54 protein-coding genes and 1 pseudogene (1 of these 55 cut by a window edge) are annotated in these 54,619 nt (G+C 70.9%); 30 read left to right on the top strand and 25 right to left on the bottom strand.

Going from position 1 to position 54,619, the window contains the following annotated elements; translation table 11 throughout:
• The 4 genes in view from BLU84_RS20570 to BLU84_RS20555 are tightly spaced (at most 37 nt apart) and all read left to right on the top strand, a layout consistent with a single transcriptional unit that may run on beyond the window.
• Positions 1 to 337 carry the end of a pyridoxal-phosphate dependent enzyme gene (locus tag BLU84_RS20570; RefSeq protein WP_074871587.1) on the top strand. It extends 722 nt beyond the left edge of the window, so only the last 337 of its 1,059 coding nucleotides appear in the window; its start codon lies off the left edge, out of view; the stop codon is at positions 335 to 337.
• 25 nt (positions 338 to 362) lie between these two features.
• The gene (locus BLU84_RS20565; RefSeq protein WP_074871584.1) at positions 363 to 1,640 is read left to right on the top strand and encodes an ATP-grasp domain-containing protein; all 1,278 of its coding nucleotides are present in this window, start codon (positions 363 to 365) and stop codon (positions 1,638 to 1,640) included.
• Between the two features lie 37 nt (positions 1,641 to 1,677).
• Positions 1,678 to 2,517: a Rossmann-like domain-containing protein gene (locus BLU84_RS20560; RefSeq protein WP_074871581.1), complete on the top strand. Its 840-nt coding sequence runs from the start codon at positions 1,678 to 1,680 to the stop codon at positions 2,515 to 2,517.
• Positions 2,518 to 2,525: 8 nt separating this feature from the next.
• A complete protein-coding gene (locus tag BLU84_RS20555) occupies positions 2,526 to 3,746 on the top strand; it encodes an MFS transporter (RefSeq protein ID WP_074871579.1) in 1,221 nt (406 codons plus the stop codon).
• A gap of 90 nt (positions 3,747 to 3,836) precedes the next feature.
• On the opposite strand, the gene BLU84_RS20550 is transcribed toward BLU84_RS20555, so the two are convergent.
• On the bottom strand, positions 3,837 to 4,745 hold the full coding sequence (locus BLU84_RS20550; protein WP_074871575.1) for a LysR family transcriptional regulator: 909 nt from the start codon (positions 4,743 to 4,745) through the stop codon (positions 3,837 to 3,839).
• Between the two features lie 122 nt (positions 4,746 to 4,867).
• On the opposite strand from BLU84_RS20550, the gene BLU84_RS20545 reads away from it, so the two are divergent.
• The 3 genes from BLU84_RS20545 (at position 4,868) to BLU84_RS20535 (ending at position 7,624) form a co-directional block, all read left to right on the top strand.
• Positions 4,868 to 5,317 carry a VOC family protein gene (locus BLU84_RS20545; protein ID WP_074871569.1) on the top strand — a complete coding sequence of 150 codons (450 nt, stop codon included), beginning with the start codon at positions 4,868 to 4,870 and terminating at the stop codon, positions 5,315 to 5,317.
• A gap of 86 nt (positions 5,318 to 5,403) precedes the next feature.
• Positions 5,404 to 6,471, top strand: coding sequence for an L-dopachrome tautomerase-related protein (locus BLU84_RS20540; RefSeq protein WP_074871567.1), 1,068 nt, complete (start codon positions 5,404 to 5,406; stop codon positions 6,469 to 6,471).
• A gap of 61 nt (positions 6,472 to 6,532) precedes the next feature.
• Positions 6,533 to 7,624, top strand: coding sequence for an alkene reductase (locus BLU84_RS20535; RefSeq protein ID WP_074871563.1), 1,092 nt, complete (start codon positions 6,533 to 6,535; stop codon positions 7,622 to 7,624).
• Positions 7,625 to 7,640: 16 nt separating this feature from the next.
• Here the strand turns inward: BLU84_RS20535 and BLU84_RS20530 are convergent, their stop codons facing one another.
• The 3 genes from BLU84_RS20530 to aroE all read right to left on the bottom strand — a co-directional run bounded on the left by BLU84_RS20530 (position 7,641) and on the right by aroE (position 9,188).
• Complete coding sequence (locus BLU84_RS20530; RefSeq protein ID WP_034983904.1) at positions 7,641 to 7,895, bottom strand: YkgJ family cysteine cluster protein; 255 nt, start codon at positions 7,893 to 7,895, stop codon at positions 7,641 to 7,643.
• Positions 7,896 to 7,905: 10 nt separating this feature from the next.
• Complete coding sequence (locus BLU84_RS20525; protein WP_074871560.1) at positions 7,906 to 8,253, bottom strand: hypothetical protein; 348 nt, start codon at positions 8,251 to 8,253, stop codon at positions 7,906 to 7,908.
• A gap of 65 nt (positions 8,254 to 8,318) precedes the next feature.
• Entirely contained in the window at positions 8,319 to 9,188 is an 870-nt protein-coding gene (gene aroE / locus BLU84_RS20520) for a shikimate dehydrogenase (protein ID WP_074871557.1), read from the bottom strand.
• A gap of 49 nt (positions 9,189 to 9,237) precedes the next feature.
• Between aroE and BLU84_RS20515 the strand changes: the two genes are divergently transcribed.
• Both BLU84_RS20515 and BLU84_RS28835 read left to right on the top strand, forming a co-directional pair.
• Positions 9,238 to 10,152 (top strand): TolB-like translocation protein, encoded by a 915-nt coding sequence (locus BLU84_RS20515; RefSeq protein ID WP_074871554.1) that lies wholly within the window; start codon positions 9,238 to 9,240, stop codon positions 10,150 to 10,152.
• A pseudogene (locus BLU84_RS28835) lies at positions 10,124 to 10,225 on the top strand (DUF6053 domain-containing protein); the annotation flags it as partial. The gene BLU84_RS20515 and the pseudogene BLU84_RS28835, both read left to right, overlap by 29 nt.
• Positions 10,226 to 10,252: 27 nt before the next feature.
• On the opposite strand, the gene hemB reads toward BLU84_RS28835, so the two are convergent.
• The 8 genes from hemB to BLU84_RS20475 all read right to left on the bottom strand — a co-directional run bounded on the left by hemB (position 10,253) and on the right by BLU84_RS20475 (position 18,538).
• Positions 10,253 to 11,245, bottom strand: coding sequence for a porphobilinogen synthase (hemB, locus tag BLU84_RS20510; protein ID WP_074871550.1), 993 nt, complete (start codon positions 11,243 to 11,245; stop codon positions 10,253 to 10,255).
• 415 nt (positions 11,246 to 11,660) lie between these two features.
• Entirely contained in the window at positions 11,661 to 12,704 is a 1,044-nt protein-coding gene (locus tag BLU84_RS20505; protein ID WP_074871545.1) for a sulfate/molybdate ABC transporter ATP-binding protein, read from the bottom strand.
• 15 nt (positions 12,705 to 12,719) lie between these two features.
• Complete coding sequence (gene cysW, locus BLU84_RS20500) at positions 12,720 to 13,577, bottom strand: sulfate ABC transporter permease subunit CysW (protein WP_074871543.1); 858 nt, start codon at positions 13,575 to 13,577, stop codon at positions 12,720 to 12,722.
• Positions 13,570 to 14,433, bottom strand: a complete 864-nt coding sequence (gene cysT, locus BLU84_RS20495; RefSeq protein ID WP_074871541.1) for a sulfate ABC transporter permease subunit CysT — start codon at positions 14,431 to 14,433, stop codon at positions 13,570 to 13,572. Before cysT ends, cysW begins: the two co-directional genes overlap by 8 nt.
• 453 nt (positions 14,434 to 14,886) lie before the next feature.
• Positions 14,887 to 15,888, bottom strand: a complete 1,002-nt coding sequence (locus tag BLU84_RS20490) for a sulfate ABC transporter substrate-binding protein (RefSeq protein WP_074871539.1) — start codon at positions 15,886 to 15,888, stop codon at positions 14,887 to 14,889.
• A 59-nt stretch (positions 15,889 to 15,947) separates the two neighbouring features.
• Complete coding sequence (locus tag BLU84_RS20485; RefSeq protein WP_074871537.1) at positions 15,948 to 17,399, bottom strand: OprO/OprP family phosphate-selective porin; 1,452 nt, start codon at positions 17,397 to 17,399, stop codon at positions 15,948 to 15,950.
• Positions 17,400 to 17,762: 363 nt separating this feature from the next.
• Positions 17,763 to 18,026, bottom strand: coding sequence for a hypothetical protein (locus BLU84_RS20480; RefSeq protein ID WP_074871535.1), 264 nt, complete (start codon positions 18,024 to 18,026; stop codon positions 17,763 to 17,765).
• Positions 18,023 to 18,538: an RrF2 family transcriptional regulator gene (locus tag BLU84_RS20475; protein ID WP_074871532.1), complete on the bottom strand. Its 516-nt coding sequence runs from the start codon at positions 18,536 to 18,538 to the stop codon at positions 18,023 to 18,025. Before BLU84_RS20475 ends, BLU84_RS20480 begins: the two co-directional genes overlap by 4 nt.
• Positions 18,539 to 18,700: 162 nt before the next feature.
• On the opposite strand from BLU84_RS20475, the gene BLU84_RS20470 reads away from it, so the two are divergent.
• Both BLU84_RS20470 and BLU84_RS20465 read left to right on the top strand, forming a co-directional pair.
• Entirely contained in the window at positions 18,701 to 19,573 is an 873-nt protein-coding gene (locus tag BLU84_RS20470; protein ID WP_074871529.1) for an ABC transporter permease, read from the top strand.
• Positions 19,570 to 21,135, top strand: coding sequence for a dipeptide ABC transporter ATP-binding protein (locus BLU84_RS20465; RefSeq protein ID WP_074871526.1), 1,566 nt, complete (start codon positions 19,570 to 19,572; stop codon positions 21,133 to 21,135). The genes BLU84_RS20470 and BLU84_RS20465 overlap by 4 nt, the downstream gene beginning before the upstream one ends.
• Before the next feature lie 124 nt (positions 21,136 to 21,259).
• On the opposite strand, the gene BLU84_RS20460 is transcribed toward BLU84_RS20465, so the two are convergent.
• Complete coding sequence (locus tag BLU84_RS20460; protein ID WP_074871524.1) at positions 21,260 to 21,508, bottom strand: hypothetical protein; 249 nt, start codon at positions 21,506 to 21,508, stop codon at positions 21,260 to 21,262.
• A gap of 484 nt (positions 21,509 to 21,992) precedes the next feature.
• Here BLU84_RS20460 and BLU84_RS25850 point away from each other — a divergent pair, with 484 nt between their 5' ends.
• On the top strand, positions 21,993 to 23,489 hold the full coding sequence (locus BLU84_RS25850) for a YadA-like family protein (protein ID WP_083382951.1): 1,497 nt from the start codon (positions 21,993 to 21,995) through the stop codon (positions 23,487 to 23,489).
• Positions 23,490 to 23,609: 120 nt separating this feature from the next.
• Here the strand turns inward: BLU84_RS25850 and BLU84_RS20435 are convergent, their stop codons facing one another.
• Positions 23,610 to 24,626 (bottom strand): chorismate transformation FkbO/Hyg5 family protein, encoded by a 1,017-nt coding sequence (locus tag BLU84_RS20435; protein ID WP_074871521.1) that lies wholly within the window; start codon positions 24,624 to 24,626, stop codon positions 23,610 to 23,612.
• Positions 24,627 to 24,972: 346 nt separating this feature from the next.
• On the opposite strand from BLU84_RS20435, the gene BLU84_RS20430 reads away from it, so the two are divergent.
• The 9 genes from BLU84_RS20430 (at position 24,973) to BLU84_RS20390 (ending at position 32,379) form a co-directional block, all read left to right on the top strand.
• Positions 24,973 to 25,242 (top strand): phosphopantetheine-binding protein, encoded by a 270-nt coding sequence (locus BLU84_RS20430; protein ID WP_074871519.1) that lies wholly within the window; start codon positions 24,973 to 24,975, stop codon positions 25,240 to 25,242.
• Between the two features lie 58 nt (positions 25,243 to 25,300).
• Positions 25,301 to 26,011, top strand: a complete 711-nt coding sequence (locus tag BLU84_RS20425; protein ID WP_083382950.1) for a COG4648 family protein — start codon at positions 25,301 to 25,303, stop codon at positions 26,009 to 26,011.
• 179 nt (positions 26,012 to 26,190) lie between these two features.
• On the top strand, positions 26,191 to 26,532 hold the full coding sequence (locus BLU84_RS20420; protein WP_074871516.1) for a 3-hydroxyacyl-ACP dehydratase FabZ family protein: 342 nt from the start codon (positions 26,191 to 26,193) through the stop codon (positions 26,530 to 26,532).
• Positions 26,529 to 27,515 carry a lysophospholipid acyltransferase family protein gene (locus BLU84_RS20415; protein ID WP_074871514.1) on the top strand — a complete coding sequence of 329 codons (987 nt, stop codon included), beginning with the start codon at positions 26,529 to 26,531 and terminating at the stop codon, positions 27,513 to 27,515. The genes BLU84_RS20420 and BLU84_RS20415 overlap by 4 nt, the downstream gene beginning before the upstream one ends.
• Positions 27,427 to 28,155 (top strand): LolA-related protein, encoded by a 729-nt coding sequence (locus BLU84_RS20410; protein WP_233431192.1) that lies wholly within the window; start codon positions 27,427 to 27,429, stop codon positions 28,153 to 28,155. Before BLU84_RS20415 ends, BLU84_RS20410 begins: the two co-directional genes overlap by 89 nt.
• On the top strand, positions 28,155 to 30,506 hold the full coding sequence (locus BLU84_RS20405) for an MMPL family transporter (RefSeq protein ID WP_074871511.1): 2,352 nt from the start codon (positions 28,155 to 28,157) through the stop codon (positions 30,504 to 30,506). The genes BLU84_RS20410 and BLU84_RS20405 overlap by 1 nt, the downstream gene beginning before the upstream one ends.
• Positions 30,493 to 30,948 (top strand): hotdog family protein, encoded by a 456-nt coding sequence (locus BLU84_RS20400; protein ID WP_074872063.1) that lies wholly within the window; start codon positions 30,493 to 30,495, stop codon positions 30,946 to 30,948. The genes BLU84_RS20405 and BLU84_RS20400 overlap by 14 nt, the downstream gene beginning before the upstream one ends.
• Before the next feature lie 40 nt (positions 30,949 to 30,988).
• Positions 30,989 to 31,729: a 3-oxoacyl-ACP reductase FabG gene (gene fabG / locus BLU84_RS20395; protein ID WP_074871509.1), complete on the top strand. Its 741-nt coding sequence runs from the start codon at positions 30,989 to 30,991 to the stop codon at positions 31,727 to 31,729.
• Positions 31,730 to 31,887: 158 nt separating this feature from the next.
• Positions 31,888 to 32,379: a DUF4156 domain-containing protein gene (locus BLU84_RS20390; RefSeq protein ID WP_074871507.1), complete on the top strand. Its 492-nt coding sequence runs from the start codon at positions 31,888 to 31,890 to the stop codon at positions 32,377 to 32,379.
• Between the two features lie 127 nt (positions 32,380 to 32,506).
• Here BLU84_RS20390 and BLU84_RS20385 read toward each other — a convergent pair whose 3' ends face one another.
• The 3 genes from BLU84_RS20385 to BLU84_RS20375 are packed head-to-tail and all read right to left on the bottom strand — an operon-like array spanning position 32,507 to position 35,350.
• A complete protein-coding gene (locus BLU84_RS20385; RefSeq protein WP_074871506.1) occupies positions 32,507 to 33,352 on the bottom strand; it encodes a glycosyltransferase family 2 protein in 846 nt (281 codons plus the stop codon).
• Positions 33,345 to 34,154 carry a beta-ketoacyl synthase chain length factor gene (locus BLU84_RS20380; RefSeq protein ID WP_074871504.1) on the bottom strand — a complete coding sequence of 270 codons (810 nt, stop codon included), beginning with the start codon at positions 34,152 to 34,154 and terminating at the stop codon, positions 33,345 to 33,347. The genes BLU84_RS20385 and BLU84_RS20380 overlap by 8 nt, the downstream gene beginning before the upstream one ends.
• Complete coding sequence (locus BLU84_RS20375; protein WP_074871502.1) at positions 34,151 to 35,350, bottom strand: beta-ketoacyl-[acyl-carrier-protein] synthase family protein; 1,200 nt, start codon at positions 35,348 to 35,350, stop codon at positions 34,151 to 34,153. The genes BLU84_RS20380 and BLU84_RS20375 overlap by 4 nt, the downstream gene beginning before the upstream one ends.
• Before the next feature lie 457 nt (positions 35,351 to 35,807).
• Here BLU84_RS20375 and BLU84_RS20370 point away from each other — a divergent pair, with 457 nt between their 5' ends.
• Positions 35,808 to 36,491 (top strand): YdcF family protein, encoded by a 684-nt coding sequence (locus tag BLU84_RS20370; protein WP_074871500.1) that lies wholly within the window; start codon positions 35,808 to 35,810, stop codon positions 36,489 to 36,491.
• 184 nt (positions 36,492 to 36,675) lie between these two features.
• Here BLU84_RS20370 and BLU84_RS20365 read toward each other — a convergent pair whose 3' ends face one another.
• Together BLU84_RS20365 and BLU84_RS20360 are read right to left on the bottom strand one after the other, a co-directional pair.
• Positions 36,676 to 37,359: a helix-turn-helix domain-containing protein gene (locus tag BLU84_RS20365; RefSeq protein WP_083382946.1), complete on the bottom strand. Its 684-nt coding sequence runs from the start codon at positions 37,357 to 37,359 to the stop codon at positions 36,676 to 36,678.
• A gap of 626 nt (positions 37,360 to 37,985) precedes the next feature.
• Positions 37,986 to 38,564, bottom strand: coding sequence for a hypothetical protein (locus BLU84_RS20360; RefSeq protein ID WP_139175154.1), 579 nt, complete (start codon positions 38,562 to 38,564; stop codon positions 37,986 to 37,988).
• 16 nt (positions 38,565 to 38,580) lie between these two features.
• On the opposite strand from BLU84_RS20360, the gene BLU84_RS20355 reads away from it, so the two are divergent.
• Positions 38,581 to 40,938, top strand: a complete 2,358-nt coding sequence (locus BLU84_RS20355) for a serine hydrolase domain-containing protein (RefSeq protein ID WP_083382944.1) — start codon at positions 38,581 to 38,583, stop codon at positions 40,936 to 40,938.
• A gap of 991 nt (positions 40,939 to 41,929) precedes the next feature.
• Here the strand turns inward: BLU84_RS20355 and BLU84_RS20350 are convergent.
• The 3 genes from BLU84_RS20350 to BLU84_RS20340 form a co-directional block, all read right to left on the bottom strand.
• Positions 41,930 to 42,877 (bottom strand): DegV family protein, encoded by a 948-nt coding sequence (locus BLU84_RS20350; protein ID WP_074871493.1) that lies wholly within the window; start codon positions 42,875 to 42,877, stop codon positions 41,930 to 41,932.
• Positions 42,878 to 42,984: 107 nt separating this feature from the next.
• Entirely contained in the window at positions 42,985 to 43,617 is a 633-nt protein-coding gene (locus BLU84_RS20345) for a 2-hydroxychromene-2-carboxylate isomerase (protein ID WP_074871491.1), read from the bottom strand.
• Positions 43,618 to 43,627: 10 nt separating this feature from the next.
• Positions 43,628 to 44,032 carry a DUF1761 domain-containing protein gene (locus tag BLU84_RS20340; protein WP_074871489.1) on the bottom strand — a complete coding sequence of 135 codons (405 nt, stop codon included), beginning with the start codon at positions 44,030 to 44,032 and terminating at the stop codon, positions 43,628 to 43,630.
• A 234-nt stretch (positions 44,033 to 44,266) separates the two neighbouring features.
• Here BLU84_RS20340 and BLU84_RS20335 point away from each other — a divergent pair, with 234 nt between their 5' ends.
• The gene (locus tag BLU84_RS20335; protein ID WP_083382940.1) at positions 44,267 to 44,677 is read left to right on the top strand and encodes a hypothetical protein; all 411 of its coding nucleotides are present in this window, start codon (positions 44,267 to 44,269) and stop codon (positions 44,675 to 44,677) included.
• A 112-nt stretch (positions 44,678 to 44,789) separates the two neighbouring features.
• On the opposite strand, the gene BLU84_RS20330 is transcribed toward BLU84_RS20335, so the two are convergent.
• Together BLU84_RS20330 and BLU84_RS20325 are read right to left on the bottom strand one after the other, a co-directional pair.
• Entirely contained in the window at positions 44,790 to 46,109 is a 1,320-nt protein-coding gene (locus tag BLU84_RS20330) for an amidohydrolase family protein (RefSeq protein WP_074871483.1), read from the bottom strand.
• A 269-nt stretch (positions 46,110 to 46,378) separates the two neighbouring features.
• Positions 46,379 to 47,830, bottom strand: a complete 1,452-nt coding sequence (locus BLU84_RS20325) for an amidohydrolase (protein WP_083382938.1) — start codon at positions 47,828 to 47,830, stop codon at positions 46,379 to 46,381.
• Between the two features lie 146 nt (positions 47,831 to 47,976).
• Here BLU84_RS20325 and BLU84_RS20320 point away from each other — a divergent pair, with 146 nt between their 5' ends.
• From BLU84_RS20320 to BLU84_RS20300, 5 genes are all read left to right on the top strand, one after another.
• Positions 47,977 to 48,753 (top strand): AMP nucleosidase, encoded by a 777-nt coding sequence (locus BLU84_RS20320; RefSeq protein WP_074871480.1) that lies wholly within the window; start codon positions 47,977 to 47,979, stop codon positions 48,751 to 48,753.
• A gap of 49 nt (positions 48,754 to 48,802) precedes the next feature.
• A complete protein-coding gene (locus BLU84_RS20315) occupies positions 48,803 to 49,693 on the top strand; it encodes a hypothetical protein (RefSeq protein WP_074871477.1) in 891 nt (296 codons plus the stop codon).
• Positions 49,690 to 50,742, top strand: coding sequence for a serine hydrolase domain-containing protein (locus BLU84_RS20310; protein WP_211664587.1), 1,053 nt, complete (start codon positions 49,690 to 49,692; stop codon positions 50,740 to 50,742). The genes BLU84_RS20315 and BLU84_RS20310 overlap by 4 nt, the downstream gene beginning before the upstream one ends.
• Positions 50,743 to 50,865: 123 nt before the next feature.
• Positions 50,866 to 51,429, top strand: coding sequence for a lysozyme inhibitor LprI family protein (locus BLU84_RS20305; protein ID WP_074871474.1), 564 nt, complete (start codon positions 50,866 to 50,868; stop codon positions 51,427 to 51,429).
• Positions 51,430 to 51,604: 175 nt separating this feature from the next.
• Complete coding sequence (locus BLU84_RS20300) at positions 51,605 to 52,162, top strand: DUF924 family protein (RefSeq protein ID WP_074871472.1); 558 nt, start codon at positions 51,605 to 51,607, stop codon at positions 52,160 to 52,162.
• Positions 52,163 to 52,372: 210 nt separating this feature from the next.
• Here the strand turns inward: BLU84_RS20300 and grxD are convergent, their stop codons facing one another.
• The gene (gene grxD, locus BLU84_RS20295) at positions 52,373 to 53,299 is read right to left on the bottom strand and encodes a Grx4 family monothiol glutaredoxin (protein ID WP_074871470.1); all 927 of its coding nucleotides are present in this window, start codon (positions 53,297 to 53,299) and stop codon (positions 52,373 to 52,375) included.
• A gap of 295 nt (positions 53,300 to 53,594) precedes the next feature.
• Here grxD and BLU84_RS20290 point away from each other — a divergent pair, with 295 nt between their 5' ends.
• On the top strand, positions 53,595 to 54,380 hold the full coding sequence (locus tag BLU84_RS20290; RefSeq protein WP_074871467.1) for a polysaccharide deacetylase family protein: 786 nt from the start codon (positions 53,595 to 53,597) through the stop codon (positions 54,378 to 54,380).
• The last annotated feature ends 239 nt before the right edge of the window (positions 54,381 to 54,619 follow it).

The following is a 54,619-nucleotide window of genomic DNA, read 5'->3' as shown; positions in this document are numbered from 1 at the left end:
TTACGGCCTGTCCGGCGCGGTGGCGCTGCTGCGCGAGCATGCGCTGTTCGCCGGCCTGTCCAGCGGCTGCTGCTATCTGGTCGCGCAGCGCGAAGCGCGGCTGCATCCCGAACGCAACGTGGTGTTCCTCGCCGCCGACACCGGCCACCGCTACGTCGACGGCGTGTTCGCGCGCTTCGACGAAGCGCTGGCGCTGGACGATCTACAACCGGCGCCGGTGGAGCGGCTGGACCAGTTGCGCCTGCCGTGGTCGGCGATGCGCTGGAACCGCGCCGCGTTCGAGCCGGCGCTTTCTCCCGTTTCCGCAGCCGCGGCGCAGCCCGCGGCCGCGCACTGAATCCCTTTCCACGGAGCTTCGCCCCATGGCGCATTTGTTGATGATCGAAAGCTGGGTCGGCGGCACCGGCCGGATTTTCCCGCCGGCGATCGCCCGGCTCGGCCACCGCTACACCTTCGTCACCCGCAACCGCGGCCACTACCAGGATCCGCGTTCGCGCGAGATCCATCCGGTGATCGAGCATGCCGAGAATGTGCTGAGCTTCGATACCAACGACGTGACCGCGCTGGTCGAGTTCCTGCGCGCCCAGCACGAGGTGCTGGAGTTCGACGGCGTGGTGACGATCTGCGACTACTACATCGGCACCGTGGCCGAAGTGGCGCAGGCGCTGAACCTGCCGCAAGCGTTCTCCGACAACGTAGTGATGGAGCGGCGCAAGGACTTGGTGCGCGAGGCGATCGAACGCGCGTTCCTGCCCAACCCGAAGTTCGCCGTGGCCGGCGAATGGGAGCAGGTGCGCGAGGAAGCGGCGCGCATCGGCTATCCGCTGGTGGTCAAGCCCACCGACCTGGCATCCAGCGCCTTCGTCAAGCTGGTGCGCGATGAAGCGCAGCTGCGCGAGTCCTTCGACGCGCTGGCCGCGTTCCCGCGCAACTTCCGCGAGCAGGCGCGGGTGCCGCTGCTGCTGCTGGAAGAGTTCATGGACGGCGAAGAGGTCAGCGTCGAGGCCTGCACTTACCGCGGCAGCACCACGGTGATCGGCATCACCGACAAGAGCCTCACCGGCTTTCCCTATTTCATCGAGGACGGCCACATGTTCCCGGCGCGGCTCGATCCGCAACTGGCGCAGCAGGTCGAAGCGCTGGTGCGCGGCGCGCTGGCCGCGGTCGGCCACGATCACGGGCTCAGCCATACCGAGGTCAAGCTGACTTCGAAGGGCCCGCGCATCGTCGAGATCAATCCGCGTCCCGGCGGCAACTACATCGCCGAGCTGATCCAGCGCGCCACCGGCATCGACCTGCTCGACGCGCAGATCGAACTGGCGCTGGGCCGCGAACCGGACCTGCAGCGCCGCGACACCGGCGTGGCCAGCGCGGCGATCAAATTCGTGGTGCCGGTGCGCGCCGGTCGCGCGCTCGCGCTCGACGGCGCCGATGCCCTCGACGCCGATCCGAACATCGCGCGCTGGAGTTTGGCCGCGGTGGCCGACACCGACGTGTCGGCGCCGATCGACAACGCCTGCTATCTCGGCCACGTGATCGCCACCGATGCGCACGGCCTGGACGCGCGCGCCCACGCCGAGCGCGCCGTGGCCGGGCTGCGCTTGCGTTACGCCGACGAAACCGTCGCTCCCGCCGCCTGATCGCGGCGTCCTTTTCCGCTTACTTCACGAGCCGCGCATGAATCCGCCCGTTCCCCATACCGTCGCCGACCTCACCGAAGCCGTCCTGCGCGGCGCCCATGGCCCCGATCCTGCGCAACTGCACGCGGTCGGCGCGTTCTGGGTCCGCCAGAGCACCCAGTTCCCGGGCACCGACACCAAGTACCGCAATTACTACTTGGTGCTGCGCGCTGAATCCGCGTTCGGCGGTTGCTGCCTGGAGCGCGACCAGCTCGAGTCGGCCATCGCCGAGGACTTGTCCGGCCGCAGCCTGGCCGAGCTGTTGCGCGACGAGCGCACGCCGGTGCGCGTGGCCGCGCTCGACGCCTACCTGGCCCTGGCCTATCCGCATCGGGAACAAGCGCAGGCGCAGACTCTGCTGCTGCCGCACGGCACGCCGCTGGAGCGGGCCAAGGCGCGCGACGCCGCCATCGCCGGCTTGCTCGACATTCGGCCGGGCATGCGCGTGGGCCTGATCGGCGTGGTCAATCCGCTGGTCGAAGCGATCCAGGCGCGCGGCGGCACCTGCCTGCCCTGCGATTTCAATCTGCGCCGCACCGCCGACGGCACCGAGGTCATCGCCGATATGGAAGTGGTGCTGGCGCAGGCCGACTTGGTCATCGCCACCGGCATGACCTTGAGCAACGGATCGTTCGACCGCATCGTCGAGGTCGCGCGCGAGCGCGGCATCGGCCTGGTGGTGTACGCGCAAACCGGCAGCGCGATCGTGCCGCGCTTCCTCGGCCACGGCGTCGCCGCGGTGTCGGCCGAACCGTTTCCGTTCTCGCAGTTCAGCGCCGATCCCACGCCGATCCATCTGTATCGGGCCGAACGCATCGGCGCGCGCGAGGCCGCCTGAGCCAGCGCATGAACGCCTCCGCCGCACCCGCCGCCGGATTGCCCGACCTCGACGAAGCCGCGCGCAAGCGCGCGCTCGCCGGGTTGCTGGTCTACACCTTCTTCATGGTGGCCGGCTTCGCCATGCTGATGCCGCTGGTGGCGGTGCATTACGTCGACAGCCTGGGCATGGCCGCCGCCGCGGTCGGTCTGGCGTTGGCGGTGCGGCAGTTGTTGCAGCAGGGTTTGGCCCTGCTCGGCGGCATGCTGTCCGACCGCTTCGGCGCGCGGCGCATGATCTGCCTGGGCGTGCTGCTGCGCGCGGCCGGTTTCGCCAGCCTCGCCTTCGCCGACGATCTGCCGCTGCTGCTGGCGGCGATGGCGCTGTCGGCGCTGGGCGGGGCGATGTTCGAAGCGCCGTATCAGGCCAGCATCGCCGCGCTCACCGACGCGCAGACCCGGCCGCGCTATTACGCGATCAGCAACTGGGTCAGCGGCGTGGCGACCACGCTCGGGCCGCTGCTCGGCGTGGCCCTGCTGCGTTTCGATTTCCGCGTCGTGTGCCTGGCCGCGGCGGCGTGCTTCGCGCTGAACTTCGTCATCGCGCTGAAGCTGCTGCCGACGTTCGAGATGCCGCCGCAACCGCCGCCGCTGCGCCACGGCCTGGGGCTGGTGCGGCGCAACCGCGACTTTCTGGCGCTGGTCGGCTGGCTGATGCTGTATTGGTTCCTGGCGGTGCAGATCAACATCAGCTTCCCGCTGCTGGCGCAGGCGCTGGCCGGCAGCGTCGACGGAGTCGGCGCGATGTTCGCGCTCAGCGCCGGCATCACCGTCGCGTTGCAGTACGGGCTGGTGCGCTGGCTTGATCGCTGGTTGAGCGCGGCGCAGTTGCTGGTGCTCGGCGTGACGCTGATGGCGCTGTCGACCGGCGCGATCGCCTGGGCCGCGACGTACCCGCAATTGCTCGCCTGCGTCGCCGGCTATGCGGTCGGCGCGGTGCTGACCCGTCCGACCCAGCAAACCCTGATCGCCGGGCTCGCCGACGCGCGCGCGCTCGGCACCTTCCTCGGCGTGAGCTCGCTGAGCCTCGCCGTCGGCGGCGGCCTGGGCAACATCGCCGGCGGTTGGCTGATGGACGCGGCCGCGTCCGGCGCGCGGCCGTGGCTGCCGTGGGCGACGTTCTGCGCGGTCGGGCTGCTCAGCGCGCTCGGCCTGCATCTCGCCCTGCGCCGGCAAGCGGCGCCCGCCTAGCGCACAGCTTTCCCTTCCCCGTCGCTTTAGTTGCCCTCTCCCGGACTCCGGCAAAGGAGAGGGCTTTTTTTCGTCCGTTGTTTCGCCGGATCACTCGGGCGGCGGCGCGATCGCTTCGAAACGCTCGCGCAGGAATTCGCGCAGCCGCTGCACCAGAGGGCTCAGCAGGCGCCGGTCGGGGCAGACCAGGTTCAGCGGCGCCGGTTCGCCGCGCCAGTCGCGACACAGCACACGCAACTGCCCGGCCAGCACTTCCTGCGACACGTCCAGCCACGACTTGAAGGCGATGCCGTGCCCGGCCAGCGCCCAGCGCTTGACCGCGTGGCCGTCGTCGCTGACCCGGTCGCCGCGCACGCGCAGGTCGCGCACGTCGTCGCCGCGGGTCAGCCGCCAGCGGTCTTGGGTTTCGCCGCGGATCAGCATGCGCAGGCAATTGCGTTCGGCCAGTTCCTGCGGATCGGCCGGTTCGCCGTGGCGGCGCAGATAATCCGGCGAGGCGCACAGCACGCGGCGGTTGTCGGCGCGCAGCGGCAGCGCGATCAGGCTCGAGTCCGGCGGCGGGCCGTAGCGCAGCGCCACGTCCACCGGCTGGCGGTAGACGTCGGCGAAGTGGTCGGACAGGTTGGCGCGCAGTTGCACTTGCGGATGCGCTGCGAGAAACCCGTCCAGCCACGGCAACACCAGGCTGCGGCCGAGATCGGACGGCATCGACAATTGCAGGCTGCCGCGCAGCACCGCCTGATCGCCGCGCAGCGCCTGCTCGCCCTCGTCGATGGCGCGCAGCGCTTCGCGCGCGTGCTGCAGGAAGCGTTCGCCCTCGGAAGTAAGCCGCAGGCTGCGAGTGGAGCGCACGAACAGCTGCGCGTGCAGTTCCGCCTCCAGCCGCTTGAGCGTGGCGCTGGCCGCGGCCGGGCTGATGTCGAGCGCGCGCGCCGCGGCCGACAGGCTGCCGGCGTCGGCGGCGCGCACGAACAGGACGAGATCGGCGAAGGCCTTCATGTTCGGCGCCCCAGGTTCGAAGGTCTATTTTCAAAGGTCTATTGAAACAGAACCGGCTTATGCCCGGTTTTCGCCGCGCCGGCAAGGCGTCAGCCTGATGCCGTCGCCCTTCGGAACCGGCCATGAGCGCCACCGACCTCACCTGTGCGCCGCATTGGCGCTTCGATCACCTCAATCTGCGCGGCCGCGCCGACGATGCCGCGCTGGCGCGCCTGTTCGGCGGCGTGATGGGGCTGCGTCCGGGCTATCGGCCGCCGTTTCCGTTTCCCGGGCAATGGCTGTATCGCGGCGATGAGGCCTGGTTGCATCTGGTGCAACCCTCGTCGTCGCAAGACTCGCAGCCGCGCCTGGGTCATATCGCCTTCCGCACCGATCAGCCCGCCGCGGCGCTGATCGAGCGCGTGCGCGCCGCCGGCCTCGCGCACGAGATCGCGGTGGTGCCCGAGCAGGGCGAGGTGCAGGTGTTCGTGCCGCTGCCGGGCGGGCTGGTGATCGAACTCGATGCGCCGGCCGATGCCGCCTATGCCGGCGACGGCGTTTACCGCAGCCGCCTGGCTCGCCGCGGCGCCTGATCCGCTTCGGCTTCATCCACTTCCTCGCCATCCACTTTCACGCGCGCCGCTACGACGGCGCCTTCTTCGAAAAAAGGACCATCCCGATGAAATCCCTGTCCCGCGCGCTGCTCGCCGCAGCCGTGTCGCTTTGCGTCGCCGGCACCGCCGCGCATGCCGCCGAGGCCCTGAAGCAAGACAAACGCCTGCAAGTGGTCGCCGTCTCCGACGTGCGTCCCGGCAACGTCGCCGTCGCGGCCGACGGCCGCGTGTTCGCGACCTTCCACCCGCTCGGCGATACCCGCCTGCAGCTGGCCGAAGCGGTGGACGGCAAGCTGCGGCCGTATCCGGACATGAGCGTGCAGAACGGCGGCGCTGCGGCGACGGATGCCACGCTCGACACGCCGTTGGGCATCAGCGTCGACCGCAAGGGCCGGCTGTGGGTGATCGACATGGGGCTCAAGCTCGGCAAGACCCGGTTGTGGTCGTTCGATCTCAAGACCAACAAACTCGCGCGCAAATACGAACTGCCGGCCGATATCGCGCCCAAGGGCAGCTTCGTCCAGGACTTCGCCATCGACGAGACGCACGGCTGGGCGTATCTGGCCGACATCGCCAACCCCGGCATCATCGCGCTGAATCTCGACAGCGGCGCCGCGCGCCGCTTCGGCGGCCACGCCGCGCTGCAGGCCGAAGACGTGGATATGAAGATCGACGGCCGGGTGGTGAACTTCGGCGGCAAGCCGGCGCGCGTGGGCATCAACCCGATCACCTTGTCGGCCGACCGCGAGACGCTGTACTTCGGCGCGATGAACGGCACCACCTGGTACCGCCTGCCGGCGCGGTTGCTGCGCGAAGGCGCCGACGATGCGGCCATCGCTGCGGCGATCGCGCCGGCCGGGCCGAAGCCGATCAGCGACGGCGTCGCCACCGGCGCCGATGGCACGCACTGGTTCACCGACCTGCAACGCCACGCCATCGTGCGCCTGGGCCGCGACGGCAAGCTGCGCGACGCGCTGCGCGATCCGCGCCTGCAATGGCCGGACAACCTCGCGCTCGGCGGCGACGGCTGGGTCTATATGTCGGTCAATCAGCTCGACCGCACCCCGGCCTTCACCGGCGGCGCCGACGGCGGCAAGCCGCCGTACTACCTCTACCGCTTCCGTGCGCGCTGAGCGCGCGCCGCCGCCGATCTTCCGATCGCTCCCGCATTCGATCTTCCGCTCGAGGAACGCCATGAGCCACGCCTTGTTCGAACCCATGCCGCTGGGCCCGCTGCGGCTGCCCAACCGCATGGTGATGTCGCCGATGACCCGCGCGCGCAGCGCCCAGCCCGGCAACGTGCCGACGGCGGCGATGGCGCGTTACTACGCCCAGCGCGCCGGTGCCGGCCTGATCGTCAGCGAGGCCACCCAGGTGTCGCCGCAAGGGCAGGGCTACAGCTTCACGCCCGGCATCCACAGCCCGGCGCAGATCGACGGTTGGCGGCAGGTCACCGACGCGGTGCACGCCGCGGGCGGCCGCATCTTTCTGCAGCTGTGGCATGTGGGCCGGATGTCGCATGCGAGCTTCCACGACGGCGAGCCGCCGGTGGCGCCTTCGGCGTTGTCGCCGGACGCGCAGGTGTGGATCGTGCGCGACGGCGTCGGCGCGATGGTCGATTGCCCGCTGCCGCGCGCGCTGCGGCGCGAGGAGATCGCAGGCGTCGTCGAGCAGTTCCGCCGCGGCGCCGCCAACGCCATCGCCGCCGGCTTCGACGGCGTCGAGATCCACGGCGCCAACGGCTATTTGATCGACCAGTTCCTGCGCACCACCTCGAACGTGCGCGAGGACGAGTACGGCGGCTCCATCGCCAACCGGGTGCGCTTTCTCGACGAGGTGACGCGCGCGGTCGCCGCCGAGGTCGGCGCGCAGCGCACCGGCATCCGTCTTGCGCCGTACATCACCGCGCGCAACATGAACTGCCCGCAGATCATTCCGGCGATCCTGGAAGCGGCGCGGCGCCTGCAGGCCATTGGCGTGGCTTATCTGCATCTGTCGGAAGCCGATTGGGACGATGCGCCGCACGTGCCCGATTCCTTCCGGCATGAGCTGCGCGCGATCTACTCCGGCGCGCTGATCGTCGCCGGCCGCTACGACCGCGAGCGCGGCGAGCGCATCCTGGGGCAAGGTTTGGCCGATCTGGTCGCGTTCGGGCGGCCGTTCATCGCCAATCCGGACCTGCCGCAGCGCTATGCGCACGATTGGCCGCTGGCGGCGTTCGACCCGGCGACCTTGTTCGGTGGCGACGAGCGCGGCTACACAACGTATCCGACCTACGCCGGATAACTGCGCAAGCGCGCGGCTACGGCGCGGTGGCGCGCTCCAGCGCCATCAGCGTCGCCAGTGCGTCTTCGCGCGAGTCGCCGCACATCTCGGCTTGCGGCTGCAGCGAGGCGCAAAAGCGCGGCCGCTCGGGTTTTCCGAACAAACGGCAGCGCAGTTCATCGTCGAGTTGCACGCAGGGAATGCCGGCCGGCTTGCCGTGCGGCATGCCGGGAATCGGCGAGGCGATCGAAGGGGCGATGCAGCAGGCGCCGCAGCGGTCGCGGCAGCGCATCGCCGTGCGCTCAGGCCTGCGGCGGCGCCGGCCGCTTGGCCAGCACGGCGGCGATCAGCAGGCCGGTGGCGGTCAGCGACAGCACGATGTGGACGCCGCCGATCACGGAATGGAACAGGCCAGCCGAACTGGCCGGCATGCCGGAAGCCAGGCTCTTGTACATCCAGGCTTGTCCCGCCAGCCCCAGCAGCATGCCGACGATCTCCAGGGAAAACGCGGCCACCGCATAGACCGCGCCGACGCCGATACGGCGCCTCCACGACAGGCACAGCACCAGGCCGATGGCGCAGGCGATCAGGTTCGGCGTCATCATCGCCGCTTGCGCGCCCAGTGCGGGCAGCCAGTCTTCGAACGTCATGCGCGGCTCCTTGCCGGTACGCGCGCGTCGGCGCGCGCGGGAAAATCGTCGGATGCGAGAGGACTTTAGTCCGCGGTCACCAGGGTGCCCGCGCCCTGACGCAGCAGGTCGTAGACCGGATCGGTGTCGGCGCGGCGGCGATGCCAGCGCTCGAAACTTTCCGCGGCCTGTTCGACCAGCATGCCCAGGCCGTCGTGGCGGTCGTGCGCGCCGGCGACCTTGGCCCAGGCCAGGAATGGGATCGCCGCTTCGCCGTAGCTCAAGTCCACCGCCGCGGTGCGCGGCGTGGCCAGGCTCATCGGCAGGCTCGGGAATTCGTGTTCGCGCGCGGCCGAGGTGGCGTTGACGATCAGATCGAAGTTGCCGAGGTTGCCGACATCGGCGAGATAACGCGGATGCACGCGGCCCGGCTGGCCGAGCGTGTCGGCCAGCGCGTCGGCGCGTTCGCCGGTGCGGTTGACGATGTACAGGTCGCCGATGCCGGCATCGAGCAGCGCCGGCGCCACGCCGCGCGCGGCGCCGCCGGCGCCGATCAGCAGGGTGCGGCGTTCGCGCAGGTCCAGGCCGTGGCGCTCGGTGAGGTCGCGGATCAGGCCGACGCCGTCGGTGTTGTCGCCTTCCCAGCCGGTCGCGCTGCGGATCAGGGTGTTGACCGCGCCGGCGCGGCGGGCGCGCTCGCTCAGATGGGTGCAGATGCTCGCCGCGCGGGTCTTCAGCGGCAGGGTGATGTTGGCGCCGAGGCCGCCCTCGGCAGCGAACTCGGCCAGGGCCACGTCGAAGCGCTCGGGCGCGGCGTCGATCGCCACGTATTCCAGCGAGATCCCGAACTGGCGCGCGAAGGCCGCGTGGATGCGCGGCGACAGCGAGTGCGCGACCGGATGGCCGAACACCGCATAGCGCAGGACCGGGCTGGACGAACTGGAATCGATCGACATGGGCGCGCCTCGTTAGACTGGTGACTCTTCCGATGGGAGCAAGACGCGCATGCGCCACGCCAGGGTCTGGTGGATTCCGAGTGTACTCCTCGTCTGCGCCGTAGCCAGCCCGCCCGCTGCGGCCCTGAACGAATACGGCATAGAAGGCATGGGCGTGGTCTCGACCGCGCACAGCGAAGTGCGCGCGAGCGTGAGTCCCGACGGACGGCGCATCGTCTGGGGCAGCGACCGTCCCGGCGGCGCGGGCGGGCGCGACCTGTGGCAAGCCACCTTGGTCGACGGCCGCTGGCAGAACCCCGAGCCGCTGGCGCTGAATACCGCCGCCACCGACTTCGATCCGCACTTCAGCGCCGACGGCCGCTGGCTGTTGTTCTTCTCCGACCGCCCCGGCGGCCAGGGCAAGGACGATCTGTACCGCGCCGCGGTGCGGCCCGACGGCAGCTTGGGCCCGGCCGAAAACCTCGGCCCCGGCGTCAACACCGCCGGCCGCGAATGGGCGCCGACGCTGAGCCGCGACGGCCGCCACCTGATGTTCGCCAGCGACGGCCGCGGCGGCGCCGGCGGCCAGGATTTATGGATCGCGCGCTGGGACGGCAAGGCCTTCGTCGACCCGCGCCCGGTCCCGGGCGTCAACACCGCCGCCGATGAATTCGACGCCGCCTGGCTCGGCGACGGCCGCGCGATCGTATTCACCCGCTCGCAGAGCGTGGACGGCGACAAACCGTTCCGCCTGTTCGTCGCGCAATGCGATGGCCAGCGCTATGGCGATGCGGTTGCGCTGAAGCTGTCGTTCAACACCGAAGAGAACTTCACCTTCGGGCCGACGCTGGACTGGAACAAGCCGACCGAGTTGCTGCTCAACGGCACCGCCAAGGCGCCGAAGGCGGGGCGGCAGGATATCTATCGGATGGCGGCGCCGGCGGCGACGGGCAAGGATGGGTGCGTGGGCGGCGCGGCGAAATGATGTGGGAGGGCCTTCAGGCCCGACGCTCTTCGTTCGGATCGCGGCGATCGGGAACAAGAGCGTCGGGCCTGAAGGCCCTCCCACACTTAAAGGGCGGGCTTCAGTTCGCCTCGCGCATCCACTGCGCCGCATCCAATGCGAAGTAGGTCAGCACTCCGTCGGCGCCGGCGCGCTTGATCGAGGTCAGCGACTCCAGCACGCAGCCGCGTTCGTCGAGCCAGCCGTTCTGGATTGCGGCGCGCAGCATCGCGTACTCGCCGCTGACTTGATACACGAACGTCGGCGCGCCGAATTCGTCCTTGGCCCGGCGCACGATGTCCAGGTACGGCAGGCCCGGCTTGATCATGATCATGTCGGCGCCTTCGTCGAGGTCGAGCGCGATCTCGCGCATCGCTTCGTCGCTGTTGGCCGGGTCCATCTGGTAGGTGTACTTGTTGCCCTTGCCCAGCGCGCCGGCCGAGCCCACCGCGTCGCGGAACGGGCCGTAGAAGCTGGAGGCGTACTTGGCGCTGTAGGCCAGGATTCGGGTGTGGATGTGGCCTTCGCTTTCCAGCTCGGCGCGGATCTGGCCGATGCGGCCGTCCATCATGTCGCTGGGCGCGACGACGTCGGCGCCGGCGGCGGCGTGCGACAGCGCCTGCTTGACCAGCGCTTCGACGGTCTCGTCGTTCATGACGTAGCCGCTGTCGTCGATCAGGCCGTCCTGGCCGTGGGTGGTGTACGGGTCGAGCGCGACATCGGTGATCACGCCCAGTTCGGGGAAGCGCTGCTTGAGCGCGCGCACTGCGCGTTGGCACAGGCCGTCGTCCTGCCATGCGGCTTCGGCGGTGAGCGACTTGGCCTCCGGCGCGGTGACCGGGAACAGCGCCAGCGCCGGCACGCGCAGCTCGCTGGCGCGCTCGGCCACGCGCAGCAGTTCGTCGATCGACAGGCGTTCGATGCCGGGCATCGAGCCGACCGGGGCGCGGCCGTCGAGTTCGTGGACGAAGACCGGGTAGATCAGGTCGTTCGCGGTGAGGACGGTCTCGCGCATCAGCCTGCGCGAGAACTCATCGCGGCGCATCCGCCGCGGGCGGGTGTAGGGGTAGCTCATGGCGGCATAGTCTACTCCCGCGCGCGGCGGGGGCCTGCGGCCGTGGGTCGCACAGGGATGGGGATGCAGCGTTCTGCCTCGGTCGGCAAGTTGGTGCGTCGGGCCCGGCGTGCTCCCTCTCCCGCTTGTGGGGTGAGGGGCTGCGCTTGCGAGCCACAGGCTCGCGCAGCACCGAACGCATGAACGCTCTGCGTTCGGGCCGGAATATGGGCCAGGGCGAGGGTGTCGAGGCGCGGCGGGCCCTCACCCCAACCCCTCTCCCGCAAGCGGGAGAGGGGCTTTGGCGCAGCGGGCAAAGTTCGCTGCATCGAGCTCGGATGCTCCCTCTCCCGCTTGCGGGAGAGGGCTGGGGTGAGGGTGTCGGAGTGCGGTGGGCCCTCACCTCAACCCCTCTTCTACAAGCGGGAGAGGGCCTTCAATCCGAATAGACGCGGTAACGCAGCGGACGCACATGGATCAGGCTGCCCGCGGCCGGCGTCACCGCGTCCGGGGTCGCCACCAGGTCCAGTTCCAGCGGCCGGGTCTGGCCTTCCACGTTCAATTCCAGGGTGATGCGCTCGGCCAGCCGGTGCGAGGAGATCACCCGCGCGGCCAGGCCTTCGCCGGCGCCGACCAGGGCCATGTCGTGCGGGCGCACGTACAGGCGCGCGCGGCTGCGGCTGTGCACGTCTACCGGCAAGCGCAGGCCGTGGCCGTCGATGGACAGCTCGCCGCCCTCGGTCTGGCCGTCGATGACGTTGGCGCGGCCGATGAAGTCGAACACATAGGCCGAGGCCGGCGCGCTGTAGATCTCGTCGGGCGTGCCGATCTGCTCGATCCGGCCGTCCTTGAGCACGACTACGCGGTCGGCCAGCTCCAGCGCTTCTTCCTGGTCGTGGGTGACGAACAAGGTGGTCTGCCCGGTCTGGTCGTGCAGGCGGCGCAGCCAGCGGCGCAGTTCGACGCGTACCTTGGCGTCGAGCGCGCCGAAGGGTTCGTCGAGCAGCAGCACGGTCGGGTCGATGGCCAGCGCGCGCGCCAAGGCCACGCGCTGTTTCTGCCCGCCGGACAATTGTTCGGGATAGCGCGCGCCCAGCTCGGGCAGCTGGATCAGGCCGAGCAGTTCCTGCACGCGTTTGGCGATCGTCGCCTTGTCGGGCCGCCGCGCGCGCGGCCGGCTGCGCAGGCCGAAGGCGATGTTCTCGGCCACGGTCATGTGCTTGAACAGCGCGTAGTGCTGGAACACGAAGCCGACGTTGCGCTCGCGCAGGCTCAGTCGGGTGGCGTCGTTCTGGCCGAACAGCAGCCGGCCCGAATCCGGCGGCAGCAGGCCGGCGATCACCCGCAACAAGGTGGTCTTGCCCGAGCCCGACGGGCCCAGCAGCGCGACCAGTTCGCCCGAGGCGACGTCCAGGTCGACCGCGTCGAGCGCGGCCACGTTCGCGTAACGCTTGGCGATGGCTTTGAGATGCAGGTCCATTGGGTATCCGTTCGATCAATGCCGCCGGTGCGATTGCGCCAGCGCATCGCCGTGCCGCGTTTCCAGCCACAGTTTCACCACCAAGGTCACCAGCGCCAGGCCCGCGAGCAGCGAGGCCGCCGCGAACGCCGCCGCGGCTTCGCCGCCGAGCTGCTTGTAGAGAACCTCCACGTGCAGCGACAGGGTGTTGGTGGCGCCCATCACGTTGCCCGAAACCACGGTCACCGCGCCGAACTCGCCCATCGCGCGCGCGCTGCACAACAGCACGCCGTACAGCAGGCCCCACTTGATGTTGGGCAGGGTCACCTTGAAGAACATGGTCCAGGCGTTGGCGCCGAGCGAGCGCGCGGCCAGCTCTTCGTCGCTGCCTTGCTGCTCCATCAGCGGGATCAGCTCGCGCACCACGAACGGGAAGGTCACGAACAAGGTCGCCAGCACGATGCCGGGCGTGGCGAACAGGATCTTGAGGTCGTGGGCGTTGAGGAAGTCGCGGAAGAAACCGTGGGTCGGGCTGAACAACAGCACCAGGCACAGGCCGGCGACCACCGGCGAAACCGCGAACGGCAGGTCGATCAACGACAGCAGCGTGCGCTTGCCGCGGAACTCGAAGCGGGTCAGCGCCCAGGCCGCGAACACGCCGCAGATGGCGTTGACCGGGACCACGATCGCCGCAGTCAGCAAGGTCAGCTTGAGCGCGTCGACCGTGTGTTCCTCGGCAACCGCGCCCCACCACACCTTCAGCCCGCTGCCGAACGCGGCGCCGAGCAGGGCGAACAGCGGCAGCACCACCACCAGCAGCATCACCGCCACGGCCAGGCCGATCAGCGTCCAGCGCACCCAGGCCGGTTCCTGCAAGTGGTCGCGCTCAGCCATCGCGGCGGTTCCCGTGGGCGAACAAGGTCGAGGCGGCGTTGATCGCCAGCAGGCAGGCGAACGACATCAGCAGCAGCAAGGTCGCCAGCACGATCGCGGCCGGCACGCCGCCGTCCTCTTCCAGGCGGATGGTGATCAGCATCGGCGCGATCTCGGTCTTCCACGGCAGGTTGCCGGAGATGAAGATCACCGAGCCGAATTCGCCCAGCGCGCGTGCGAACGCCAGCGAGAAGCCGGTCAGCAGCGCCGGCAGCAGTTCGGGCAGGATCACTCGGCGCAGCGTGGTCAGGCGCGAGGCGCCGAGCGAGATCGCGGCTTCTTCCTGTTCGCGGCCCAGCGCTTCGAGCACCGGTTGCACCGTGCGCACTGCGAACGGCAGGCCGACGAAGATCAGGGCGATGACGATGCCGGTGAAGTTGTTGACCAACTGGATGCCGAACGGCTTGACCAGTTGCCCGATCCAGCCGTTCTCATCGTAGATCGCCGCCAAGGTGATGCCGGCCACCGCGGTGGGCAGGGCGAAGGGCAGGTCGACCAGCGCGTCCATCAGGCGCCGGCCGGGGAAGCGGTAGCGCACCAATACCCAGGCGATCAGCGCGCCGAACAGCAGCGCGGCGATCGCGGCGATCAACGACGCGCCGAAGCTGACCTTGAGCGAGGCGATCACGCGCGAGTCGGAAATCGCGCGCGCCCAGCCGGCCCAGCCCAATCCGCCGGAACGCAGGATCAACGCCGCCAGCGGCAGCAGCACGATGAGGCCGAGCCAGGTCAGGCCGATGCCGAGGCCCAGCCCGAAACCGGGCAGGGGACGGCGCCAGCGACCGGAGGCCGGCAATGGGAGGGCTTGCTCGCTCATGTGGCGGTGGGCGGCAGAAGTTTTGAGGGACGCAGGGGTGCGACGCTATCGCGTTGGCTCGATCCGGTGGAAATGCGCGTTGGTTGTATCGAGGTGCGCGATGGCGATATGGGGTCTGAGTCGGCGATGGTCGGGAAGTTCCGTACGGTGAATGGGGTGGGGGTTCGGGGCGGGCAGCGGATGGCTGACTCGATTGCCGGATTGGCCAGGGCCTGAGCGCATCGCCCCCCTCACGCCGTCATTCCGGCGAAAGCCGGAACCCATTTTGCTGTTGTTCCTGCGGCCCGGGATCGAGGGTAGGGCAAAGTCAAAATGGGTTCCGGCTTTCGCCGGAATGACGGTGTGGGGGCTTCGTCGGAACGACGACGCAGCGCCGCCGCAACAACACACCGCGGTCGCGCCGGCTCTCGCACGCCGGCGCGGCCGCGGCCCGATGACGCTGCGGTTACGAACTTACTTGGGCTGATAGATCTTGTCGAAGAACCCGCCGTCGGAGAAATGCGCGGCCTGCGCCTTCTTCCAGCCGCCGAAGGCGCCGTCGATGGTCACCTGCTTGATCGCCGGGAACTTGGCCAGCTCCGCCGCCGGCACCTTGTCCGGCTCGGCCGGGCGGTAGCCGTGCTTGGCCGCCAGGCGCTGGCCTTCGGGGGTGTAGAGGAAACGCAGATAAGCCTCGGCCTGCTTGCGCGTGCCGTGCTTGTCGACGTTCTTGTCGACCCAGGCCACCGGCGGCTCGGCCTTGATGCTCAGGCTCGGCACCACCATCTCGAACTGGCCGCGGCTGTTGGACTGGTCGAGCGTCAGCAGCGCCTCGTTCTCCCACGCGATCAGCACGTCGCCGATCTTGCGGTCGACGAAGGTGGTGGTGGAGCCGCGCGCGCCGGTATCGAGCACGGGCACGTTCTTGAACAGCTGGGTCAGGTAGTCGGTGACTTTGTCGCCGTCGCGGAACTTGGTCGACGCCCAGGCCCAGGCCGCCAGATAGTTCCAGCGCGCGCCGCCGGAGGTCTTGGGATTGGGGGTGATCACGCCGACGCCGGGCTTGATCAGATCGTCCCAGTCCTTGATGCCCTTCGGGTTGCCCTTGCGCACCAGGAACACGATGGTCGAGGTATACGGCGAGCTCTGGTGCGGCAGGCGCTTCTGCCAATCGGCCGGCAATTGCTTGGCGTTGGCGACGGTGTCGATGTCGCCGGCGAGCGCCAGCGTCACCACGTCGGCCTCCAGCCCGTCGACCACGGCGCGCGCCTGCTTGCCCGAGCCGCCGTGCGAGGTGCGGATGTTGAGGGTCTCGCCGGTCTGCTGTTTCCACTGCGCGGCGAAGACCTGGTTGACCTCGGCGTAGAACTCGCGCGTGGGGTCGTAGGAGACGTTGAGCAGTTCGGCGTCCTTGGCCGCGGCGGTGCCGGCGGCGAGCGCGACGCTGAGCAGTACCCAGCGGAATGCGGTTTTCATCGGTCGATCCTCTGCGAGATGGGGTAAGTCCGGAACGTGTCGAATGGAAAGATTTCGGATCAGAACGCGAGCTGGGCGCGGGTGAAGAACGCCTTTTCGTCCTCGCGGTCGCGGCCGGCGGCGGCGCCGCCGTCGAATTGGGTTTGAGTGTAGTTGGCGACCAGTTTCAGATTGGAGGTGAGGTACCAGTTCAAGCCCAGCCCCCACGAGCGCGCGGCGGCGGCGACGGCGTTGGGATCGGCGAAGCGCGGGAACGCGGCGTCGTCGATCTCCAGGCGGCCGTAGCGCGCGACCAGTTCGAACGCGCCCCAGCCTGCACTACCCACGGTAAAAGGATGGTTAGGCCGGGACACGCCGCGGTAGCCGGCATCCTCGCCGGTGAGCACCAGGCCGGCGGTGAGCTGCCAGGCGCGGTGGTCGAGTTCCTCGCGCACCGCGCCCACCCGCACTTCCTGGCTGGAGCTGACGTATTCGCCGAGCAGGCCGAAGGCGTTGCGGTAGAAATACAACTGCGGCGACCAGCGCTTGGTCGCACCGTCGGCCAGCACGGTGCTGCGGTAGTTGAAGAACTGCGACTGTCCCGGCGTGCGGTAGCGCGGCAGGAAGTTGTTGCCGCTGCCGGCGCGGTCGCCGGCGCTGGCGCCCAGGCCGAAGCCCAACCCTTGCAGCGCGCCGCCGGCGTTCTTCCACGGCTCCAGGAAGATGCGTCCGGCGTATTCGAATTCGTTGTCCGGATTGGTGGTGGGGCTGTCGCGGCCGTCGACCGCGCCGTTGAACACGCCGACCGCGTAGCTCACGGTGGAGCCGGCGAACTCGCCCTGCAACTGCAGGCCCAGGTCGCGGTTGGGCGTGAGTTCGGAGGCCAGGCCCAGCTCGATCAAACCGGTGGAACCGCTCGACTGCAACCGTTCCAGTCCGACCGGGCTCTTGAACTTGCCGATGCGCAAGGTCGCGCGCGGATCGAACTTCAGATCGAGGTAGGCGTCGTTGATGGTGGCGGTGTCGCCGGCGAACTCCGGCATGATGCGGAAGCCGACCAGCGAGCCCCAGCTGCCTTCGATGCTCGGCTGGATCCGCCGCCACAGGAAGGTGTCGTTCTGCGGTACCTGCGAATCGCCGATGAAGAAACGGCCGTCGGCCTGCACCAGCGCCTTGAGCTTGACTTCGACATCGCCCGGCGGCGGCGACTTGATCGACAGGCCCTTGCTCGCGCTCAGCGCCACCACCGGCGTGCTGGCGGCCTTGGCCGCGCTTTCCTCGGCCTGCAGTTCCAGCTTGCGCTCGATGATGCGCAGGCGCTGGTCGAGATCGGCGAGGCCTTCGCCGCCCTCGCTGCCGGCGACGGCCGGCGCGGCGGCGCCCAGGCGTTGTTCGATCGCCTTGAGGCGTTGCGCCAGTTGCTCGATCGTGAGTTCGGCCGCATGCGCCGGCAAACCGGCGGCGCAGGCGAGCGCCGCCCACAGCGGCGCGGTGGTGAGGCGGACGAGCGGCCGGCGGACCCGGTTTGGCATGGTGCTGCTCCTTTCATCGAAAGACGGTGGAAGGGCCCGGGTGGCACGGACCACGGAACTGGCAGAAAAAACAACAAAGAAAAATCCCTTAGAAACCGCAGCCGCCCCAAGGCGTCCCAACGATTTCCCCAGCAACGACGTGCTTCGCGCACCCGCGAACCATCGAGCCGATAAACCCAACCCCCAACAAACCGCGGCAAGCGTCTAGACGACTGCCCCGACAGCGAAACCTCGGCGTCTGCGCGGCTTGTAAGTCAACCAAGCCCAGACATCGAACGCCTCACCCGCCGCAAACGCCCCGACGACAGCGCAAACACGAATCCCCGGCGCCCCCGCGCCGCACGCAAGCGTCATCGCGAAGCTTCATCCCCACGACTCCGCCGGCACCGTCACCTCGACCCGCTCGCTGCGGGTGATCTCGACGATGCGCGAGGCCTGCACGATCACCTCGATCCTTCCCGCGCCAAGCCCGCGCAGCGCGCGCAGCAGGGCGAACTCGCTGTCGCTGAGGTTGACGATGTTGATTTCCGGCTCCGGCGCGCGCTGCGCCGCGTAGCGCACGGTCGACACCTGGGCCGGCGCGGGTTTGCGCGCGGCGCCGGGCGCGGACTTGCGCGCGCGGCTCACCGCCGCTCTCCCAGTTCGGCCGAGAGGAAGGTTGCGTCCAGCAGCGCCGGGTCGATCGCCGCCGCGCCGAAGTCCGGCATCAGCGCCAGTTCGCGCAGGCTGCGCCGGTCGAGCACGTTGGACAGCGCGTCGCGCGCCTCGCGCATCAGCGAGCGCAGGCTGCAGGCGTCGGGATCGGCGCAGTCGGCGCAGGGCTGGTAGGCGCTGACGCTGGCGCAGCGCACCGGCGCCAGCGGGCCGTCGATGGCGCGGATCACGTCGCCGACCATGATCTGATCGGACGGGCGCGCCAGGGTGTGGCCGCCCTTCTGCCCGCGCCGGCTGTTGATGAAGCCGGCTTCGCGCAGGTCGACCAGGATCGATTCGAGGAATTTGCTCGGCGCGCCGCTGTGCTCGGCGATCGCCCGCGCCTGCAGGCGGCCGTGGCGCGGCGCCGGCGCGGTCCGCCCGCCCTCGGCGCGCGCCAGCGCGCACATCGCGCGCAGGGCGTACTTGGCCTTCATCGTCAGCATTTCCCAGTCACCATGTAGGAAATGTGGCGCGGCGGCCGGCGCAGGGGAAGAGGCATTGGCTTATCTGGGTATGCCGGTGCGGAATGTGTGCCGGCGGTCCGCCGTCGGGGCCGCGGCGGGCGCGGGAGTCGCAAAGCCGCGTGAGCCGGTAGGATGAGGCCGATGCGACTCGCCACTCCTCTGCCCCCGCTGGCCCGCACCTGCCTGACGGTGCTGGGCGTCCTGGCCGCCGTGTGCTGGCTGGCGCCGCTGCTGAGCCGGTTCGGGCCGGTCCTGCCCGACTGGGAGGCGCTGTCGGCCGCGCCGGGCACGGCCGGGCACTGGTTCGGCACCGACGCCATCGGCCGTGATGTGTTCGCCCGCACCCTGGCCGGCGGACGGCTGTCGCTGGGCATCGGCCTGCTCGCCAGCGTGGTCGCGCTGGTCATCGGGCTGGGCTACGGCGCGATCGCCGGACTCGCCGGCGGCTGGGTCGAACGCTGGATGCTGCGCGTGCTCGACGTGTTCTCGGCGCTGCCGTTCCTGCTGGTGGTGATCCTGCTGCTGACCTTGTTCGAACGCTCGCTGTGGCTGCTGCTGGCGGCGATCGGCGGCTATGTGTGGATCGACCTGGCCCGGGTCATGCGCGCGGAGGCCGCGCGCCTGCGCGAGGCGCCGTTCGTGCTGGCCGCGCAAGCCGCCGGCGCGAGCTTCGGCCAGCGCCTGCGCTGGCACGTGCTGCCGAACCTGCTGCCGCTGGCGCTGGTGTATCTCGGCCTGATTTTGCCGCAGGCGATTTTGGTCGAGAGTTTTCTCGGCTTCCTCGGCCTGTCGATCGACGAGCCGTCTTCGAGTTGGGGCGGGCTGCTCGCCGAAGGCGTGCAGGAACTCGACAGCGCGCCGTGGACCTTGTTGTTCCCGGCCGGCTTCCTGGTCGCGACCCTGGCCGCGTTCCAGTTCCTCGGCGACGGCCTGCGCGATTGGCTCGACGTGCGCGGCCAGGCCCAGGCGCGCGGCACCGAGCCTGCGCGCCCGAATGAGGCCGCCTCGGCATGAGCGCCGTGCTGGAACTGCATGGCCTGCAAGTGGAAGCGGCCGAACGTGGCCGCGCGCCGCGCGCCTTGCTCGGCCCGCTCGATCTGGAACTGCATGCGGGCGAATGCCTGGGCGTGGTCGGCGAAAGCGGCAGCGGCAAGAGCCTGACCGCGCTGTCGCTGCTCGGGTTGTTGCCGTCGCCGCTGCGCGCGCGCGGACGCCTGCGCGTGGACGGCGCCGAGATCGCGCTGGACTCCGCCGCGCACGCGCGCCTGCGCGGCCGCACCCTGGCCTGGGTGCCGCAGGATCCGCTGGCCTCGCTGCATCCGCTGCGCCGGGTCGGCGCGCAATTGGTCGAAACCCTGCGCGCGGTGCGCGGCCTGGGCGGCGACGAAGCGCGGCGGCAGTCGCAGTCGCTGTTCGAGCGCGTGCAACTGCCCGAACCCGCGGCGGCGCTGGCGCGCTATCCGCATCAGTTCTCCGGCGGCCAGCGCCAGCGCATCGCCATCGCGCTGGCGCTGGCGACCCAGCCGCGCGCGCTGATCGCCGACGAGCCGACTTCGGCGCTGGACGCGCGCATCGCCCGCGACATTCTCGATCTGCTCGACCGTCTGCGTCGCGAGGACGGGCTGGCGCTGTTGCTGATCAGCCACGACTTGCCGCTGGTCGGCGCCTACGCCCAGCAGTTGCTGGTGCTGCAGCGCGGCGCCGCGGTCGAACGCGGCAGCGCCGCGCAGGTGTTCGCTGCGCCCGCGCAGGTGTACACGCGCGAGCTGATCGCCGCCGACCGGATCGCGCCGTTGCCGGCGCCGGCCGACGCCGACGCGCCGGTGCTGTTGCGCGGCGAAGGCCTGCGCATGCGTTATCCGCGCGCGCCGCGCGCGGCCCTGGACGGCGTCGATATCGAACTGCGCCGCGGCGAAGGCCTGGCCCTGGTCGGCGAAAGCGGCAGCGGCAAGAGCACGCTGGGCCGCGCGTTGCTGCGCTTGTTGCGCGGCGCGCAGGGGCGGGTGGTGTTCGACGGCGTCGATCTGGCCGCGCTGGATCCGGCCGCGCTGCGCCGGCTGCGCGCGCGCACCGGCGTAGTGTTCCAGGACCCTTATGCCTCGCTCGATCCGCGCATGCGCGTGGCCGAGATCGTCGCCGAGCCCTTGCGCATCCACGGCCAGGGCGACGCGGCCGCGCGCCGCGCGCGAGCCGCCGAGTTGCTGCTTGCGGTCGGCCTGGACGAGACGATGCTGGAGCGTTATCCGCATCAGTTTTCCGGCGGCCAGCGCCAGCGCATCGCCATCGCCCGCGCGCTGGCGACGCGGCCGCAGCTGCTGGTGTGCGACGAAGCGGTGTCGGCGCTGGATGCGCATCACCGCGCGGCGGTGTTGCAGTTGTTGGCGCGGCTCAAGCGCGAGCACGAGCTGGCGTTGTTGTTCGTGACCCACGATCTGTCCGCGGCCGCAGCGGTGGCCGAGCGTATCGCGGTGCTCGAGGCGGGGCGCATCGTGGAGAGTGGGACGACGGCGCAGGTGCTAGGCGCGCCGGCGCATGCGCATACGCGCGCGTTGCTGGCGGCGCGCGCGGCGTTGTAGGCCTGCTGCGGCGACGGCGCGCTTCGTTGCGCGGGTGGCGTGCCGGGATACGCTGTAGTTGCGGTTTCGCGGTCGCGGCTTGCGCCGCTCCTACATGAGGAGCGGCGCAAGTTTGGCGCAGCGGTCAGATCAGGCCGCCGCCGAGGCTCAGGCGGGCGACGCCGACGACGATGACGATGGCGTTGAGGATCAGGCCGGCCTTGGCCCGGCCGTTCTTGCCGGCGCCGCTGAACAGCACGCCGATCGCGGCGATGATCGCGCCGACTGCGGCGAACGGGATCAGGAACCAGTTGCCCCATCCCAACAGCGGAATCAGCGCCAGGATCATCCACAGCAGCGCCACCACGCCCCAGATCAGGCTGATCACTCCCATCGTCGTTGCGCTCCACAAGCGGGCCGGATTGGCCTTATCGCAAAATGAGTGGCGCCATGCGCGCATTCAAGTGCCGTTAGTCGCGGCGGCGGGCTTGCCGTTCAAACAGCGGCGTCGGCGCCGCCGCTTTGCGGTTGGCGAAAATCACGCGTTGCGGCGGCGCTTGAATACGGCGGCGGGGGCGAGTTCGAACGTGGCTGCGTCGCCGCCGCGCGAGCCGCAGGCGCGCCCGACGCTGAACGCGGCCGGCGCGGATTCAACCGTTCAGCCTGCGCCTGCTGCGTTGCAACAGCATGACCAAGAGCGTGCCGGAACGGTCCGGTTCGGTGAAATAATTCGTACCTGCTTGGCTGTATAAAAGTGCAGCAAATCGCTTTATGGTTAGTGGGCCGGTGCCGGGGAGGGCGCGGTCTACCGCATCGCTCAGAACGCATGCCTTGACGGTTCCGTATCGGTTCTTGTCAGCCTTAGGGGAAATAAAGGAATGAAACACAGCACTCTATTGGCGCTGGCCATCGCCAGCGTCATCGGTATGAACGTGGTCGCGTCGGGACAGGCGCACGCAGGCAGCGCCTGCGACCTCACCGACGGCATCGCCGGCAACGAAAACGACGGCGGCAGCACCGCGAACGGCTTCGACGCGGTCGCCTGCGGCATCGCCAACAGCGCCGACGGCGCGCAGGCGGTGGCGGTGGGCAGCAACAACGCCGCGGCCGGCGAGGACAGCACCGCGGTGGGCAGCAGCAACTTCGCCACCGGCGCGCGTTCGACGGCGAGCGGCAACCTCAACCTCGCGCTCGGCGACGACGGCACCGCGGTCGGCTCGGGCAACCAGGCGCTGGGCAACAGCACCAGCGCGGTGGGTTTCTCCAACCGCGCCAACGGGCAGGACAGCAGCGCGCTGGGCAACTTCAACTCCACCGACGGCGTCGGCGCGAACGCGCTGGGCCGCAGCAACCGGGTGCAGGGCGCGCGCGGCAACGGCATCGGCGGCGACAACGAAGTCGACGGCGACGACGCCACCGCGATCGGCAACGGCAACCGCGCCAGCGGCGCGCGCAGCCTGGTGGCCGGCTTCAACAGCCAGGCCACCGCCGCCGACGCGGTCGCGCTGGGCAACAACTCGCTCGCCGACCGCGCCAATACGATCTCGGTCGGCGCCGCCGGCGCCGAGCGCCAGATCGTCAACGTCGCCGCCGCGACCCAGGACACCGACGCTACCAACCTGGCCCAGCTCAATCGCGCCGTGGGCGTGTTCGGCGGCGGTGCCAGCTTCGCCGGCGGCGTGTTCACCCCGCCGACCTATACGATCCAGGGCAGCGCGTTCAACGACGTGGGCGCGGCGTTCGGCGCGGTCGACGGCCGCCTGACGGATCTCTACGGGCGCATCTCGGCGATTCCGGCCGGCCCGCAGGGCCCGCAAGGTCCCCAGGGTCCGCAAGGCCCGCAGGGGCCGCAAGGTCCTCAGGGCCCGGGCGGCGGTGGCGGCGGTTCGGCGCTGTCGGCCAACTACGACGACGCCTCCAAGAGCACCATGACCCTGGAAGGCGCCAACGGCACGCGCGTGGCCAACGTCGCCAACGCCACCGCCGCGACCGACGCGGTCAACCTGCGCCAGATGCAGGCCGGCGACGCGGCCTCGGTGCAACAGGCCAACGCCTACACCGACCAGCGCATCAACGGCCTGAACCTGGATTTCGGCAATTTCCGCGCCGAGGTCAACGACCGCTTCGAAGACCTCGACCGGCGCATCCGCCGCAACGGCGCGATGTCGGCGGCGATGTCGCAGATGTCGGCCAACAGCGCCTATGCCAAGCCCGGCCGCGGCCGCCTCGCGGTCGGCGCGGGCTTCCAGGACGGCGAAAGCGGCCTGGCCATCGGCTACGGCCGGCGCATCAACGAGAACGTGTCGGTCAGCATCGGCGCGGCGTTCTCGGGCTCGGAAAGCTCGGGCGGCGTCGGCTTCGGCGTGGATCTGTAAGCGCGGATCCGCGGTTGCCGATCACGACCGGCTGAATGCAGAAAGGCCCGCTTCGGCGGGCCTTTCTTTTGCTGCGCCAGCGCGGCGCGGACTCGCGTGCGCGCCGCCCGCGCGGCGAACTCAGCCGTGCACCCCGTCGATCTCCACCAGCAACTCGTGCCGGCACACCGCCGCATGCAGCAGCACGCGCGGCACGCGGTCGCCGTAGCGGCGGTCGAGTTCGGCCTGCAGCAGCGGCAGGTCGGGCAGGTCGCGCACGTACACCTTCAGGCGCGAGCCGGGGCCGAACGCGGCGGGCAGGCCGGGGCGCTGCTGGCGTGCGGCGCCGATCAGGCTGTCGAAGTTGGCCAGGGTTTCCTCGAGCTGGGCCAGCACCGAATCGGCGTGGCGCGATTCGTGGCCGACCACGGCCGCGGTGCCCGACAGCAGCAGCGGCATCTGCGCCGGCTGCGGCGGCAGCATCGCGCGGGCGAAGCTCGGCGACTGCGGGCCGTAGCGGCGCGGATAGCGATAGGCGCTGACCTGGCGCGGATTCTCCAGCGGCGTGCCGGGCACGCGCGAGGCCAGCCAGTACACCTGCAGGCGGCGCGCGCCGTCGACGCGGCCGATCGCGGTCGCCGCCGGCAGGCGCGCGATCGGGAACTCGCCCAGGCCGGCGGCGCGGCCGACGCAGAACACGCGGTAGCGCTCTTCGTCGCCGTGGCCGAGGGTGATGCCGTCGAGGTAGTTCCAGATCCGCAGCAGATGCGGATAGCCGCGCTGCGCGGTGAAGGCCAGCAGCTTGCGGTAGAGATATTCGGCGGCGCGGCCGATCTCGCCGTTGACGGGCTCGCCGGGCAGCGGTTCGGGTTCGTCGATTTCGATCACGCCGAACTGCAGGGTGCCGTCCTGCGACCAGGCCAGATCGCCGTCGCGGCCGCTGGCGACCGGGCCGAGCCCGCGCCAGCGCTCCAGGCGGCGGTCGCCGAACGGTTCCAGCGGCACGCGCAGGTAGCGCGGGTCGTCGTGGTGCGGCGCGTCCTGGCCGAAGCCGAACAGCGCCAGGGTGTCGTCTTCGGCCAGCAGTTGCGCCGGGTCGGCGTCGAGGTAATCGACCTGCAGACGCGGGCCGCCGACCATCGCGGGCGCGGCGCTCATCGCCGGCCTCGCGCGCGGTGGCTGGCAAGCGGGGACAGCGGGGGCATTGCGGGGGCGGGCGGCTGGTCGGAGCCGGCCGCGGCGAGGGCCGGAACGGCCGTCGCGGACGCGGAAACGGAAGGCTTCATGCGCAAATGATAGCTCGCGGCAGGCGCGCACCGCACGGCCGTACGGTCGCAGGCCGGGCCCGGCAAAGCCGCGTCGGTGCGGCGCAAGTGGTTGATTTTTCGCCAGTTGCCCGCGGCCGCCGGCGGACGCTTGCGAGCGCGCCCGGCGCCGGCGGTTGCGCCGTGCGGCGCGATGAAGGATCGTGGCGCCCCTTGTAATAGTTGTCACGGAACGCACGATGTCTGAACAAAGCCCCGCCGAACGCGAGCTGGCGCAGCTGCTGGTCGAGAGCCTGAACCTGGAGGACGTGGCGCCGGAGCAGATCGATCCGGAAGCGGCCTTGTTCAACGAAGGCCTGGGCCTGGATTCGATCGACGCGCTCGAACTGGCGCTGGCGATCACCCAGCGCTACGGCTTCCAGCTGCGTTCGGACAACGACGAGAACCGCCGCATCTTCGCCTCGCTGCGCGCGCTGTCGAACCATATCGAACAGCACCGCGCGGCGTGATCCGCGCGCGCGCCGCCGCTGCGGCGCGCGCCGCGACCCTTGCCGGGCCCGACCTGCCGTGAACGAATCCGCGTCCAGCGCCAGCGGTCCGGCGCGCGTGCTGCTCGCCATCGCCTTCCCGCTGCTCGCGCATTGGGCCAGCCACGACGGCGGCGGCGTGCCGGCGGCGCTGGCGCTGGCCGACCTGGTCGCCTTCATCGTCATCGACGGCCTGCTGGCGCTGCGGCCGGCGCCGTGGGCGATCTTCGCCGCGTTGCTGGCCGCGCTCGCCGCGCTGGCGCGCACGCCGTACGCGCAGATGCTGCTGCTGACCCCGCCGATGCTGTTCAACGGCTGGCTGGCGTGGTGGTTCGCGCGCAGCCTGCGCGCGCCGCGCGAAGGCCTGATCACCCGCATCGTCGCCGCCTTGTACGGCTGCGCGCCGGGCGAGCTGGCGCCGCCGCTGTATCGCTACACCCGCAGCCTGACCGCGCTGTGGGCGGCGGTGTTGGCGCTGCTGACCGTGGTCAACGCCGCGCTGGCGCTGATCGCCGTGCCCGACGGGCTGCTGGCGCGGCTGGGCTACGCGCCTTCGCCGTCGATCACCCAAGAGCAGTGGTCGTGGTTCGCCAACATCCTCAACTACGGCGTGATCGGCGCGATGTTCGCCGGCGAGTATCTGGTGCGCCGGCGCCGTTTCCACGACCGTCCGGAAACCGGCTTCTTCGATTTCCTGCGGCGCATGGCCAAGCTCGGGCCGCGGTTCTGGAAGGAACTGTTTTCTTCCTGAACCTGATGCGTCCGACGCGCGCGATACGCGGCGCGCGCGTTGGTTCGGGTTCAGCGCCGCATGCTCGCGCGACCCTGGCGGATGCGTTGAAAACGCTTGCAGCGCCATCGTCGCGCCGCGTTGGCCTGGGCGTGCTCTATGCTTCGGTGTCCGTCCATTGCGTAGCCGCCGCACCGTCCATGAATTTCGTCGTCCCCGCCGATCATCCCTGCCTGCCGGGTCATTTCCCCGGCCGGCCGCTGGTGCCCGGCGTGGTGGTGCTGGAGCGGGTGCTGCAGGCGCTGCGCGCGCAGTACGGCGAACCGGTCGGGTTGCGCCTGCCGCAGGTGAAGTTCCTGCAGCCGCTGCTGCCGGGAGAAACCGCGCGGATCGAACTGGAACCGATCGAACCGGATCAGTCCGCATCGAAGCCGGCCGGCGCCGCGCGCTGGCGCTTTCGCGTGCACCGCGGCGAGGAACTGCTGGCCAGCGGCGAACTGGTCGCCGGTATCGCCGCGCGCGGCGGGCAGGCGCCGGCATGAGCGCCGGCGACTGGAAGAGCCGCCCGGAAGGCGGCGGGCCGCTGGCCTACCGCGCGATCTTCTTCATCGCCGATCGCGGCGGCCGCGCCGTGGCGCGGTTGGCGCTGTATCCCATCGTCGCGTTCTATCTGCTGGTGCGCGGCCCCGAGCGGCGCGCCTCGCGCGCTTACCTGGCGCGCGCGCTCGGCCGCCCGGCCGGGCTGATCGATGTCGCCCGCCACATCCACACCTTCGCCGCCACCATCCTCGACCGGGTGTTCATGCTCCGCCAGGGCATGGACCGTTTCGACGTCGAGCTGCGCGGCCTGGAATCGCTGGAGGCGCTGCTCGACCGCGGCCAGGGCGTGCTGCTGCTCGGCTCGCACCTGGGCAGCTTCGAAGCGCTGCGGGTGCTGGCGCGGCGGCGGCCGCAGCTGCGGGTCAAGGTCGTGCTCGACCGCGGCCACAACGCGGTGCTGATGCGCATGCTCGACGCGCTCGACCCGCAGATGGCCGCCAACGTCATCGACGCCGGCCAGGACGGGCCGAGCATCGCCCTGCAGATCAAGCACGCCACCGACGAAGGCGCGATCGTGGCGATGCTCGCCGACCGCGCCGGGCCCGGCGAGCCGGCGACGACGGCCGAGTTCCTCGGCGCCGGCGCGCCGTTCCCGACCTCGCCGTGGCTGATCGCCGCCGCGCTCAAGCTGCCGGTGGCGCTGGCCTTCGGCCTGTACCGCGGCGGCGCGCGCTACGAACTGGTGTTCGAGCCGTTCTGCGAAGCGTTGAGCATCGAGCGGCGCGAGCGCCCGGCGCGGCTGGCCGCGCTGGTCCAGCGCTATGCCGAGCGTCTGCAACACCACGCGCGCTGCGCGCCGTACAACTGGTTCAACTTCTACGATTTCTGGCAGGCCGATGAAGCTTCTTACCTTTCCCGCGGCGCCGCTCGGCGCGACCCTGGCGCTGCTGCTGGCGGCGACGTGGCCGCTCGCCGCGCCGGCTGAGCAAGCCGCCGCGCCCGCGCGCGTCGCCGACGAGGGCGCGCAGCCGGCCGATCCGGCCTGGATCCTGCCGCGCCTGGCCCAGCCGGTGCCGGCGCGCACCGACTTCGTCGAGGTGCGCGGCTCGGCCCTGCTCAAGGCGCCGCTGCGCGTGTCCGGCGAATACCGACGCCCCGACGCCGACACCCTGGTGCGCGAGGTGCGCGAGCCGTACGCGGAAACCACCAGCATCCGCACCGGCGCCAAGCCCGGGCAGGGCGAGGTCAGCATCGCCCGCGCCGGCAAGCCGCCGCGGCGCTTCTCGCTGTCGCGCGCGCCGGAACTGGTGGCGCTGCAAGCCAGCTTCGGCGCCTTGCTCGGCGGCGACCGCGCCGAACTCGAGCGCCACTACGCGCTGGCCGCGCAAGGCACGCGCCGGCAGTGGAGCGTGACGCTGACGCCGAAGGACGCCCAGGTCGCCGCGCGCGTGCGCGCGATCGTGCTGCTCGGCCGCGACGACGAACTGCGCTGCATCGAAACCCAGCCGGCGCGCGGCAGCGAACAGCAGCGCACCCTGCTCGGCGCCGCCGCGCGCGCCGCCGCCGCGGTCGGCGACGCCAGCCAGCTGGCCGCGCTGTGCCGCAGCCACGGCCCGACCCGCTGATGACGCCCGCCCGTCGCGTACTGTTCGCCCTGCTGTGGCTGGGCGTACTTGCTGTCGCCGGTTGGGCGATCGGCGCGAACCTGCAACTGAGCGGCGACCTGCGCAGCTTCATGCCCAGCGCGCGCACCCCGGCGCAGAAGCTGCTGATCGACGAACTCGGCGAAGGCCCCGGTTCGCGCCTGCTGTTGCTGGCGCTGGAAGGCGACACGCCGGCGACGCTGGCCGCGCAATCGCAGGCGATGCGCGAGGCGCTGTCGGCGCAGCCGGCGTTCAAGCTGGTCGCCAACGGCGCCGGCCTGGGCCTGGAGTCGGTGCCCGAGCGCCTGCGCCCGTACCGCTATCTGCTGTCGCCGACGCTCGACGAACAGCGCCTGGACACGGCCTACCTGAGCGAGCAGCTGCAAAGTCGGGTGCAGGACTTGGGCTCGCCCGCGGGCGAATTGATCGAGCCGCTGCTGCCGAGCGACCCGACCATGGAAATGCTGCGCCTGGCCGAAGCCTGGCAGCCGGCGCTGGCGCCGCAGACGCTCGACGGCGTGTGGTTCGACCGCGCCGGCCGGCAGGCGCTGCTGGCGGTGGAAACCCGCGCCGCCGGTTTCGACCCGAGCGGGCAGGAGCGCGCCATCGCCGCGATCCGCGCCGCGTTCGAACGCGCGCGCGGCGCCAGCCCGGCCCAGCTCACCGTCAGCGGGCCGGGCGCGTTCTCGCTGGAGATCGGCGGGCGCACCCAGCGCGAGGCCAGCCTGATCGGCACCATCGACAGCCTGTTGTTCGTCGCCCTGCTGTGGCTGGCGTATCGCAGCTGGAAGGCGCCGCTGATCGGCGGCCTGCCGCTGGCGACCGCGGGATTGGCCGGCCTCGGCGCGGTGGCGATCTGCTTCGAGGGCGTGCACGGCATCACCGTGGCGTTCGGTTTCACCTTGATCGGCGTGGTCCAGGACTATCCGATCCATCTCTACAGCCACCAGCGCCCAGGCTTGTCGCCGTGGACCAGCGCGCGCAGCCTGTGGCCGACGCTGGGCACCGGCGTGGCCTCGACTTGCATCGCCTATCTGACTTTCTTCGTTTCCGGCGTGGACGGGCTGCAGCAACTGGCGGTGTTCACCATCGTCGGCCTGGCCACCGCCGCGCTGACCACCCGCTTCGTGTTGCCGGCGCTGATCGATCCGGCGCCGCGCGATGTCGCCCAGTCGCAGCGTCTGGCGCGGGTGTGGACCGCGCTGGCGCGCTGGCCGCGGCTGGGCGTGGCCAGCGTGTCGCTGCTGGCCGCGCTGGCCTTGGCGGTGGTGTTGTTCGTGCCGGGGCCGTTCTGGCAGAACGATCTGGCCAAGCTCACCCCGGTGCCGGAAGACGCGTTGGCGCGCGATGCGCAATTGCGCGAGGAACTCGGCGCGCCGGACGTGCGCTTCGTCGCCGCGATCGAGGCGCGCGACGCCGAGGCCGCGCTGCAGGCCTCCGAAGGCCTGCTCAAGGAACTGCCGCAACTGCGCCAGCGCGGCGCCATCGCCGGCTACGACCTGGCCGCGCGCTACCTGCCCAGCGCGCGCACCCAGCTCGAACGCCAGCGCCGCCTGCCCGAGCCCGAAGCGCTGCGCGCGGCGATGGCCGAGGCGGTCGCGACGACGCCGCTGCGCGAGGACGCGTTCGCCGATTTCCTGCGCGACGTCGAAGCCGCACGCCACGCGCCGCCGCTGCGCCCGCGCGACCTCGCCGGCACCGGGCTGGCCAGCAGCATCGAAGGCCTGCTGCGCGAACGTCCGGGCCGCGCGACCGCGCTGGTGGCGTTGTCGGGGCTGCACGATCCCGAAGCGGTGGAAGCGGCGGTGCGCCGTCACGGCGGGCGCCTGCTCGATCTGAAGCAGGCGTCGGAATCCTTGGTCGCCGAGTATCGCGGCCGCGTGCTGATGGCGCTGGCCCTGGCCGGCGTGCTGCTGGCCGCGGCGGTGTGGGTGGCGCTGCGCTCGCCGCGGCGGGTGCTGCGGGTGCTGGCGCCGATGGCGCTGAGCACGCTGCTGATCCTGGCGTCGCTGCGCGGCTTCGGCGTCGAGCTCAACCTGTTCCATTTGGTCTCGCTGATCCTCGCCGCCGGCCTGGGCCTGGACTACGCGCTGTTCTTCGACCACGCCGGCGACGACCGCGGCGAACAGCTGCGCACCCTGCACGCGGTGATCGTCTGCAGCCTGACCACGTTCATGGTGTTCGCGCTGCTGGCGCTGTCCTCGATCCCGGTGCTGCGCGCGATCGGCGCGACCGTGGCGCTGGGCGTGGTGTTCAATTTCGTGCTGGCGTTGTTGATCGTGCGCGAGCCGGCGGCGATGGACCTGGATGAGGCCGCCGATGCGCAGTCGTGACGAGATCGCCGCGCTGATTCCGCATCAAGGCCTGATGTGCCTGTGGGAATCGGTGATCGAGTGGGACGAGGCGCGCATCGTCGCGCGCAGCGACGGCCACCGCGACCCGACCCATCCGCTGCGCGAAGGCGCGCGGCTGGATGCGGTGCATCTGTGCGAGTACGGCGCCCAGCTCATGGCCGTGCACGGCGGCCTGCTGGCGCAAGCGCGCGGCGGCCGCGCCCGGCCCGGCGTGCTGGTGGCGCTGCGCGCGGTCGAGCTGCGCGCAGCGCGCATCGACGAGCTGCCCGGCGCGCTGGAGGGCCGCGCGCGGCAGTTGGCCGCGAGCGACGGGAGCTGGCAGTATCAATTCGAAATTTTCCACGCCGACGAACTGCTCGCCAGCGGGCGCGCGGCGGTGATGGCGCGCGCAGAAGACGACACAGCGCGGAGCCGGGCGTGAGCGCGATGCAACGCCCGGGTTCGCACAGCGGAGAGCAGCGATGAGCGGAACCGACAAACCGGCGCGGCGCGCCTTGGTGACCGGCGGCAGCGGCGATCTGGGCAGCGCGATCTGCCTGCGCCTGGCCGCGCAGGGCTGGCGCACGATCGTGCACGCCAACAGCGGCATCGAGCGCGCCGAAGCGGTGGTCGCGCAGATCCGCGCCGCCGGCGGCGCGGCCGAGGCGGTGGCCTTCGATGTCGCCGACGGCGAGGCCGTGCGCGCGGCGCTGGCGCGTCTGGCCGAAGCCGGGCCGATCCAGTGCGTTGTCAACAATGCCGGCATCCACGACGACGCGCCGATGGCCGGCATGAGCGATGCGCAGTGGCGGCGGGTGATCGACGTGACGCTGCACGGTTTCTTCCACGTCACCCAGCCGCTGCTGCTGCCGATGGCGCGCACCCGTTTCGGCCGCATCGTCAGCGTGTCCTCGGTGGCGGCGGTGCTCGGCAACCGCGGCCAGAGCAACTACGCCGCGGCCAAGGCCGCGCTGCACGGCGCGTCCAAGTCGCTGGCGCGCGAGATGGCCAGCCGCGGCATCACCGTCAATGTGGTCGCGCCGGGCGTGATCGAAGGGCGCATGGCGGACGAGACGTTTCCGAAGGAAGCGATCAAGCAGATGGTGCCGGCCGGCCGCGCCGGGCGCACCGACGAGGTCGCCGCGCTGGTCGGTTTCCTGTGCTCGGACGAGGCCGGCTACATCAACGGCCAGGTGATCGGCATCAACGGCGGCATGGTCTGAAGCCGACGCGGCCGAGCGTTCCGTGCCGGCCGCGGCGCCGCCGGTCGGCTCCGGCGGACCGCCGATGAACGCGGCGCGCCGGGACGGGCCGCGCTTCACCGCGCGCGCGGCCGCGACGTCGTAGCATGGGCCCAACGTCCGTCGTCGGAATCGCCGTCATGCGCAGACTGTTCCTGTTGGCCGCGCTCGTCCTGGGTTTGGGCGCCTGCGCCAGTTCGCACGTCATCACCGGCCAGCCGCGCCCGCCGGTCCCGCTGGAGCAGGTGCGCGTGTACTTCGCGCCGCCGCCGAGCCGTTACGAGGAAATCGCCCTGCTGCAGAGCAACAGCGGCGCCTTCACCTACGGCGAGCAGAACAAGATGAACTCGGTGATCAACAAGCTGCGTGCGGAGGCGGCCAAGCTCGGCGCCAACGGCGTGCTGTTCCAGGGCACCGAGGACGGCTACGGCGGCAGCGGGGTCAGCGTCGGCGCGGGCGGCGGCAGCTACGGCGGCGGCCGCCACTTCAGCGGCGGCGGGGTCGGGGTCAGCATCAGCCCGCGGCAGAAGTTCGCGCGCGGGGTCGCGATCTTTGTGCTCAATCCGCCGCCGATGACCGATCGCGGCCCGCAGGGTCTTCCGCCGCCGCCTCCGGCGGCGCCCACGCGCTGAGCCGCCGCGCGCGGTGCGCGGCGCAGCGTCGGGCTTCGCGCTCGGCGCGTTCGTCGTTGGGAATGCAGACTTCAGCGTCGGGTGAGCGAAAGCGCGCCGGCTTCGCTGCGCGAAAATCCAATCGCGCTCAGCGCGGCGCGACCGGCGCCTTGCGCGCAGGCTGCGCGGCGAACTCGCCGCTGGGATCGTCGATCAGCGGCGGATGGGCGCGGATGCTGCGATAGACCTGCGCCACCCGTCCGCGCCGCAGGCACTGCAGCACGATGTGCGCAGTGATCCGGCTGAAATCGCGCAGCGGCTTGAAGTGGCTGGCGCGGTAGGCCTGTTCGCCTTCGACGTTGTAGCGCGATTCGATCGGCACCGAGACGCAGCGCGTGCCCAGCCGCTGCGCCGCCGACATCAGGATCTGCGCCTCGAACACGAAGTCCTCGCCCGGCACCTGCTCCAGCGCGGCCACGTCGGCCGGATACAGGCGCTGGCCGCTCTGGCTGTCGGCGACCTGGTAGCCGGTGCCCCAGGCCACGCCCCAGTCGGCGAAATCGTTGGCCACGCGGCGATAGGTCGGCTGCGCGGCGCGCTTGCGCAGGCGCGCGCCGATCACGATGTGGCCGGGATGGCGGTTGCCGCTGTCGATCAGGCGGGCGATGTCCTCGGCCGCGTGCTGGCCGTCGCCGTCCATCGTCGCCACCGCGGCCGCGCCGCGGCGCAGCGCTTCGGCGAAACCGTCGCGCAGGCTGGCGCCCTTGCCCTGGCGCTGCGGATGGCGCAGCAGCACCGCCGGCAGGTCGGCGATGCGTTCGGCGGTGCCGTCGTCGGAGCCGTCGTCGACCACGATCACCAGCCCGCATTGCGCCAGCGCGCCGCTGACCACTTCGCGGATGCGCAGCGCTTCGTTGAGCGCGGGAATCACCACCGCGACGTTGTCGCGGTGCAAACGCACCGGCGCGCTGGGCGGCGCCGCTGCTTCAGTCATGGCGCAGTTCCAGCCACACGCCGCTGCCGCCGCCGGCCGGCAGCGCCACCGCGCCGGCGCCGGTGGCGAGCGCGTCGAACAGGTCCAGCATCGGCGCGGAGGCGTTGAGCGGATCGCGTCGGCGCAGGCGGCCCGGCGTCGCGGCCGCCTCGGGCGCGGGGCCGAGCCGCGCGTGCAGGGTCGGCGCGCCCGCGCGCGGCGCGCGGCCGAGCACCAGCGCCGCGCCGAGCAGGCCCTGGCTCGGCGCGACCGCGGCCAGCGGGCCGTAGGCGGCGCCGTCGTAGCCGGCCAGCAGCACCGCGTCCTCGCCGGCGGCGAGTTGCGCCAGCGCTTCCAGCAGGCCTTGGGCGAAGCCGCCTTCCAGCGCGCTCAGCGCGGTGGCCGGACGCATCGCGCCGACGCCGATGGTCCAGTAGCCGGCGGCGGCGTTGTGCACCGAGTTGTGGAAGCGGGTCGGCGAGATCGCGCGCGGGTCGTGGGCCAGGGTCGCGCACATGTAGTCGGTGATCGCCATGTCGCCGTGGCTGGACACGAACACCGACGACAGCGACGCCGGCTCGCGCCCGGCCGCGGCGCAGGCGGCCGCGGCCACTTCCAGCGCCGCCGCCACGGTTTCCGGCGCGCGCCGGCGCTCGTTGGCGGGCAGCGATTGCGGCGAGGGCCGCGCGGGCGCGGCGTCGACGGCGTCGCCGCCTTGTGCGTAGGCGCGCGCGGCGGTCCAGTCGGGCAGGCCGCGGCTCCAGTAGCCGATGCCTTCGACGCTGGCGGACAGGACGGTGGCGGGACGGGCTGAAGCGTTCATGCGCGCGCGAACACCAGCGAGCAGTTGTTGCCGCCGAAGCCGAAGGAATTGTTCATCGCGTAGCGGATCGGCGCGCGCGCGTTGTCGAAGCGGATCTGCGGGCCGTTGCCCGGATCGGGCTCGCGGCTGTTGAGGGTGCCGGGCAACTCGCCGCTGTCCAGCGCCAGCAACGCGAACGCGGACTCGACGATACCGGCCGCGCCGAGGGTGTGACCGGTCCAGCCCTTGGTCGAGGAGGCATGCAGCTGCGGCGGGAACAACGCCGCTACCGCCAGCGCTTCGACCTGGTCGTTGGCCGGCGTGGCGGTGCCGTGCAGATTCAGATAACCGATCGCATCGGCGTCCACGCCGGCGCGGGCCAGCGCATCGGCCATCGCCAGGCGCGCGCCCAGGCCCTGCGGATGCGGCGTGGACATGTGGTGGGCGTCGCTGGATTCGCCGTAGCCGCGCAATTGCAGGCCGCCCTCTTCGGGTTCGCAGCGCTCCAGCAAGGCGAAGCCGCCGGCCTCGCCGAGCGACAGGCCGACCCGGCGCGCGTCGAACGGCATGCACGGATCGGGCGAAACCAACTGCAGCGAGTTGAAGCCGAACAGCACGCTGCCGCACAAGGTGTCGACGCCGCCGACCAGGGCCGCGTCTACCACGCCGGCGGCGATCAGGCGCGCGGCCTGGGCGAACACTTTGGCGCTGGACGAACACGCGGTGGCGACGGTGACGCACGGCCCGCGCAGGCCGGTGGCGGCAGCGACGAAGGCGCCGGGCGAATGCGGGGTGTGCAGTTGCGGGCGGTCGAGATCGGCGGGGAAGCGCGGCGGTTCGCCGTGCAGGCGCGCATAGGCTTCCTCGGTGGCGCCGATGCTCGAGGTCGAGGTGCCGACGATGACCGCGACCCGCTCGGCGCCGTGGCGCGCGACCGCGGCGGCGATCGCCTGCGGCAGGCCGTCCTGGTTCAGGCTCAGCCAGGCCAGGCGGTTGTTGCGGCAGTCCCAGTGCGCCAGCGCCGGCGGCAGCGGCGCCTGCTCGATTCCTTCGACCCGGCCGATCCAGCAGTCCAGCGGCGCCTGGTCCGGCGCGAGCGGGGCGAAGTCGTTGCGGCGCAGGCCGCTGCGGCGTTCGCGCAGGGCCGCGGCCTGGGCGGGCAGGCCGTGCCCCAGGGCCGTACTGGCGGTGTAGGCGCGGATCGCCAGGGGCGGCATCGGGGAGACGGTGGATGTCACTGCGCGGGCGGGCCGGGAGGGTGAGGCGGGCCCGCAGTATAGCCAAGCGCCGCGGCGGCTCCGGCGATGCCGGAGCGGTGCGACGCTGTACGGTTCATCGCGGTGTGCGTGCGGTGCGGCGGTGGGGTCTGCGGCGCGGTTCGTGGCGTCGGTGGCGGCGTCGGGAGCGGCTTGGAAACGCCGATCTGAACCGCGGCGCCAGAATGCGGCGCGTATCATGGCGCGGCCGCGAGTCGCCGCGTCGTATCGGATGGCGTCGTCGCCGCCGCCGCGGCGCGAACCGCGACGAGGTCGTCGGCGAGCCCACGCGCACCGGGCCGGCGAGGATTCGAGTTCCATCGCAGGGGGATTGCATGCGTTCCATCCAATTCGCGCCGACCGCGTTCGCGGCGCGCCTCCCGCACCCAGGCCAGCGCCGGTTCCAGGCCGTTTCCGCGTGACTACCCGCATCGCCCATCGCATCGCCTTGTTCGGCGATCGCGACATCCTGTTGGTGGCGGCGGTCGCCGCGGCGGTGTGCGCGCTCAGCGCCGGGCTGGTGTATCTGGGCTATTTCGTCCACGTGTTGCGAGTGGCGCGCAACGCGCCGTGCCGGCCCGAGCGCGGCGAATGCGTGCTGCTGTTCGGCAAGCACGCGCCGCAGGGGCGGCTCGACCGCGATTTCGAAGCGCGCCTGGACCGCGCCGCGGCGCTGTGGTCGGAACGTCCGCCGCATAGCGTGGTGCTGCTCGGCGGCGGCGCCGCCGACCAACCGGCCGAGGCCGAACTGGCGCGGCGCGGCCTGCTCGCGCGCGGCATCGCCGCCGACGCGCCGCTGCGGCTGGAGTGCGAATCGCGCGACACCCTGCAGAACCTGCGCAACGCGCGCGAACTGCTCGGCGAGGGCATGCGCGGCCGCGTCACCCTGCTCAGCAGCCGCTACCACCTGGCGCGCTGCGCCTGGCTCGCGCGCCGGCTCGGCTACGACTTCGAACTGTGCGCGGCCGAGCCGCGCCTGCGCCTGGGCCCGCGCATGCTGGTACGCCTGGCCGGCGAAGCCGCCTACGTTTGCCTGAGCGACCTGGGCGCGCGCTGGGCGCGGCTGACCGGCAGCCGCCGCATGCTGGCGCGGCTGAGCTGAGCCGGCCGGATCGTGCCCGCCCGCAGCGGGCCGGCGGCCGGCAAAATTTTCCGTTCGCGAAAACTCGGCGCCGTGATCGCTGCCAGCCGCTTATGTGACTGCGATCAGCCGGGGGTGGCGCTTCGGCCTTGCCGGCGATGGGTTTTGCGCGAAGTTTTGTGGCAGGCGCATCGGCGCCAGCGGTTCAGGCGTCCTCGCGGCGCGTGCGCGCGCCGCGCAACAGGTCCTGGCGCGCCATCGCTTCGCGCAGGTGCGCCTCGCCGCCCGAGCACACCGCCAGCACCCGGCAACGGCCCGGCGCGGCGGCGAGATAGGCATGGCCCATGGTGCTGTCGAAATAGATCGAATCGCCGGCTTCCAATCGCGCCGGCGCATACAGCTCGGTGTGCAGTTCGATCGCGCCTTCCAGCACCAGCGCGAACTCTTCGCCGGTATGGCGGATCAGTTCGCCGAACTCGTCCAGGCGGCGCGCGTGCAGCTCGACGATGATCGGCACCAGGCGCTTGTTGAGCAGTTCCGAGGCCGGATACAGATGGTCGTAGTGTTCGGTGCGGATCGTGTAGCCCTCGCCGGCGCGGGTGATGCTGCGGCGGCCGCCGAAGGCGTCGTTGCCGGCCGGCGCCTGGCTCGAGAACAGCTCGCCGATGTCCACTTCCAGGCCTTGGGCGATGCGGGTGAGCTTGTCGAAGCTCAGCGACATCTTGCCGTTCTCGATCTTGGACAGGGTGGAAATCGGCAGGCCGGTGCGGGCGCCGATTTCGGCCAGGGTCCAGCCGCGCTGGCGGCGCAGGGCGCGCAGCGCGACGCCCGGGTTATGGGCGGCGGCGGGCGCGGCGACGGTGACGGTCTTGCTGCGCTTGGCGGGCATGGATTAGGCCGAGTAGGGCACACGCGACTCTAGGGCCCGCGCCGAAGCCTTGCCAAGCCGCGGCGGCAAGCGATTGTGCGGATTGTGAAATAGGCTTTCTAATCGGGAAAATCGGCCGGGCGGCCGGCCATGGCGGCGGCACCCGGCGCGTGCCGGCGGCGTGCGGGCGAAGGTTCGCGGCCCCGGGCCGGCGCGCGGCGGTCGCCGATGCGTCGCCGGCGAGCAAGTACACTGCCGGGCTGCCGCCGGCTGCACGACCTGCCGCACGGCTTTGGATGGAGTTCCCGGGACCGCGCCCGGGCGAAAGGGGGTTTAGGGATGAGTCGCAAGGTCTGGGGGCGGGGTTGGCGCGCGCTTGCGCCGGTGGGGTTGTGGTTGGCATTGGCCTGGCCCGCGACGGCGCAGACGCCGGCCGCGCAGACGCCGCCCAAACCGGACGAGACGCCGCCAGCGGCCGCGAGCGCGCCGGCAGCTGCGGCGTTTCCCGCCGCGACGACGGCGGTTCCGTTGCAGGGCCCGACCGCGCCTGCGCCGCAACCGCGTGCGAATGCGGCGGGGGCGTTCCCGGCTACGACTACGGCGGTGCCGTTGACGCCGGCAGGAGCGAACACCGCTGCGCCGGTGCGTCAGGCGGCTCCGGCTGCGGGGGCGACGTCTGCGCCTGCATCGACACCGGCACCGGCCGCGAAGCCGCCCGCTCCTGCACCGACCACGACCAGCCCGACGCCGCGCCCCGCCGAATCGCGCCCCCCGGCAGCGACGCCGGCAGCCGCGGCACCGGCCGAATCGCGTCCCGCATCGACCATGCCCGCCGCCACCGCGCCGACGGAACCGCGCCGCACCGCGCCGGCGCCGTCCGCCGCGCGAACGCCCGCGCCGGCACCGGCACGCAGCGACGCTCCCGCCCGCAGCGCAACGGCGGCGCCCACGCCCGCCCCGCGCAACGCCGCCCCGGCGCCGACGACGACCCGTCCGGCCGCCACCACGCCCGCCTCCAACACCGCCGCGCCGACCGGCACGCGAACGCCGGCCTCCACGCCGCGCGCCGCCGCACCATCGGCAGCGCCCACCGCAACGCGTCCCGCCGCGCCGGTCGCTTCGCCCGCGCCGCGCCCCACCGTTCCGGCGACCGCGCCGACCCATCGCCCCGCCGCTGCCGCGCCGCCGCCGCCGCGCCTGCCGACCCCGAGCGCACCGCAACGCACCGAACCGTCCGCAGCGGTGCGCGCCGCCGCGTCCGAGCCGCGCCCGTCGCGGATCGTGCTCGACTCGCCGCCGCCGCCGCCGCCGCCGCCGCGCCACGTTCCCGGGGAAGCGCCCTATGTCGCGCCGCTGTCCGGCGGCGTGGTGCGGCAGGCCTCGCCGTTGTCGGACGGCATCGGCGACGACTCGCAGGCGATCCCGCTGCGCCCGTTGCCGCCGCCGGCGCCGAAGCCCACGCCGCCGCCCATCGCCAAACCCGCGATTCAGCCCGCACCGCTGCCCATCGCCAAGCCCGCGCCGCAGCCCGTGCCGCCGCCGGTGGCCAAGCCGGTTCCGACCCCGATCCCCGTCCCGGCGCCCATCGCCGCGCCGCCGCCGCCCGCACCTGTGGTGACGCCGCCGCCGGCGCCCACGCCCATCGCCCTGCCGCCGCCGGCGCCCGTCGCGATCGCCCCGTTGGCGCCCTCGGCCCTGCCGGGCGAGGACGCCGGCGGCGAGGAAATCCTGCTCGAAGCCGCCGCCGGCCCCGCGCCCGCGCCGGCGCTGGTGTCGGTCGACGTGGAGGCCTACGCCGACGGCCTGGTGCCCAGCGCGCTGGCGCGCGGCGGCCTGGCCGGCGCGGTGGTGGTGGTGGTCAAGGACGGCCAGATCCTGCTGGCCAAGGGCTACGGCTACGCCGACCGCGCCAAGGGCCGGCCGATGGACGCCGCGCGCACGGTGATCCGCCCCGGTTCGATCTCCAAGCTGTTCACCTGGACTGCGGTGATGCAGTTGGTCGAACAAGGCAAGCTCGACCTCGACGCCGACGTCAACGACTACCTCGACTTCCGCATCCGCGATTACCACGGCCAGGGCATCACCCTGCGCCAGCTGATGACCCACAGCGCCGGTTTCGAAGAATCCAGCAAGCACCTGTTCGCCGCCGACGCCTCGCGCCTGCGGCCGCTGCGCGCCTACCTGGAAACCGTGCAGCCGCAGCGCATCTATCCGCCCGGCAAGGTGCCGGCGTATTCGAACTACGGCGTGGCCCTGGCCGGCTACATCGTCGAGCGGGTGGCGCGGCAGCCGTTCAACGACTACATCGAGCAGCACGTGCTGATGCCGCTGGACATGCGCCGCTCGACCTTCCGCCAGCCGCTGCCCAAGGGCCTGGCCGGCGACGTGGCGCTGAGCTACGCCAGCGCCGGCGCGCAGCCGATCGGCTTCGAACTGGTCAACCCGGCGCCGGCCGGCGCGCTGTCGACCACCGGCCGCGACATGGCCCACTTCATGATCGCCCAGCTCGACCAGGGCCGTTACCGCGGCGTCGAGATCCTCAAGCCCTACACCGCGCAGGCGATGCAGCGCGCCGCCTCGACGCCGGTGGCGGGGCTGGATTCGATGACCCTGGGCTTCTTCCGCCGCGACAAGCACGGGCTGGTGGCGATCGGCCACGGCGGCGCCACCCAGGCGTTCCAGAGCAATCTGGCGCTGGTGCCGGACAAGAAGCTCGGCGTGTTCGTGTCGGTGGACGGCCCGGGCGCGGCCGGGCGCGCGCTGCATCGCGATCTCATCGACGGTTTGCTCAAGCGCTATTACCCCGAACGCGGCACGCCGCCGGCGACACGGTTGACCGCGCGGCTGCATGGCAAGCAATTGGTCGGCCGTTACGAAAACAGCCGGCAGTCGGCGAGCAACTTCCTCGCCATCGCGCGCTTTCTCGGCAGCTCGGTGGTGACGCTCAACGACGACGACACCGTGTCGGTGTCGTCGCTGCGCACGCGCGACGGACGGATCAAGCGTTGGCGCGAGATCGAGCCGTATGTGTGGCAGGAGCTCGACGGCGACAGCCGGCTGGCGGCCAAGCGCGAGCACGGCCAGATCGTGGCGATCGCCAGCGACGACGCGCCGCCGGCGATGTGGCTGCAGCCGGTGCCGGCATGGCGTTCGGCCGGCTGGATGCTGCCGCTGCTGTACGCGGCGGCGGCGGTGCACGTGCTGGCGCTGGCGCTATGGCCGGCGGCGGCGCTGGTGCGCCGCCACACCCAGCGCCGGCTGAAGCTGGACGGCCGCGAGCGCGACCTGCGCCTTTTGACCTTCTTCGGCCTGATCGCGAACCTGGCGTTGCTGGCGCTGTGGCTGTGGATCCTCGGCCGCGTGGATGCGTCGGCGACCCTGCTCGACGGCCAGCTCGACCCGGCCCTGCGCATCGCTCAATTGCTGGGCGTGCTGAGCATCGCGGTGGCGGTGGTGGCGCTGCTCAACGCACGCGCGGCGTGGAAGCCGCCGATGCAGCGTTTGCGGCGGGTATGCGCGGTGGCGATGGCGGCGGCTTGCGTGGCGGTGGTGTGGTTCGTGTTGGCGTTGCACACCTTGCAGTGGTCGCTGGTGTATTGAGCGGTGTTGTAGGTGAGTGGGGCGGTTGATCGGAGCGGCGCTGTTGCGCCGGGCTCGCTCTAAGCCCCCGTAGCCCCACGCCCGTCATTCCGGCGAAAGCCGGAATCCATTTCGATCTTGCTGTTGCTGTTGTTCTTCGCTCCCCCCGCCGTCTCGAACTCGCCACAGGCAATCAGAGACCCGAAGGGCGGCGCGCAGGACGCGCGCCGTGCGCCACCCAGGCCATGGATGGCCTGTGTGGCGCATCCCTGCGCAGGCTCCGAACGATAGTGGCTCTTGATTCGAAACAGGGAAAAGCACTTTCTTTGGTTACTTTCTTTGTTGCTTTGGACAAAGAAAGTGACCCGGCCGCTTGCGGACGGAAGCTGTTGATCTTCGCTTGTCGTCAAGCGCAACTAACGGGCTTAAGCGAAGTTTGTCGTAGTTGCGTTGGCGCGGTCGCGACTTGCGTCGCTCCAGGGGCTCCGGCCAGTTTCGTATCCGACTGTAGGAGCGGCGCGAGCCGCGACCGCGAATGCGCAACTACGACGGAACCTGCGTTATGGCTGTGATTTCGCGGTCGCGACTTGCGGCGCTCCTACAGGGAGCGTTCCGCGGTGGCTTTCGCCGTTACTCGGTCAACGAGTGAGGACGAGCCGCAATCCAAAGCTTCCGTCCGCAAGCGGCCGGGTCACTTTCTTTGTCTTGCCAAAGAAAGTAACCAAAGAAAGGCGCTTTCCTTGTTTTCGAATCAAGAGCCACTAAGGTTCGGAGCGGGCGCGGGGATGCGCCACACAGGCCATCCATGGCCTGGGTGGCGCACGGCGCGCGTCCTGCGCGCCGCCCTCCGGGTCTCTGTTTGCCTGTGGCGAGTTCGGGGCGGCGGGGGGAGCGAAGAGCATGGCAACAACAACGGCAACAGCAACAGCAACAGCAACAGCTATGGGATGCCGGGCTTCGTTGCGGCGATGGACGAACTCCCAGCGCTAACGCAATGCTCAGTGCGCAACACTCAGCCTTCCCAATCCCCACGTTCGGCCGCCAACCCCAGCGCAAGCGCGCCCTTGCCGACGTTGACCATGCCGGTCAGGCTCATCAGGCTCTCGAAGAACTCCACCTTGTGATCCTGGCACGCCAACCGCAGCGTTTCGTAGCCGGGCAGCGCGTGCAGTTCGGCGAGGTCGCCGCCGTAGCTCAGGCACACGGTCGGGGTCAGCAGTTCGTTGCGGGTCACCCGTCGCGCGGCGAATTCCAGCAGCTTCTGCGCCGCGGCTTCGTAGCTTTTGATCTTGGCGATGGGGCCGGTCTCGCCCCGGTTGCAGTGCAGGATCGGTTTGATGTCCAGCGCGGTGCCGAGGGTTGCGCTGAGGAAACTCACGCTGCGGTCGCCGCGATGGCGGGTGCGCGCGCGCAGGTAGTTGAGGTCGCGCGGGATCAGGTAGCCATGGGTGTTGAGCACCAGGTGCTCCAGCCGCGCGCGGATCTTCGGCGGCGCCTCGCCGGCGTCGCGCATGCGCACCGCCTCGACCGCGGTGATGCCCTGCGCGGCGAACAGGTTCAAGGTGTCGATCACCCGCAGCGAGAACGGCGTGTTGATGCCGGCGGCGCTGCGCACCGGTTTGTAGTCGTTGAGGATGGCGAAGCTGGCCTGGTTCGCGTTGTCGAACACCGGACTGCGGGTCTTGGTGATCGTCATGCAGAACACGTAGTCGTAGTCGATCGCCAGCTGGCTTACGAACAGGTCGCGCACCTGCTGCACGGTGAACGGCGTGGTCTCGGCTTCGAAGCCGCGCTCGGCCAGGTGCGCGTTGAGGAATTGCAGTGTGGCCTGTTCGTTGCGATGGTCGGCCAGCACCGCCTGGCCGATGCGCACGGTGATGGGCAGCAGGTGGATGTTGTGTTGCTGGAAATACTCCAGCGGCAGATCGCAAGCGGAGTCGACGACGATTCCAATGCGCATGGTCCCCCCCCGGGTTCTTGGCGCGTGGCTATCGAGTGTGACCGGCAGCATACCTGCGGCGACGCCGGACGCGCACTCACGCGGTCCGGCAAGGGGCGGGCGTTCGTTCAGCCCCGGCGCTGCACGCCGATTGGCAGCTGTTTCAGGCGTTGCATTTCGGGATCTTCAAGCAATTCGGGATGTTGCAGCGCGTCAACGGCGAAGTCGTGTGCATCGTTGCCCCAGAACATATGCGGGCCTATGCACAACGTCGGCACGCCGAATACGCCGGCAAGCAAGGCCGCCTCGGTATTCGCGCGCAACGCGTTCTTGACCGCCTCGCTGGCGACGGCGTCGGCCGGCACGTCGAGCGCGGCGGCGACCGGGCTCAGCGCCTCGACGCTGTCGCCCGCCTGGCCCTGGCTCCAGATCCAGTCGAAGATCGCGTCGACCGCCGCCGGCGTGCTGCCGGCGGCTACGCACAGGCGCAGCGCCGCCAGCGGGTTGAACGGATGCGCGGGCGGAAAGCGCAAGGTCGCCCCTTCGCGCCGCGCCTGCCACAGCACGTGGCGATAGGTGAATTCGCGTTTGCCCGGAATTTCCGCCGGGCCCTTGTGCGCGTGCGCCGACAGCACCGCGCCGAACACGATCGGCACCAGCGCGACCGGCCGTTCGTGGATGAGTTCGCGCAGCTTGCGCCATTGCAGATAGGAAAACGGCGAGACGAAGTCGAAGTACCAGCGCAGGGCGGGGGCGCTCATCGCGGGCTCCTTATTTCCAGGCGCCGAGGATCACGCCGTAGAGGACGAATTGCAGGATGTGGTAGCCGCTGTCGATCATCCACAGCTTGAGGCTGCGGCCGGCGAAGGCGTAGTTGATGCCGAAGCTCATCGAGACGAAGAACAGGCCGACCACGAAGCCGACGCCGAAGCCGTCCACGGCGCTCGCCTGCGGCGGCATCAGCGCGGCGAAGATCGTCGCCGACAACAGCGCGCAGACGATGGCGGTGGCGAACACGCGGCCGGCGTGGGCGGGCTTGGCGTCCGGATCGATCCCGGCCTCGCGGCACCACGCGCGCTTGAACAAGGGCCCGTACCACAGCCCGCCGAGGACGAACGAAGACGCGGTGGCGGCGGCGATGGCGAGCCAGTTGACCTGGTCGATGGGGACGTTCATGCGCGGACTCCGAAAACGATTGCGATTGCGTGGGACGGTCGCCCGGCGAGCTGCGGCGGGCATCGCGGCGGCGAGGACGCCGTGGCGCAAGCATACGCCGCCGCGCCGGCGCGAGGCGCCGCGTGCGCCGGCGTCGCGGGCTATCGCCGGCCGATGGCGTCGGGCATTGTGGCGGGCATGAACGCACCATTCCTCGCACGCATCCGCCATTCGCGCATCGCCTCGACCGCCGCCTTGCTGTTGTCGTTCGCGCTGCCCTTCCTGTGGGCGCTTTCGACCGGACTGGTCTGGGACTTGGGCAAGCGGCTGCCGGGCAGCGTGAGCGACACGTCGATCGCGTTTCCTTCCGGCGCGCCGCTGATAGCGATCGTGATCGCCGCGTGGCTGGTCGGATTCCTCGCGTTGCAGCGCCGGTTGCGTGGCGAGCGGCGGGCGGTGTGGCTGGCAGGCGCGGTGGCGGTCGCGGCGTTCTGCGCGTGCTTCACCTGGCAGTTCGGCAGCGCGGAGTGGAATCCCTGGCCGGAGCCGGGATCGGTCAACCTGTTCCCGTTGCGCTTCGCTGCGGCGTTGGCGATGGCTGCGCTCGGCAGCGCCTTCGGCGCGGCCTATCTGACGCCGCGGCCCGCGGCCGCGCCCGCGGCGTAGTCGGCGCTAACCCGCTCCGCCGCCTAAGCGGCGAGCGTTCTTGCGCAGGCCTACGGCGCGTGCGGCCACGCGCGATGCGGGCGGCACCCGACGGCGCCGCCCGCGCGCCGGGTCAACGCCCGGCCGGCAACGGATACGCCCGCGGCAATCCGTTGTCCGGGTGCAGATAGCGATCGCGCAACTCGGTCTGGCGGCTGCGCATTTCGATTGCGCGGCCGTCCATCCACACCTGCAGCGCGACGCTGGCCACGTCGAGCGGGTCGCCGCTCCACAGCACCAGGTCGGCGCGCTTGCCCGGGGCGATGGCGCCGACTTCGCCGGCGACGCCGAAGGTTTCCGCCGGCACCCGGGTCAGGCCGGCGAGTCCGTCGGCCCAGGGCAGGCCCGCGGCCACCGCATTGCCGGCCAGCTGCCGCACCTTGCGCGCGTTGTGCGAGGCGCCGCCTTCGCTGAAACCGACCGCGACGCCGGCGGCGCGCAGGCGCGCAGCGTTTTCCATGCTGGCGCCGACCTGGTCGAAGTCGCTGGGCAGGTTCGACAACGGATTGACGAACACCGGCACCTTGGCCGCGGCCAGCTGCGGCGCCAGCCGCCAGGCTTCGGCGCCGCCGGCGATGGCGATGCGCAACTGGTGCTTGGACGACCAGCGCAGCAGTTGCCGGATGTCGGCGGCGCGGTCGACGCCGAACACGATCCGCCCGCCGCCGCCGAAGTATTTCTGCAAGGTCGCGCGGCCGGCCGGGGTCAACAACGCGGCGTGGTTGTCGGGGGTAATGCGGCCGCGGGTTTCGTCGATGAGCTGGTCGAGGAGCATCCACTGCGCCGCGCGCGAGCTGCCGCTCAGGCCCAGGCTGTCCTTGCCCAGGCGCACGAATAGCGCGCGCGGGCCGATCGGGTCGGCGCCGCCGTCCAGGCGCTCGATGCCGCCCTGGCCGGCGACGATCGAGCCGCCGGTGGCGGTGCCGGCGCCGATCAGAGTCCAGCCGATGCCTTCGATCCGGGTCACCGGGATCAGCACCGAATCGGGGTTGTAGGCCAAGGTTACGTCGAACTCCGGCCGCACCGTCATTTCCTTGGTGTCGGCGCCCAGCGCGACGGTCTGGTCGACCGTGGATTTCTCGCCGGAGACTTCTTCCAGGCCGATCTCGGTGATGCCGCCGAACAAGGTCGGCGTGACCGGCTTGCCGGCCGCGTCGATCACCTGCGCGCCAGCCGGCGCGCTCAGGCCGCGGCCGACCGCGCGCACGACGCCGCCGGACACCAGCACATCGGCGTTCTCCAGCGAGCCCTGCGCGGTGGCGGTGTGGACGGTGGCGTTGCGGATCAGCACGTTCTGCGCGGACGCGGCGAAGCTGGCGCACAGCAGCGCGGCGGCGAGGGCGGTAGTGGCGAAGGCGGTTTGGCGTATGCGCGCGGTGTTCAAGGCCTGCATGGTCTCTCCCGCTTCCGTCATTCCGGCGAAAGCCGGAATCCATTTTGATTTTTCTCTCGCACTCAACGCGCGCGGCCCATTCCCGCCTATTGCAGAAGCAACAGCAAAATGGATTCCGGCTTTCGCCGGAATGACGGATGTGGAGGACGCCGCTTCGGCCGAAGCCGCAATCGCGTCGCTTCGGTTGATTCCGGCTTTCGCCGGAATGACGGGTGTGAGGGCGGCCACATCGGACGAAGCGAGCGGCGAAGCGAACGCGGTGAAACGGCTCATCGCACACCTCCGGCCGCCGCGCCCTGGGTCGCCGGTTGGCCGAGCATGAAGTCGGACTTGGGCTGGCGCGAGGCGTCGCTGCGGTCGTACACGCGCGCGCCGTCGATGTAGACCTGCTCGGCCTTGGCGTAGACGCTGAAGGGATTGCCGTTCCACACCACCACGTCGCCCATCTTGCCGGCCTCCAAGGTGCCGGTGCGTTCGCCGATGCCCAGCGCCTTGGCCGGGTTCTGGGTCAGCCAGCGGATCGCGCGCTCCGGCGCGATCTCGATGCCGGCCAGGCGCGCGTGCGCGATCACCTTGGCCGCTTCCTGGTTGAGCCGCTGGATGCCTTCTTCCGAATCCGAATGCACGATCGCGCAGCTGTTGGCCGGGCGGTCGACGATGGCGATGTTTTCCTGGATGCCGTCGAAGGCCTCCATCTTGAAGCCCCACCAGTCGGCCCACAGCGCGCCGCACACGCCTTCGGCGGCGAGCCGGTCGGCGATCTTGTAGGCCTCCACGCCGTGGTGGAAGGCGCTGACCTTGAAGCCGAATTCCTTGGCCAGGTCGAGCATGGTGGTCATCTCGTCGGCGCGGTAGCAGTGGATGTGGACCAGGATGTCGCCCTTGATCGCGCCGGCCAGGGTGTCGAGCTTGAGATCGCGCTTGCCGCCGGTGTCCTTCTCGCTGTCGCTGGCCGCGGCCGGCGCCGAGCTCTGCCACCAGCGCTTCTTCGCCGGCTTGGCGCTCTTGGGCGTGGTCTTGCGCAGGTATTCGCTGGCGTCGATGAAGGCGGCGCGGTAACCGGCGACGTTGCCCATGCGCGTGCCCGGCGAGACGTTGCGGCTGCCGTAGACGCGCTTGGGGTTCTCGCCGCAGGCCATCTTCAGGCCCCACGGCGCGCCGGGGAATTTCATCGCCTGGTAGCTGCCGGCGGGCACGTTCTTGAGGGTGACGCCGCGGCCGCCGATCAGGTTGGCCGAGCCGGGCAGGATCTGCAGCGAAGTGATGCCGCCGGCCAGGGCGGTGGCGAAGCCCGGGTCCTGCGGCCAGATCGAATGCTCGGCCCAGACGTTGGGCGTGACCGGGCTGGTCATCTCGTTGCCGTCGCTGTGCGCGCTCACGCCAGGGCTGGGGTAGACGCCCAGGTGCGAGTGCACGTCGATGATGCCGGGGGTGATCCACTTGCCGCTGGCGTCGACGCGGGCGGCGTCGGCGGGGGCGTCGAGCTGGCTGCCGACGGCGACGATCTTGCCGCCCTGCAGCAGCACGTCGGCGCCGTCCAGGCGCTGGCCGGTGCCGGTCAGCACGGTCGCGCCGCGCAGCAGCACCGGGCCGGAGGCGACCGGCTTGTAGGTGCTGGGATAAGGATCCTGGGTGTAGCGCGAGGCGGGCGCGGGCGCCGCCGCCTGCGCAGCGCCGGCGAGCAGGACCAGGCCGCAACCGGCCAGGAAGGGTCGGAACATGGATTTCCCCCGAAGAACGCGGACTTATGGGACTGGCCCGGGCCAGCCTCGGAACCCTAGCCGCCGTCCGCGGCCGTGCCAACCCTGACGATGGTCATGGGCGTGCGACAATATTCGGACTACAACAACAAAAAAGGGAAAACCCCATGAAAGACAAAGAACAGATCGTCGAAAACTGGCTGCCGCGCTACACCGGCGTGGCCCTGGACCAGTTCGGCGAACACGTCCTGCTGACCAACTTCGGCGGCTACCTGCACACCTTCGCCCGCCTGACCGGCGCCGAAGTGGTCGGCCTGGACCGCCCGATGCCCAGCGCCACCGCCGACGGCATCACCATGATCAACTTCGGCATGGGCAGCCCCAACGCCGCCACGATGATGGACCTGCTCTCGGCGATCATGCCCAAGGCGGTGCTGTTCCTGGGCAAGTGCGGCGGGCTCAAGCGCAAGAACCAGCTCGGCGACCTGGTCCTGCCGATCGCCGCGATCCGCGGCGAGGGCACTTCCAACGATTACCTGCTGCCCGAAGTGCCGGCGCTGCCGGCGTTCGCGCTGCAGCGCGCGGTGTCCACCACCATCCGCGACCTCGGCCACGACTACTGGACCGGTTCGGTCTACACCACCAACCGCCGGGTCTGGGAGCACGACGAAGCCTTCAAGGAACGCCTGCGCGCGATGCGCTGCATGGCCATCGACATGGAGACCGCGACCGTGTTCGCCGCCGGCTTCGCCAACCGCATCCCGTGCGGCGCGCTGCTGCTGGTGTCGGACCAGCCGATGATCCCGGAAGGCGTCAAGACCGAGGCCTCCGACGCCAAGGTCAGCGCCAGCTACGTCGACACCCACATCAGCGTCGGCATCGAGGCGCTCAAGCTGATCCGCCGCCACGGCAAGTCGGTGCGGCATCTGCGCTTCGACGAGTGAGTCCCTCGGCTTAGAATCCGCGTTCCACTCAGGCCAACGGGGAAGGCCCATGCGCAAGATCGTCGTCAGCGGATTCCTGGTCGCGTTGCTGGTCCTGGGCGCGGCCCCGCCGGCGGCCGCGCAGCAGGCCCCGGCGCTGCCGCCGGCGCCGCCGGACGAAATCGTGTCCGGGCCGGGCCTGGGGGTGTTCTACTTCCATCCGGCCGACGAGACCGGCGATGCCTGGAGCGCCGGAGGCCTGGTCGGGGCGGGCCTCAACGCCTTCATTAACTCCACGTCCGAGCTCAAGCGCGCCAGCCTGGAGCAGCGCGAACGCCTCGCATCGCGCGTCGACGTGGTCGCCGAGCGCACGGCACTGGCGGCGGCGCTGCATCGCGCCGACGGTCCGGCGCGGTTGTCGCTGCGCTACGGCATGAGCCAGGACATGTCGGCCCTGATGGTGCTGGCCGAACTCGGCCCGGTCGCCGCGCCGCGCGCGCGGCCGCTGCGGCTGGCCTATCAGTCGCCGGTGCACGAGCTCGAGGCCAAGACCGCGCAGGAGATCGAGGCCGAACTGGCCGAGGTCGAGCGCAACAAGGCGCAGATGAGCGCCCGCCAGTACCGCAAGGCGCAGGAGCAGGCGCGTTCGCCGCAGCGCGAATGGCCGGCGATCTACAGCGCCCACGCGCAGTACTGGCTGGCCGACGACGGCGCGGCGCTGCGCGTGGCGCTGGCCCAGGCGCGCGAGCGCATGGCGGCGATGATCGGCTTCGCCCGCGACGCCGATCCGACCCTGGCGCCGGATGGCTTGCTGGCGAAAGTCGGCGAGACGCTGGCCCAGGACGGCGAGTGGCGCACGCGGGTGGAGGCCGCCGACCTGATCGTGACCAAGCGCGCCGTCGACCCGGAGTACTACCGCAGCTGGAACCAGTTCCTGGCGGGACGCGACGCCGCGCGATGAGCATCGCATCCGCGGCGCGGCGGCCGCATCGCATCGTCCTGGCCATCGTCGGGTGGATGCTGGCCGGCGCGGCAGCGGCCGGCGACGCCGGCCTGGAGCGCGTGCTGACCCGCTGGGACCTGGACGCGCGCGCCGACCTCAAGGCGGTGATCGTGCTGCGCGACGGCGAGGTCGTCGCGCAGCGCTACTACAACGGCGCCGACGCGCAATCTCTGCACGACATCCGTTCGGCCGGCAAGAGCGTGACCGCGTTGCTGGCCGGGATCGCGGCCGACCGCGGCCGCCTGCGCTTCGATCAGCCGGCCGCGCGCTGCCTGCCCGGCGCGGGCCCGGCGCTGGCCGGCGTGCGCGTGAGCGATCTGCTGAGCATGCGCTCGGGCCTGGACGCCGACGACGAGAACCCGCGCTCGCCGGGCAACGAGGACCGCCTGGACGAGGCCGCCGACCCGGTCGCCTTCGCCCTGTCGGTGCCGCGCCGCGAAGCGCCGGGAACGCGCTACGCCTACAACTCGCTGACCGCCTACCTCGCCGGCCTGTGCGTGGAAGGCGCGAGCGGGCAGCCGCTGGACGAGTTCGCGCGGCAGCATCTGTTCGCGCCGCTGGGCATCGACCATTGGCGCTGGCAGCGCGACGCCGGCGGCCACGCCAAGGGCCAGGGCAATCTGTCGCTGCGCGCGCGCGACTTCGCCCGCATCGGCCAGATGGCGCTCGACGGCGGCGCGTGGCAAGGCCGCGCGATCGTGCGCGCCGATACGCTGCGCGCGATCCTGGCGCCGCGCGTGCGCATCGCCGCCGTCGACCCGTACGCCGACGACTACGGCTGGTTCTGGTATCGCCGCACCCAGCACGTCGGTGGCCGCGCGATCGAGGTGGTGTTCGCGTCCGGCAACGGCGGCAACAAACTGTATCTGGTGCCGGCTCTGCGCATGGTCGTGGCGATCCAGTCCAGCGCGTATGGCCGCGGTTACGGCCAGCGCCGCTCGCAGGACATCCTGCGCGCGCTGTTGGCCGCAGCGGCGCCCAGCGATGGAACTGCGACGGCGCGCTGAACGCTTCATGGATTGTCACAAAAACCGCTATTTTTATAGGGGTTTTGCGACGTCCGACACGCGCCATCCAAAGGCCTGAGACCTCCGCGCGCGACACTGTCTTCCACGACCGGAGGACAGGTCATGGAACAGCTCATCTTCACCGTCATCGGCGCCCTGCTCACCTGGGCCTTCTACTTCATCCAACGCATCGCCGAACGTCGCGGCACGGTCGACGCGATCGAGCGTGGCAAGCAGTTGCTCGCGCTCAAGCAGGAACTGGACGGCGCCCACACCAGCGTCGAGGAACTGCAACGCTTCGAAAGCCGTCTGATCGGCAAGGCCGAACGCGCGGTGCGCGTGGCCGACAGTTACGTCGGCAAGGCCGAGGCGATCGCCCGCGATCAGGGCGACGACGCGGTCAGCCAGTCCGACATGAACCGCCAGGCCCTGGCCGAACTGAGCCGCGAGCAGACCCGCCTGGACGGCGTGGTCGCACACCTGCGCGACCAACTCGACGGCGATGGCCGCGCCGCGTTCGAACAGGCGCACGAGGCCTGGCAGGCGTTCCGCGAGCGGCACGCGCGCTTCATCGCGCAGTCGTACTCGTCCGGCTCGGTGCGGCCGCTGATCTACGCGGTGACGATGGAGAGCATCACTGTGGCCTGGATCAGCGAACTGGAGACGCAGCTCGGCGAAGGCGCCTGATCGTCGCGTACTTCGCGATCTACCTGTAGGAGCGGCGCGAGTCGCGACCGCGACATCGCGCCTACGACGCAAGCGAGGTTTCGCGGTCGCGGCTTGCGCCGCTCCTACAGGCAGGCTTCGGCAGCCGCGCCGCGCCGTGTTACGGTGCGGCCCTGCTTCCAGAACCGGACCCGCCATGTCCATCACCGCCCAAGACGTCGTCGCCTTCTGGCGCGACGCCGGTCCCGATCGCTGGTTCGACCGCGACGACCGCTTCGACCAGCAATGCCGCAGCGGCTTCCTCGAGGCCCATTTCGCCGCCGCGCGGCGCGAGCACGACGACTGGGTCGAGCGCGACGCCGAATCGGCGCTGGCGCTGCTGATCCTGCTCGACCAGATCCCGCGCAACGTGTTCCGCGGCAGCGCCCACGCCTTCGCCACCGATCCGCTGGCGCGCCACTACGCGCGGCGCGCGCTCGAACTCGGCCACGACCAACTGGTCGAGCCGGCGCTGCGGCCGTTCTTCTATCTGCCGCTGGAGCACTCGGAAGACCTTGCCGACCAGCAGCGCTCGGTCGAACTGCATCGCGCCTTGCCCGCAAGCGGCGACGGCAGCGACCCGGCGCAGTGGGCGGTGCAGCACCAGCAGATCATCGAGCGCTTCGGGCGTTTTCCGCACCGCAATCCGGTGCTGGGGCGGGCGACGACGGCCGACGAGCAGGCCTATCTCGACGATGGCGGCTTCAAGGGCTAAGCAGCTACGGAGTACCCCTGTAGGAGCGGCGCGAGCCGCGACCGCGACATCGCGCCTACGACGCAAGCGAGGTTTCGCGGTCGCGGCTTGCGCCGCTCCTACAGGGAGCCGCCCGCTATCGTCGTGGTTGCGGCATTCGATGCTTCGACCAAAAAGCACGAAGCCGCGACCCGAAGGCCGCGGCTCCGTAATACGCCGATGTTCGCGCGCTCAGTACTTGGCGATGCCGCCGCCCAGGTCGGCCCAGGCGTCGATGCCGCCGACCACGTTGTAGACCTCGCGGAAGCCGAGCTGGCGGAAGTGCTCCGCGGCCTGCGCGCTGCGCCCGCCGCGGTGGCACAGGAACGCGACCGGCGCGTCCTTGGGCAGGGCTTCCAGCGCCTCGGTGCCGGCGTCGAAGGTGTCGAAGGCGACGTCGGCCTGGGCCAGCGCGCGCTCGTCGGCCGGGCGCACGTCGATCAGGCGCACGCTACCGGCCTGCACGCGCTCGCGCACATCGGCCGGCGCAATCGAACGCACCGCCGGCGGCGCGTTCGGGTTGGTGATGACCAGGCCGCGGCCGCGCTCGTCGTCGGCCCAGTCGATCGACACGCCGTCGGCGCGGCGCGCGTTGAGCCAGTCGGTCTGCACGCGCACGCCGTCGATCTCCACCGCGACCGCGTCGGCATCGACCGGCGCCAGCTGCAGGCGCACGTTGTGGCGCGCGTCGACGTCCAGTTGCACGGCGTAGTTTTCGCCGGCGCCGGCCACCGCATCGCGCAGCATCTTCGCCGCGGCAGCGGTGATTTCGAGCTTGGGCGGGCTGCGGTCGGGTGCGGGCAGGCCGAGCGCGCCGTGCAGTTCGCCGCTGCCGGCCATCTGCAGAATGATGTCGCTGCCGCCGACCAACTGGCCGTCGATATACAGCTGCGGGATGGTCGGCCACTCGCCGTAGGCCTTGATGCCCTCGCGGATCTCTGCATCGCTGAGCACGTCGACGTGCGCATAGCCCTGCGGCAGCAGCGCGTTGAGGGTGCCCGCGGCCTTGGCCGAGAAGCCGCACTGCGGCGCGTCCGGCGCGCCCTTCATGAACAGCACGACGCGGTTGGAGTGGAGCAGGGTTTCGATGCGCGAGCGCAGTTCGGGAGTCAGGGACATGGAGGTAGCGGGGAGCTGGCGGAAGTCCTGGGCACATGGGGGCGGCGGCGCGCCGATGCAAGTGGCGACGGCCGCGAGGCAGCGGGCCAACCTTCCTGCCTGGAAAGGTTCGAAACCTCCGGCTGCGACGTGTGGGAGGGCCTTCAGGCCCGACGCCTTCGGCTCCGCCGCCGCGCTGTTGCATCCCGGGGCGGCCTGCCACATCGCGGGCGGTCCCACGCCCGACAATGCCCCGCAGCGCCCTCCCCGCTACGATGATCGCCCCCGCCCGATGCTTTGCCGATTCCCTCCGCCGATGCCCCCAACCGTCCGCCATCGCCCGCCCCGCTACCCTGAGGTCGCGCTGTGGCTGTTCGCGGCCTCGCAACTGGCCGTCCTGGGCCTGTGGTGGGCCGGCGGCTGGCGCCTCGGCCTGCCGGCGCTGGCGCTGAGCCACTTGACCATGGTCTGGGGCACGTTGAGGCCCGGCTCGGCCTTGTTCAGCCCGGTGCTGCGGCGTCTGCCCACGCGCGAGCCGGTGGTGTGGCTGACCATCGACGACGGTCCGTCCGACGACACCGAGGCGATGCTCGACCTGCTCGACGCGCACGCGGCCAAGGCGACTTTCTTCGTCGTCGCCGAGCGCGCGCGGGCGCGGCCGGAGTTGCTGGCGCAGATCGTGCGGCGCGGCCACGGCGTCGGCCATCACAGCGCCAGCCATCCTTCTGCGGCGTTCTGGCGATTGGGGCCGGGGGCGATGCGGCGCGAGATCGTCGAGGCCGACCGGACTTTGCGCGAGTTGCTGCCGGGTTATCGGCTGCGTTGGTTCCGCGCGGTGGTCGGTATGGCCAATCCTTTCGTCGCTCGCTGGCTCAAGCGGTGCGGGCTGGCGCGGGTGGCGTGGAGTGCGCGCGGGTACGACGCGGTGGCGGCGGAGCCGGGGCGGGTGGTGGCGCGGGTCGAGCGCGATCTGGCGCCGGGGGCGATCGTGTTGATGCACGAGGGGGCGGGGCACGGGCGCAGTGTGGAGACGATGGCGGCTTTGTTGGGGCGGTTGGGTGTGTTGGGGTATCGCTGTGTGTTGCCTGAGGTGAGCGAGTAGCGTCGTCTTTGGGCGATGGCGATGGTTTGTTGGGCGCGATGGTTGGGGGGCGTTTGTCGTGATTGCGGTGTCGCGGTCGCGGCTTGCGCCGCTCCTACAGGGGCTCCGGCAAGTTTCGTATCCGACTGTAGGAGCGGCGCAAGCCGCGACTGCGACAACGCAACTACGACGCCATACCAACTGCCCGTCATTCCGGCGAAAGCCGGAATCCAACCGCAGCGACGCGGCTCCGCCGTGAT

This window comes from Lysobacter enzymogenes (assembly GCF_900106525.1).
In the GTDB taxonomy this organism is placed as follows: domain Bacteria; phylum Pseudomonadota; class Gammaproteobacteria; order Xanthomonadales; family Xanthomonadaceae; genus Lysobacter; species Lysobacter enzymogenes.
This window is presented reverse-complemented; position numbering and strand designations above follow the sequence as displayed.

Coding starts and splice junctions, on each gene's coding strand:
- BLU84_RS20565 (WP_074871584.1), top strand. CDS start 363: ATGGCGCATTTGTTGATGATCGAAAGCTGGGTCGGCGGCACCGGCCGG.
- BLU84_RS20560 (WP_074871581.1), top strand. CDS start 1,678: ATGAATCCGCCCGTTCCCCATACCGTCGCCGACCTCACCGAAGCCGTC.
- BLU84_RS20555 (WP_074871579.1), top strand. CDS start 2,526: ATGAACGCCTCCGCCGCACCCGCCGCCGGATTGCCCGACCTCGACGAA.
- BLU84_RS20550 (WP_074871575.1), bottom strand. CDS start 4,745: ATGAAGGCCTTCGCCGATCTCGTCCTGTTCGTGCGCGCCGCCGACGCC.
- BLU84_RS20545 (WP_074871569.1), top strand. CDS start 4,868: ATGAGCGCCACCGACCTCACCTGTGCGCCGCATTGGCGCTTCGATCAC.
- BLU84_RS20540 (WP_074871567.1), top strand. CDS start 5,404: ATGAAATCCCTGTCCCGCGCGCTGCTCGCCGCAGCCGTGTCGCTTTGC.
- BLU84_RS20535 (WP_074871563.1), top strand. CDS start 6,533: ATGAGCCACGCCTTGTTCGAACCCATGCCGCTGGGCCCGCTGCGGCTG.
- BLU84_RS20530 (WP_034983904.1), bottom strand. CDS start 7,895: ATGCGCTGCCGCGACCGCTGCGGCGCCTGCTGCATCGCCCCTTCGATC.
- BLU84_RS20525 (WP_074871560.1), bottom strand. CDS start 8,253: ATGACGTTCGAAGACTGGCTGCCCGCACTGGGCGCGCAAGCGGCGATG.
- aroE (WP_074871557.1), bottom strand. CDS start 9,188: ATGTCGATCGATTCCAGTTCGTCCAGCCCGGTCCTGCGCTATGCGGTG.
- BLU84_RS20515 (WP_074871554.1), top strand. CDS start 9,238: ATGCGCCACGCCAGGGTCTGGTGGATTCCGAGTGTACTCCTCGTCTGC.
- hemB (WP_074871550.1), bottom strand. CDS start 11,245: ATGAGCTACCCCTACACCCGCCCGCGGCGGATGCGCCGCGATGAGTTC.
- BLU84_RS20505 (WP_074871545.1), bottom strand. CDS start 12,704: ATGGACCTGCATCTCAAAGCCATCGCCAAGCGTTACGCGAACGTGGCC.
- cysW (WP_074871543.1), bottom strand. CDS start 13,577: ATGGCTGAGCGCGACCACTTGCAGGAACCGGCCTGGGTGCGCTGGACG.
- cysT (WP_074871541.1), bottom strand. CDS start 14,433: ATGAGCGAGCAAGCCCTCCCATTGCCGGCCTCCGGTCGCTGGCGCCGT.
- BLU84_RS20490 (WP_074871539.1), bottom strand. CDS start 15,888: ATGAAAACCGCATTCCGCTGGGTACTGCTCAGCGTCGCGCTCGCCGCC.
- BLU84_RS20485 (WP_074871537.1), bottom strand. CDS start 17,399: ATGCCAAACCGGGTCCGCCGGCCGCTCGTCCGCCTCACCACCGCGCCG.
- BLU84_RS20475 (WP_074871532.1), bottom strand. CDS start 18,538: ATGCTGACGATGAAGGCCAAGTACGCCCTGCGCGCGATGTGCGCGCTG.
- BLU84_RS20470 (WP_074871529.1), top strand. CDS start 18,701: ATGCGACTCGCCACTCCTCTGCCCCCGCTGGCCCGCACCTGCCTGACG.
- BLU84_RS20465 (WP_074871526.1), top strand. CDS start 19,570: ATGAGCGCCGTGCTGGAACTGCATGGCCTGCAAGTGGAAGCGGCCGAA.
- BLU84_RS20460 (WP_074871524.1), bottom strand. CDS start 21,508: ATGGGAGTGATCAGCCTGATCTGGGGCGTGGTGGCGCTGCTGTGGATG.
- BLU84_RS25850 (WP_083382951.1), top strand. CDS start 21,993: ATGAAACACAGCACTCTATTGGCGCTGGCCATCGCCAGCGTCATCGGT.
- BLU84_RS20435 (WP_074871521.1), bottom strand. CDS start 24,626: ATGAGCGCCGCGCCCGCGATGGTCGGCGGCCCGCGTCTGCAGGTCGAT.
- BLU84_RS20430 (WP_074871519.1), top strand. CDS start 24,973: ATGTCTGAACAAAGCCCCGCCGAACGCGAGCTGGCGCAGCTGCTGGTC.
- BLU84_RS20420 (WP_074871516.1), top strand. CDS start 26,191: ATGAATTTCGTCGTCCCCGCCGATCATCCCTGCCTGCCGGGTCATTTC.
- BLU84_RS20415 (WP_074871514.1), top strand. CDS start 26,529: ATGAGCGCCGGCGACTGGAAGAGCCGCCCGGAAGGCGGCGGGCCGCTG.
- BLU84_RS20410 (WP_233431192.1), top strand. CDS start 27,427: ATGAAGCTTCTTACCTTTCCCGCGGCGCCGCTCGGCGCGACCCTGGCG.
- BLU84_RS20405 (WP_074871511.1), top strand. CDS start 28,155: ATGACGCCCGCCCGTCGCGTACTGTTCGCCCTGCTGTGGCTGGGCGTA.
- BLU84_RS20400 (WP_074872063.1), top strand. CDS start 30,493: ATGCGCAGTCGTGACGAGATCGCCGCGCTGATTCCGCATCAAGGCCTG.
- fabG (WP_074871509.1), top strand. CDS start 30,989: ATGAGCGGAACCGACAAACCGGCGCGGCGCGCCTTGGTGACCGGCGGC.
- BLU84_RS20390 (WP_074871507.1), top strand. CDS start 31,888: ATGCGCAGACTGTTCCTGTTGGCCGCGCTCGTCCTGGGTTTGGGCGCC.
- BLU84_RS20385 (WP_074871506.1), bottom strand. CDS start 33,352: ATGACTGAAGCAGCGGCGCCGCCCAGCGCGCCGGTGCGTTTGCACCGC.
- BLU84_RS20380 (WP_074871504.1), bottom strand. CDS start 34,154: ATGAACGCTTCAGCCCGTCCCGCCACCGTCCTGTCCGCCAGCGTCGAA.
- BLU84_RS20375 (WP_074871502.1), bottom strand. CDS start 35,350: ATGCCGCCCCTGGCGATCCGCGCCTACACCGCCAGTACGGCCCTGGGG.
- BLU84_RS20365 (WP_083382946.1), bottom strand. CDS start 37,359: ATGCCCGCCAAGCGCAGCAAGACCGTCACCGTCGCCGCGCCCGCCGCC.
- BLU84_RS20350 (WP_074871493.1), bottom strand. CDS start 42,877: ATGCGCATTGGAATCGTCGTCGACTCCGCTTGCGATCTGCCGCTGGAG.
- BLU84_RS20345 (WP_074871491.1), bottom strand. CDS start 43,617: ATGAGCGCCCCCGCCCTGCGCTGGTACTTCGACTTCGTCTCGCCGTTT.
- BLU84_RS20340 (WP_074871489.1), bottom strand. CDS start 44,032: ATGAACGTCCCCATCGACCAGGTCAACTGGCTCGCCATCGCCGCCGCC.
- BLU84_RS20330 (WP_074871483.1), bottom strand. CDS start 46,109: ATGCAGGCCTTGAACACCGCGCGCATACGCCAAACCGCCTTCGCCACT.
- BLU84_RS20325 (WP_083382938.1), bottom strand. CDS start 47,830: ATGTTCCGACCCTTCCTGGCCGGTTGCGGCCTGGTCCTGCTCGCCGGC.
- BLU84_RS20320 (WP_074871480.1), top strand. CDS start 47,977: ATGAAAGACAAAGAACAGATCGTCGAAAACTGGCTGCCGCGCTACACC.
- BLU84_RS20315 (WP_074871477.1), top strand. CDS start 48,803: ATGCGCAAGATCGTCGTCAGCGGATTCCTGGTCGCGTTGCTGGTCCTG.
- BLU84_RS20310 (WP_211664587.1), top strand. CDS start 49,690: ATGAGCATCGCATCCGCGGCGCGGCGGCCGCATCGCATCGTCCTGGCC.
- BLU84_RS20305 (WP_074871474.1), top strand. CDS start 50,866: ATGGAACAGCTCATCTTCACCGTCATCGGCGCCCTGCTCACCTGGGCC.
- BLU84_RS20300 (WP_074871472.1), top strand. CDS start 51,605: ATGTCCATCACCGCCCAAGACGTCGTCGCCTTCTGGCGCGACGCCGGT.
- grxD (WP_074871470.1), bottom strand. CDS start 53,299: ATGTCCCTGACTCCCGAACTGCGCTCGCGCATCGAAACCCTGCTCCAC.
- BLU84_RS20290 (WP_074871467.1), top strand. CDS start 53,595: ATGCCCCCAACCGTCCGCCATCGCCCGCCCCGCTACCCTGAGGTCGCG.